This window comes from Rhizobium altiplani (assembly GCF_001542405.1).
GTDB lineage: Bacteria > Pseudomonadota > Alphaproteobacteria > Rhizobiales > Rhizobiaceae > Rhizobium > Rhizobium altiplani.
In genome coordinates, this window is sequence record NZ_LNCD01000128.1 from 1 (window position 1) to 57,671 (window position 57,671).

The following is a 57,671-nucleotide window of genomic DNA, read 5'->3' on the forward strand; positions in this document are numbered from 1 at the left end:
TGGACCATCGATGAACTAGCGAAATTCGGTGGCATCGGCGGGATGGGGCCAGTCTTTGTCGGCTCGGGCGAGCAGATTGCCGATATTCTGCAAGAATGGGTGGCTGAAACCGGCGTCGATGGTTTCAACATCGCCTATGCCGTGACGCCCGGCAGCTTCGAAGATGTCGTCGAGCACGTTGTGCCACAACTTCAAAAACGCGGCGCCTATCCGACAGCCTACCGTCCCGGAACGCTCCGCGAGAAGTTGTTCGGCAACGGTCCCTATCTGCCAGCCACCCATCCGGCCAACGCGTATCGGGACATCGAGGCGGTCAAGCGCCGCGAGGCCGCAGCCCTGACGCCCCAGCTGAAAACGATTGGCGCGTAATCGCTGCCACAGCCTCTTAACATTAGGTGCATCATGTCACAGGTTGATCAAGCTTGGGGAGCGGGGCCGAGTGCCCGCTACGAGGACCTCGCCAAGAAATTTCGTCCGCTTTTCGAGGAGATCAGACAAGGCGCCATAGCTCGCGAGTTCAACCGCATCCTTCCTGATGCCCAGATCGCGTTGCTAAAACGTGCGGGCTTCGGTGCACTTCGCCTGCCGGAGGGCGAAGGTGGACTTGGAGCGACGCTGGCGGAGTTCTTCAATCTCTTGATCGAACTGTCCGCCGCCGACTCGAACATAACGCAGGCACTGCGCGGCCATTTTGGTTTTGTGGAAAACGTCGTCAACACAGCACCGAGCGCTTTCCGTAGACGTTGGGCTGAGCGCATTTCTAACGGTGAGATCGCTGGCAACGCCTGGACCGAGATTGGCAATGCCAGCCAAGGCGCCTTTGCAACCCATATCGCCCGCAAAGGCGATGGCCTCGTGCTCAACGGCGAGAAATACTACACGACCGGTTCGCTTTTTGCCGATTGGATCGATGTCGGCGCGACAGGCCTGGAAGGCGAGGGCATCACCGTGCTCGTGCGCCGCGACGACCCGGGTGTGCGCGTTGTCGACGACTGGGACGGGTTCGGGCAGAAGCTGACCGCAAGCGGAACCACGACATTTTCCGATGCGAGGGTAGATCCCCTTGACGTCGTGGTCGACGACACGAAGTTTGGCTACAGCCCTGCGTTCTACCAGACTGTTCATCTGGCGACCTTGGCCGGGATAGGCCGCGCTATCGCCATTGAGACCGCCGCTGCGGTTTCGGCACGAACACGCCAATTTTCGCACGCTGCCGGTCCCCGATCGAGCCAGGATCCACAGGTGCTCCAGGTCGTTGGCCGCATTCGCTCCAATGCCTACGCCACCACTGCAATCGTGTTGCAGGTTGCGGCGGCCCAAGAACGCGCCCATGTCGCCAATTTGGCGGGCAATGACGAGGCCGTGGAACGCGCAAATGCGGTTGCCGAACTGGAAACATCACAAGCCCTCGGCGTGGTCACCAATCTGGTTCTCGAGGCGTCGACGATCCTGTTCGACACGCTGGGCGCCTCGGCAGCGAAATCGTCCACCGCGCTCGACCGTCACTGGCGTAACGCACGAACGATATCGTCACACAATCCCCGCATCTACAAAGACCGGATCGTCGGTGATTTCGCGGTGAATGGAACGCCGCCGCCCGGTCAGTGGCGCATCGGGCAAGCACCGGCATTAACGGCAGAGAGCCCGGACAAAGTCGACGAAAGTTCCGCTGCGGCCTGACCGCCGTCAAGGGGATGCGCGCTCGTGGCGCGCTGCAAGGTGCAGGGCGCGTGAAGTGCATTCAACCTCCCGAGCCTCTCGGGCACCAATTTCGCTATTGTAGGAGATGTCCATGATAGAAAGTCCAGATCGCGGTCTCGGCCGCCGTGAAGTCCTGAAACTCACCGCGCTTGCCAGCGCAACGGTCGCCGGTGCCGCTTTGGTCGGCGTCAGCCCCGGCCTGGCAAGCGGCGAGCTGTCTCTTAAGGGCAAGCGCATCGGCATCAGTACCGTGGGCACAGACCACCACGCCGATCTCCAGGCTTATAACGCCCAGATCGAGGAGGTGAAACGCCTGGGCGGCGTTCCGATCGGCGTTGATGCCGGGCGCAACGACGGCAAGCTCATCTCCCAGCTTCAGACACTGATCGCGCAGAAGCCCGACGCCATCATCCAGCAGCTCGGCACGCTCACGGTTATCGATCCCTGGCTGAAGAAGGCGCGTGATGCCGGCATCCCCGTCCTCACCTTGGACGTCGGATCGACGAACTCGCTGAACAACACGGCATCCGACAATTGGGAAATCGGCAAGAACCTCGCTCTGCAGCTGGTCTCGGACATTGGCGGCGAGGGCAAGATCGTAGTCTTCAACGGCTTCTACGGGGTCACGCCCTGCGCGATCCGCTACGATCAGCTGGTGAATGTGATCAAGTATTTCCCGAAGGTGGAGATCATCAAGCCGGAGCTACGCGACGTTATCCCCAATACCGTTCAAGATGCCTTCACCCAGGTCACCGCCATCGTGAACCGCTACCCGGAAAAAGGCTCGATCAAAGCGATCTGGTCGGCCTGGGATATCCCTCAAGTGGGAGCCACACAGGCTCTCGTGGCCGCCGGCCGCACGGATATCAAAACATACAGCATCGACGGCAGCCCGGAAGCGCTGCAATTGCTCGCCGATCCGAACTCCCCTGCTGCCGCCAATGTGGTCCAGCAGCCGGCCGAACTTGGGCGCACCGCGGTCCGCAATGTTGCCCGTGTCCTGGCTGGCGAGACCTTGCCGCGGGAGACCTATGTTGCGTCCATGCTTGCGACCAAGGACAACGTCAAAGAGGTCATCGAGAAACTCGGCGTGCATTAGGTCGGGGCTAAGACGGTATTCCAGTGCTTCCGCGGTATGTCGTCTTGTCTTTCAACGATCAACAGCGCGTCGTTTTGAAGCTGCGAGACAACAATGATGGCCTTGCCAGCTGCAACTGCCACGATCTCCGCCTCGCATCGCAACAGCCAAAGCAACCCACAATCAAAGGAGTAAATCATGACTGAAAAATCAGCCACAGGTCTCGGCCGCCGCGACCTTCTGAAGTTTACCGCACTGGCGGGCGCAGCGGTCGCCGGTGCCGCAGCGATCGGGATTCGTCCGACACTTGCTGCTGAAGACCTGCCGCTCAAAGGCAAGCGCATCGGCATCAGCGCCGCCGGCACTGACCACTTCTTCGATCTCCAGGCCTACAATGCCCAGATCGAGGAGGTAAAGCGGCTGGGTGGCGAGCCGATCGCCGTGGATGCGGGGCGCAACGACGGCAAACTCGTTTCGCAGCTCCAGACCCTTATCGGGCAGAAGCCGGACGCCATTGTCCAGCTTCTTGGAACGCTGACGGTCATCGACCCCTGGCTCAAGAAGGCCGGCGATGCAGGCATACCGGTTTTGACCATCGACGTCGGCTCCACTTATTCACTGAACAACTCGACCTCAGACAACTGGGGTCTCGGCAAGGACCTCGCCCTGCAGCTCGTGTCCGATATCGGCGGCGAAGGCAAGATCGTCGTGTTCAACGGCTTCTACGGCGTCACGCCTTGTGCGATCCGTTACGATCAGCTCGTAAACGTCGTGAAATATTTCCCCAAGGTGGAGATCATCAAGCCGGAACTGCGCGATGTCATCCCCAATACCGTCCAAGATGCCTTTACCCAGGTGACCGCGATCCTCAATCGCTATCCAGATAAAGGTTCGATCAAAGCAATCTGGTCGGCCTGGGATGTGCCGCAGCTTGGCGCAACGCAGGCTCTTGTGGCTGCTGGGCGAACCGAGATCAAGACTTATGGCGTCGATGGCAGCCCGGAAGTCCTCCAGCTGGTCGCCGACCCCAAGTCTCCAGCCGCAGCCGACGTTGCACAGCAACCGGCAGAGCTCGGGCGCACCGCCATTCGCAACGTTGCCCGCCTGCTTTCTGGCGAAAAACTGCCACGCGAAACCTACGTGCCGGCGCTTCTCGCCAACAAGGCGAACGTCGGCGAGGTCACCAAAAAGCTGGGCATCGGCTGACTTTAGTGACCAGGCCGCGCCTCTGTTCAAAGGTGCGGCCATCGTTCAGCGTGCGGAGCACCCATATGAGCCAAATAATCGCAGCGGAAACTGACCCTGCCGACATTCTCAAGCTGAGCCAGGTCGTCAAGACCTTCGGGGGGGCGCGCGCTCTTGATGGCGCGGGACTGACTGTAAGACGGGGAACAGTGCATGGGTTGGTCGGCCAAAATGGAGCTGGCAAATCCACACTGATCAAGGTCCTCGCCGGTCTCCACCAGCCAGACGATGGCGCAATAGAGATCGATGGCACGACACACGCGCGGCTGACCCCGAAGCTTGCGGAAGAACTTGGCATCCACTTTATCCACCAGGATCGGCTCCTGCCGCCAAGCTTCACTGTCGGGGAAGCGCTTTTCTTAGGTGACGAACCAAGCCTTGGGGCGACACCCTTTCTCGATCGTCGGCGCATGCGACACGAAGCGGCGCGCCTGCTCAAGTTCTATTTCGAGATCGAACTGCCTCAGAACGCGCTGATCTCGGAGCTGACCACGGCGGAAAAGCAAATCATTCAGATCACTCGTGCATTGATCCGCAAGCCCAAGGTTCTCGTTTTCGATGAGCCAACAGCAGCGCTCGTGCGCCAGGAGGCCGATATTCTGTTTCGGCTGATCAGGCGGCTCGCCAACGAAGGCGTCACAATCTTGTACATCTCTCATTACCTCAGAGAAATCGAAGACATCTGCCAGACCGTCACGATCTTGAGAAATGGCCGTGATGTTGCGACGCTTGCCCTGTCCGAAACCTCTGCCGAGGAAATCGGTCAGTTGATGATAGCGCGCGAGACAGGTGATCTCTTTCCCGCTCGTCAGGTGCGCCTCGGCGAGGAGTTTCTTCGCGTGCAAGACCTCGCGGTGGCAGGCAAGTTCGAGCCGGTTTCCTTCACCTTGCGCCGCGGTGAGGTGCTCGGAATCACCGGGCTTCTCGGATCGGGTGCCAAGGACCTGATGCGTGTCCTCTTTGGGCTGGAACGGGCAACATCGGGGACAATTGTCCACGAAGATCGTAACGTCGGACTTGCCTCGCCGCGAGACGCGGCCAAGGCAAGATTTGCCCTGGTCCCGGAGGATCGTCGTCGCCACGGGGTGGCACTCGATATGAGTGTGAGAGAAAACGTGACCATCGCCAGCCTCGGCCGATTCTTGCGGTTCGGGCGGCTCGACAGGAAGGCTGAAGCAGGAGAGACGGATAAACTCGTCCGAAAGCTTCAGATCAAGGCTGACGGGCGAGAGGCCTTGGTCCGGTCACTATCTGGCGGCAATCAGCAGAAGGTGGCGATAGCGAAATGGCTGGCTCGCGACACCGACCTTTATCTGCTGGACGAACCCACAGTGGGCGTTGATATCGGCGCAAAAGCCGAGATCTATGCACTGATCGCCGACCTCGTTTCGAGCGGAGCAAGCGTCATCCTTCTCTCCACCGATCTCGATGAACTCGTCGGCATGACGGATCGGGTCCTCGTGATGTTCCGCGGGCGCGTTACGCGCGAGCTTCAATCCAGCCACACCATGGCAAACGACATATTGGCCGAGGCCACCGGCGCTCGGGAAAGGTTGCGTCATGTCAGTTGATATCGAAAGCTACGCTCCCGTTTCCGGAGCGGAACCGGAGACGCCTCAGCAAAAGACCCGGCTCGCTGCCACTTTGCTGCGTTATGGCGCCTTAATAACCTTTCTGTTGATCCTGGTCATATTCTCCGTTTCGGCGCCCTTCTTCCTTTCGGTGTTCAACATCGGCAACATCCTGGGGCAGACGGCAATCACCGGGGTTCTGGCGATAGGCCTCACGGTCGTCGTGATAGCGGGAGGCCCGAATGTCGTGACCGGCGGCATCGATCTGTCGCTCGCCGCCAACATGGGTCTTAGTGCAGCCATTTACGCGAGCTTGATACAGGCAGGCTACGGTGACGGCGCCGCCGTGATCGCGGCGCTCGGTTCAGGCCTTGCGGTCGGTGCGGTAAACGCGATTGCGGTGGCCGGGATCGGCATCGTGCCTCTTTTGGCGACGCTGGCGGTCATGAATGTCATTGCCGGGCTCGAGCTTGTGCTGACCGAAAACACGGTCATTCCTGCCTCCGGCGATGTGCTCACAGCACTCTCCTCCCAGGGGCCTTTAGGTATCCCGGTGCTTGGCTATGTTCTGATCGCCTTTTCGCTTGCGATGTCTCTTCTCGTGCAGGGTACGCGCTATGGGCTGCGACTTTATGCGGTTGGTGAATTTCCGGAAGCCGCGCGCTCCGCAGGCATTCCGGTGAAGGCCTATCTCGCCGCAGCCTTCCTGATCAGCGGTCTTTGTGGTGGTCTCGCCGGCATCCTCAATACAGCATATCTCAGTGGCTCAAGCACGGGTTCGGGCGAGATGCTCCTGCCTGTGGTCGTCACCGCGCTGCTCGGATCGGTGTTTTCCCGCCGACTTGTTCCGACCGTCGGCGGCACCCTGCTATCGGCTTTGTTCGTCGGTGTTCTTCTCAACGGCTTTCAGCTCCTCAATCTCTCCAGCACGCTGGTCAGCGGCGTCCAGGGTGTACTGATCCTGCTGACCGTATCGGTTACGACACTTATTCGCAGGGACGTTTGACCATGGCGACCAAATCTCTTTCCAGGAATGTTGTCGCGCTCGGCGGCCGAACGGCTCTGATCATCGCGCTGATCTGCGTCTTTTGGCTGTTTGCCTCGCTAGCGCCGAGCTTCCTGACAGCTGGCAATCTTTCAAGCCTGCTTGCCAACAATTTCAGCTTGCTGGCAATCGTAGCCGTCGCCATGACCTTCGCCGTGGCTTCCGGCGGTATCGATCTGTCGATCGGCGCGGCGATCGATTTTTCCAGCCTCGCTCTCGTGTCATTGGTGCTGACTGGCCATTCCGTCGGTGTTGCGGCCTTAGGCGGGCTTGCCGCGGGAGCGCTTGTCGGTGTGTTCAACGCGATCCTTATTTCCTGGGCAGGCCTTTCGCCTTTTCTTGCGACGCTTGGCACGCTCTTTGTCGGCCGCAGCATTCAGCAGCTGCTCACCAATGGCGGCAACCCGATCTACCTCCCGCAAAATGCGATACCGGGTTCTTTCCGTGCTATCGGGCATGGCACGATCCTCGGTGCCCCGGTGCCGCTGATCATCGCGCTCGCCACGGCGGCGGCCGCCGCCTTCCTACTTTCGCAGAGCCGGTTCGGCCGCGCGGTCGTTGCCGCAGGCGTGCAAGCCGATATTGTGCGCTATTCCGGGCTGCCGCTGCGCCTCATTCTTGCAGGAACCTATGTCCTGATCGGCGTCATCGCAGCGGTGGCAGGCCTGGTCCTGACCTCGACCGTGACAGTCTACGTACCCAATTCAGGCAACGCATTTTTGCTCAATTCCGTTGGCGCCGCATTCATAGGGACAACCATCCATATCCACGGTCGCCCCAATATCGTGGGGACCGTACTCGGCGTTTTGCTGCTTGCTATCGTCGCAAACGGCCTGCTCTTGAGCGGCCTGAATTTTTACTGGCAGCAGGTTGGAACGGGCACCTTGATCTTTCTCGTCCTGGCGCTCAGCTTTGCGACACGAAAGGCCAGCTAAACGGTAGGCGCGGCCAGCTCCTCCATTGTCAAAATCGGCGTTGACCACCAAGACCGCGAAGCATACGCCTTCTCCATCTAAGCCGAGTAACACGGTGGTATGCTGGGGGCCGCGCGTAGGCTGGGCTGTCTTCGCCAAGTGCCGCCATGCTGGCGGTGATCGGATTTGCCTCACGTGGCTCCGTGTTCAAGATGTTCAGCAATCTGCTCAACGACGAACAAGGCATGCTCGCTTACCTCTGGCAGGCCCATCAGCTCGAAGAGGCGTTTCGGGTCTTGCAACTTCTCTTCCCGGAAATTGGCATTGCTGGACCTCGTAATGCTTTGCGTTCCTCGTTGGCACCCAGCAAGTGTTTGGCGGCGCCGGCTAGGCCCGCAGGGGCTTTGCCGCCGTTGCCCAGGAGATCCGGGAACTCGCTAACGATCGGCCCAGGCGGCACGAGAGATCAAGGAACTGATCCGCAATTCCACCGACGAAGTGACCGCCGGCGGATCGTCACGGAGTTTCCGCTTCGACGGCACTGAGGACCTTTCGCAAGCGAAGGCGAGAAGCCGCTGACAGCGGTTCACGGCGAGCAACACGATTAGCGTGACAGTTTATGCATCCGGCTCATTTTGATGATGCGCATTATTAATTTGATTGAATAGCTTAGCCGTCTCAGAATGCACAAGAGGCAATAGATATTGAGGAGACGTTACCTATCAATTCGGCCAGATCAGTCCAGGGTGCGTGCGGGTTTGTCCATTTTCCGAGCGTGAGCGGCGTCCTTGGATCTGGCTGCTGGTGAAACGAAACTCATTGAGTGCCACAGCTAGGCGCATGAAACTCGCATGCGTGAACAGCCACGCGGAAGACTGCAGCTTCGGGCTTGGGTGGTTGTTGGACCGCCGATCTCAGATTGCAGACACAACACTAAGGGAATAACGCGACACGCCGGGACTACTCGCTGCATTGGCGCGCTACCGGCTACGCGCAAAGCGGAGAGGACAGGTATGACACGTAAGCAGTCCGAAGCACAGAGGGTCGACGGTTTTGACCCAGAGCCGATGGTTATCGTCCCACTTAAACACCCCTGGAGATGGACGGCGATCATCGTGGTGTCTGTGTCGATTGCCGCGGCAGCGAGATCTGCAATTTCTAACCCCGAGTTCCAATGGCCAGTCGCTGGACAGTATCTGTTCAATCCGCTCATACTCGATGGTCTTGCGCAAACGCTCCTGATTACGCTGGTCGTGATGATCCTAGCCGCCATCGGGGGGACCATTGCTGCATTGATGATGCTTTCCAAAAGCAGGTTGCTTTCTGCCCCTGCAGCAATCTTCGTGTGGTTCTTTCGAGGCACGCCGGCGCTGGTTCAGCTGATCCTCTGGTACAATCTCTCGATAGTCGTGAAAAACTTGACGCTCTGGCTGCCGGGTCTTGGTACAGTGTATTCCATTCCAACGAATGACGTCATGACGCCGCTCGTCTCGGCCATTGTTGCGCTGTCTCTGCATGAATCCGGCTATATGGCAGAGATTGTGAGGAGCGGGCTCAAGTCGGTTAACCGGGGCCAATATGAGGCTTCGGCATGTCTGGGCATGAAGCCCAACCTGGCATTGAGAAGGATCGTTCTTCCGCAAGCAATGAGGATGATTATTCCGCCAACCGGTAACGAGACGATCAACCTTCTGAAGACCACATCTCTGGTCAGCATTATCGCGGTCGGGGATCTGCTTTACTCCGCGCAATCTATATATGCCCGGACTTTTGAAACCATTCCCCTGCTTCTCGTCGCATCCTTTTGGTACCTCGCGGTGGTGTCGGTCATGTCCGTGGGGCAATTCCATTTGGAAAGACACTTCAGCCGGGATGAGCGGCGCAGCAATCCGAGCATCACGAAGGTGATCTTCGGCAGCCTGATAAAGATGCGCCAGAAGGAGATCCTGGCATGACCAGATCAGGAAACCACCATGATCGCTTTGGAATCGCACCAACGACAATGGTCCACGCCAAGGGCATCCGTAAATCCTATGGCCATCTCGAGGTCCTCAAGGGCGTTGACATGACGGTACCTGCGGGAACGGTTGCGTGCATCATTGGCCCATCTGGATCCGGAAAGAGCACATTCCTGCGGTGCATCAACCACCTGGAAGAAATCAACGGCGGTTTGATGCTTGTCGACGGAGACTTTGTTGGCTACCGCCTTGAGGGAAATAGACTCTACGAACTTACGCCGAGTACGATTTGCAAGCGCCGTGCCGAAATCGGGATGGTGTTCCAACAGTTCAACTTGTTTCCTCACATGACTGTGCTCGAAAATCTGATTGAGGCTCCTGTACGGGTGAAGCTGGAGCCCGTCGATCAGGCAACGTTTAATGCGATCGAACTGCTTAAGCGAGTGGGCCTTGCCGATAAGCGGGACGCGTATCCAAGACAGTTGTCGGGCGGCCAGCAACAGCGGGTCGCCATCGCCCGGGCGCTCGCGATGAACCCAAAGGTTTTGCTGTTTGATGAGCCGACATCCGCCCTTGACCCAGAACTGGTGGGCGAGGTGCTTGAGGTGATGAAAGGCCTGGCGCGTGAGGGCATTACAATGGTGGTCGTCACGCACGAAATCGGATTTGCGCGAGAGGTGGGCGATCAACTGATTTTCATGGACGGCGGTGTCGTCGTTGAGGCGGGCGACCCGAGGGAAATGATTGCCAATCCTCAGTCTCCACGGACACGAGAATTTTTGGCACGAGTCCGTTGACGACAGTGAACCGGTTAGTCCGAACCGTCGATCGGAATTGCCGGAATTAAGTCGGTTAATCGGTCCACATCATAGGGTCTACATATGACTTCGTCTTTCGAACAGCGCATCGTCGAACTGGGTATTGAATTGCCCAAACCGCCGAAACCGGTGGCGAGCTATGTTGCGACGCATCAGATCGGAAAACTCCTTTATATCTCGGGGCAGCTGTGTTTGGCGCCGGACGGGAAGCTTGTGGCGACAGGCTCACTCGGGGATAATGTTTCGGTTGAAAGTGGCATCCTTGCCGCGCGAGCGGCCGCAATAAATGTCGTGGCTCAAGCCAAGCAAGCACTTCAGGGCCTGGATAAAATCAAGCGGGTTGTTCGACTGGGCGGGTTCATTTCGGCATCCCCTTCGTTTTCAGAGCACGCACGCGTCATGAACGGTGCCTCCGACCTCATTGTTGAAATTTTTGCCGAGCAAGGGCGCCATACGCGAAGCACAATTGGCGTTTCTTCCCTGCCATTGCAGGCCGCTGTTGAGGTCGAAGCGCTGTTTGAACTGCATTAACTCGCTGCCTAATGAAACGGTACCTCCGATCTCGCACGAAGATCGCTTGATAGGGGCTTTGCGTTGGCGAGCTGCAACGATGTGCGGTTTCGTCACGCCGGCTGTTAAAGCTCCAGACGCTTGTACACGCCCTGTTTCAGCATCCTCTGCTTCTCGGAAACGGTTCTGATCAAGTCGCGGAACCATCGGTGCCCGGGGTCGAGTTCATTTGCCTTGTCGAAGATCAGCGAAATCGTGACATCGGGAAGGGCCATTGGTGGAGGAACGATTACAGTCTCACTCTCTTCCGTGAGGGCAAGCAGCACACCGTCACCAAATACGGAAATCAGGTTGGTGCCTTTCATGACCCAGGGAGCGACCAGGTAATGAGGTATGGTTGCAACGACTTTCCTATTAAGACCGAGCCGCTGCAATGTGATGTCCGCTACCCCCGCCGCAATTCCGTCCGCTGATATTTGAAGGTGTGGCGACGTGAGATAGCGATCCAACGTCATGTTGGTGAAGGCTGAATTTCCCTTCCAGCCGCCGCACACCATTGGATCCCGCGAAAGCTCCATAACCTCGAAATTCTCAGCATCGAGCCTGGCGTTGCCAAGGACCGCGCACTCCACTTCGCGGCTCTTCAATGAACCGAGGGCATCCGGTTCTCTGGCGTGAACAACATTCAAGGATGCCTTCGGGGCGAGCTTCGAGAATGTTTCGATCAATGCCGGCAGATAGGTGATCGCGGTATAGTCGGACAGTCCTATGCGGAAATTCCTTGATGTGGTCGACGGGTCGAAATTCAGATGCCGGTCAACAGCAATCCGGATTTCATGCAGAGAGCGGGAGATAACCTCAGCCAACTCCTTCGCCCGGGCGGTGGGCTCCATAATCCCGGACTCTCGAGTGAAGAGCTCATCCTGAAAAACTTCGCGAAGTCTGCCAAGTGCATGGCTTATAGCGGATTGCGTCCGTCCGAGCCGGTCGGCGGATCTCGTTACGCTCCGTTCCCGCATAAGGACATCAAACGTTCTCAGTAGGTTAAGATCGATATGGTTGAGGGAGAACTCGGTCATGCAGCAACCCTGGAAAGACGCATTAAAGGTCGACAGCTATACGGTGGCGCCCAAATTAGCAATGAATCTTGCTCATGTTGTCAATGCATATTTTCAATTCGATTCACATCATACGATGTGGTCTCCTCATGGTGCCAACGCCACCGATCAGATAAAAGGGGATCATCATGAAGGCAGCGCATCTTGGAATTTTCTTCGCAGCAGCGCTTGTGCAAAACGCCGTCGGAGCGGAGATTCCGCTGATCGACTCCGTCAAGTCATCGGGCACGTTCAGCATAGCGAGCGGCCTGGACTACGCGCCCTTCGAGTTCGTCGATCCTAACGGTCAGCCGGCAGGATTGGACGTAGATTTGGCGAATGCGGCTGCAAAGCTCATTTCGGTCAAGCTCGATATTCAGCGGATACCGTTTGCGTCCCAAATTCCCTCACTGGCAGCTGGAAGAGTGAAAGTCGCCTGGGCAACCTTCACTGTTAAAGAAGATCGCTTGAGGCAGGTCGACTTCGTCACGTTTCTCCAGTCCGGGACCGTGGCAATGGTGCTTCCAGACAAGAAGGATAGCATCTCCGGCGCTCAAGACCTCTGTGGCATGCGAGTTGCAGTCCAGACAGGCTCGGCCGCCGATTTCACGGCCGACAAGCTCAGCGAGAGCTGCACGAAATCCAATCTGCCGAAAATCGAAAAGTTGATCTTTCCCGAGCAGAAAGACACGATCCAAGCGGTCTTAACCGGTAGGGTCGATGCCCGCTTCGACGATTCCACAGCAGCAGGGTACTACGAGCAGACAAGCAAGGGAAAGCTCGTCGTGGCCCCGGGTGTCTACGACATACTGCCGTTAGGTGTTGCCGTCCAGAAGGGCGATAAGGCGACCGCCGAAATGATGCAAGCCATCTTTCAGCAACTAATCGCCAATGGAGAGTACAAGGCTATCCTTGATAAATACGGCATGACTCTCGCGGCGGTCGAGAAGTCCCGTATCATCACGTCGGTCAATGAGATTGCGGAATGACACGATGGCGAGCGGATTCTCACGAGTCCGCTCGCTGTCCCCAACGCTTCGGCATGGTCTGCTGCGCCCGCGCTCACGAGACAACAGAACCTATGGAGATTCTGGGTGCATTTTGGACTGAGGTCACTATGAACGCTGATGCTTACATAAAGCTCGACAAGTCTGAGCTCGCTAATATCCGCGCGCAGTATCCGATTGTTGAAAAATGCATTTACTGGAACAATGCGGCCGTGTCCCCTATCTCGATCGGCGTGAGGGATGCTATTGCTCGGCAGGCGGCGCTCCATACCCTGGATACGTCCGGGATTACGGTCGCAAGCGGGCCGACACGAGATGAGGGCCGTCGCCTCGCAGCAAAGCTCGTAGGCTCAACTGCCGACCGGGTTGCCTACATTCAAAACACTTCGCATGGTCTATCGCTCGTCGCATTGGGTATTGACTGGAACGCTGGTGACAACATCGTTGTGCCGGAACTAGAGTTTCCATCGAACTACCTAATCTGGGAATCGCTTTCCCGACACGGCGTCGAAGTTCGTAAGATGAAAGCGCGTGATGGAGCGCTGGCTCCTGATGACCTTCGCCCGCTCGTTGACGTTAGGACAAAGCTGGTGGCGGTGAGTCATGTCCAATTCTACAGCGGGTTCCGTGTCGATCTTGCGGCGTTTTCGCAGATCTGCAGCGAATTCGACGCGCTTTTGGTGGTGGACGGTACGCAATCAGTTGGAGTGCTTAACATCGATATGGCGGCGGACGGGGTCGACGTGCTCGCTGTGAGCGCACATAAATGGATGCTCGGCCCAGTTGGAATCGGCTTCATCGCCTTCTCCGAGAAGGCATTCGCTCGCATCCGGCCAAGCATAGTGGGTTGGCTGAGCGTGAACGACGCGTTTTCGTTCCATCGCGTGCTCGATTTTCTTCCGGACGCTAGGAGATTTGAGCCTGGCACCGAAAATGGTCCCGGTGTTTTCGGTCTTGCCCGTCGACTTGAAGAGATCGACTCCATCGGCATGAAGCAGATCGAGGACTACGTCATGGAACTCGGAAACAAGATCCGGACGCAGGCGAAACGTGCAGGATACAACGTCATGAGCGATTGGCCGCCCCAATCCCAATCTGGCATCATTTTGGTCAGGAATTCGGCTATCCCGACGAGTGTCTTGTTCGAGCGCTTAAATTCCGCCGGCATAAAGTGCAGCGTAAGAAACGATGCAATCCGCTTTTCTCCTCACTGCTACAGCAATGACGACGAACTCTCGTCGGTTTTCGACGTGCTACGGAGCGCGTCGCAGTCTTATGCTGGGTAAAGAGCTGTTAAACGGTCATCGCTGAGCGGCCTTGATCGTCTGGACGTGGTCCAGGCCCACTTCCACTCCAAGGACCCTAAGAACACGGATTATCAGATCACCGCTGTTTAGGATCCGGACTGAAGGGTTCCCCCAGAGACCGAGCAGGGCAGGACAGTCTGCTCGGTCATCTTTGCCCGTCTTGGCAAAAGCTTGCCAACCACACCAGACTATCTTGACGCTCGCCGATGCTCGATATACTACTTGGTCTAATTACATACCGTTTAGTTTGCGCGGCTTGTAATCGTGATTCGGCCGGGGTATCTGGAGCGAAAACCTATGCAGCAGGAATACGATTTTATCGTTGTAGGCGGTGGCTCGGCCGGATGCGCGTTAGCTTCTAGATTGAGTGAGGTCGCCTCCGTGGACGTCCTGCTGGTTGAAGCAGGTCCGGACGCGAACCCGTGGCAGATCCGCATGCCGCTTGCAGTCGACGGCCTCCTGAACGCCACTACGTATAATTGGAACTTCCAGTCAGAAGCAGAAGCAGGCCTTGAGGGCCGGAGAATAACACACCCCAGAGGACGTGTCTTGGGCGGCTCCTCCGCGATCAACGGAATGGTCTACACGAGGGGAAATCCTCAAGATTACGACAGTTGGCGCGATGAGAACGGATGCACGGGTTGGGGCTATGCCGATGTGCTTCCATATTTCATGCGAATGGAAACCGCCAAAGCCGGCGACGACCGCTATAGAGGAAGAAGTGGACCGCTGGAAGTAACTCGCCCCAAGCCCTCAAACCCATTGAACCAAGCGTTTCTAGATGCCGGCAAAGCTCTCGGATATCCATTGTCAGACGACTCCAATGGACCTCAGCATGAGGGCTTTGCCGTGGCCGAGCAGACGATCGTCAACGGTCGGCGAAACAGTTCCGCAGCCGCATTCCTAAGCGCAGCTGTGAGAAGCCGGCCGAATCTGACGATCAATTCTGGCAATCCCGTTGAAAGGGTTTTCTTCGAGGGAAGGCGGGCGGTCGGCGTCAGATGCTGCACTAGAAACGGGCCGAGAGACTTTCGCGTTCGCCGCGAAGTCATTCTTTGCGCAGGGGGTGTCGGGTCGCCTCATATTTTGCTTCTCTCCGGCGTCGGCCCTGCAGAGCAACTCCGCAAGAATGGTATTCCTGTGGTTCACGATAGAAGTGCGGTGGGAGCGAACCTTCAAGATCATCTCGATCTGCCAATCCAGTACCGATGCAAGCAGCCTATCAGTCTAAGGCGGAGCGCGGAATGGCCTCGGAAGGCATTTGTTGGGATAAATTGGTTTCTATTCAAACGGGGCGTAGCCGCAAGCAACCAATTTGAGGTCAGCGCATATGTCCGCAGCCGCCCCGGCATCTCGAAGCCAAATTTGAAATTTGAGTTTTTTCCGCTCAGCATTTCGCACTCGAACTACAAGCCCTATCCGGAGGAGGCGTTTCAGGTGCACTGTACCTTGGAGACGTCCCATGCCCGTGGGAGTATAAGCCTCCGCACCGCTGATCCTTCGGACAAGCCCGTCCTGCATTTCAACTATCTTTCGGACGATCGTGACATGGAAACGTTTCGCGAGGGGATCGGGTTGGTTCGCGAGTTAATAGCTTCGCCCCCGTTTGACGAATTCCGAGGCGCCGAAATCGAACCAGGAAGAGACGTACAGAGTAAGGAAGCGCTGGACCAGTGGATCCGGCATCGCGCCACCACCGCTTACCACATCTCCAGCACATGCAGTATGGGACGAGCGGACGACCCCAACGCGGTGGTGAGCCCCGAGCTCAAAGTGCATGGAATCGAGGGGCTGCGAGTCGCAGATAGTTCTGTGATGCCGGTGATCGTGACGTCCAACCTGAACGCGACCGCGATCATGATCGGTGACCGAGCAGCGGATTTCTGTCTCGGCCGACCGCAACTTAGCCCGTCTAACGAACCGTATTGGGTGAACCCTGATTGGCAAAGTAGCCAGCGGTGACAGCGCAACTTTCGTTAAGCAAGCACTCCAGCGATCACGCCAAGTGGGAGACATTTAATGATCAAGACAAATAAGGTTCCGGAAAAGATGCGTGCCGTTGTCCTTACTGGCTTTGGAGGAATCGACAAGCTTCAATATCGAGACGACGTCGCCGTCCCAAAGCCCGGTCGTGGAGAGGTATTGATACGCGTCGGTGCTTGCGGAATGAATAACACTGACATCAATCTTCGCACCAGATGGTACGATCGCGAGGTGAACGAGAGCCTTTCCGAAGATGTCGGACTGAAAGGAGCGGGCGATGCAAGAGGGGACACGAGCACGCGCGGTACTTGGAAAGAAGAGACAATAGTATTTCCGAGAATCCAGGGCGCTGCCGTGGTCGGTACGATTGCAGGTGTAGGAGTAGCTGTTGCGGAAAGCAGGATCGGCGAACGTGTGATTATCGACCCGCAGGTTCGCGATCTCTCACTGCCTAACCGTGCACAACTCGTCGCCTATCTCGGCGGCGAGAGGGACGGGGGGTACGCTGAATATACCGTGGTGCACGATGAAAACGCTCACGCGATCCAATCACACCTCTCGGATGCAGAGCTTGCAACCTTTCCGACGTCCTACGATACCGCGGAGGAGATGCTTGTTAGAGCACGATTGCAAGAAGGTGAAACCGTGATTGTTACCGGAGCCGCTGGAGGTGTGGGTACTGCACTCGTTCAGCTTTCCCTGATCCGTGGCGCTAAGGTTATCGCCATCGCGGGAGCTGCTAAAGAAGAACGACTACGTGCCCTCGGTGCGAATCATTTCGTGGCACGTGAGAAGGAAAATGTCCGCGAAGCCATCGAGGCGATCGCAGGGGACCGTGCCATCGACGTTATCGCCGATGTTGTCGGTGGGCCCTTCTTTACCGACAGCCTCAAACTGCTTCGCCGGGGCGGGCGCTATACCACCGCGGGTGCTCTAGCGGGCCCGATACAGTCCATCGATCTTCGGGACCTGATCTACAAAGATTTGGAGATGTTCGGCATCACATGCCCGACGCCCGACACCTTCAAAGCGGTAATCGATCATGTAGTCGCTGGCAGACTCAAGCCTTTGATCGAGAGAACCTATCAGCTTCAGGAAATGGCGCTAGCCCAAACGGAGTTGCTCAAGCGTAACCACGTAGGCAAGCTCGTTATCGTTCCGTAACAGGAACGACACGAGTGCAAAGACAGACGCACTTCGCGTGAGAAAATCATGAACCCTACCGAAACAGCCGTTGCAAGCTTACCGCCCGAAATCGTAGTGCTCGACCAAGACATTATCAGCAAGTACGTCACTGACTTCCGCCAGCTCTATTCTGGACGTACTTATGCAGTATTGCGGCCGCGCAGCGTGGAAGAGGTGCAACTTATCGCCTCAACACTGTTGAAACACCGGGTTCCAATTGTTCCGCAAGGGGGCAACACTAGCTACTGCACGGCCGCCACGCCCGATCGCAGTGGAAGCGAGGTGGTGGTCAGTCTCGAACGGCTGAACAAGGTGAGGGAAGTCGATGCCGGCAACCTGTCAATGACCGTAGACGCTGGTTGTATACTTAGTACGCTACACGAGGCGGCTTTTGATAAAGACCTGCTGTTCCCACTTAGCCTAGGCTCACAGCAATCGTGTCAAATCGGGGGAAACATCTCGACCAACGCGGGGGGAATTGCGGTCATAAAATATGGCATGACCAGGGACATCGTCCTGGGCCTCGAAGTCGTTCTCCCAGACGGATCGCTATTGACTGATCTCAGCCCGCTCAGGAAGAACAATTCCGGTTATGACGTGAAGCAGCTGTTTATCGGGGCAGAGGGAACGCTCGGAATCATCACTGGCGCATCGTTGAAGCTTGCGCGAAAGCCGAGGACCATTGTCACGGCTTTTCTTGCTATCGCCGACGTATCCGAACTTCCGAAGTTGCTGGATAGGGCTCAAAGGTTCACCGGTGAATCGATTACCTCGTTCGAATATATTTCTCGAAACTCCTTGGAACTGCTGATTGCCAAGCGCACGAGCCTCCGTCACCCACTTGCGGCACCCTCCGAGCACTACGTCCTTCTAGAAGCAGCGACTTCGTCTCACCTCCTCGACATAAAGGGCGCTTTGGACGCCTTGTTGGAAGAGCTGATGATCGAAGGGCTTGTGGTGGATGGCGCGGTTGCTTCCAGCGAGGAACAACGGAATCACTTCTGGCACCTTCGGGAGAATATACCGGAAGGCGAGGTCCTGAACGGCGGTTCTGTGAAACACGATATCTCTATTCGAACCTCACGGCTGGGCACTTTCATCGAGCAAGCATCGCAACTCGTGCTCTCTAACGCGCCGGATTCAATCCTTTCGATTTATGGTCACGTCGGAGACGGCAACGTGCACTTCAATGTCGTCCCGCCCGCAAATGCCGTGCCCTCGGAATTCAAGAAGAAATTTGAGCTAACCGTGTCGCCGCTCATCTACGATCTGGTTGCCTCGACAGGAGGCTCGTTCAGTGCCGAGTACGGCATTGGCCGGGTCAAACTGCATCTGCTTGCAAAATATGGCAATGCTACAAAAGTCGCGACAATGAAGAAGATCAAGGATGCGCTCGATCCGACTGGATACATGAACCCCGGCAAAGTGGTTGCGCCGAGCTAAGCCGGAGTCCGGAACAAGCGCGTTGCCGCCGCTGAAGGTTTGGCGTCAAGGCCATCAGCAGACGCAGCTGACGATCGTTGCCGCCTTGGCCGCGGGACCGCGACCAAAATACGATCTGCGAAAAGGCATCGCAAACGCACGCGCAGGCTAAGGAGGAGGTAGCATGGTATCCAGTGACAGAAGCCCGTTGTACGCCCTTGGACACTGGGGTATGCATCGCGTTATCCGAGACACTCAAGGGCAGCCTCAGCTCTTGGCTTGGGAGAAGGACGCGAACCCAAGCCCAATCGGTCTCGATCAGCTCAGCGTGGACGTCGAGGCACTTCGCATCCGTAGGCCGGCGTTTCGCGAAAGCTGGTTGCGACATGGCCCGGGGTCTCGAACAGACCTCAGAGGGAGTGATCGTTTCGTCGAAGTCTCGTGGGATAAAGCGTTTGAGCTTACCGGTGCTGAACTCCGGCGCGTCACCGAGACCTATGGCAACAAGGCGATTTTCGGTGGCTCTTATGGCTGGGGAAGTGCCGGCCGCTTCCACCACGCATCAAGCCAGATTCACCGGTTCCTCAACGTGATTGGCGGGTATGTCCGTGGTCAGGATTCCTACAGTTACGGCGCGGGATCAGTCATCCTTCCGCACATCATCGCGCCGATGGAATATCTCCTCGATCAGCATACGGACTGGGCTACACTCGCCGATAACAGCGATCTTTTCGTTGCTTTCGGCGGCATTCCTCTCAGAAACACACAAATGACAGCTGGAGGCCCGAGCCGTCACCGGGTACGCGATGCGCTCGCGCTCATGCGGTCGCGTAATGTCCGCTTCATCAACATTAGTCCTCTGCGTCAGGACATCGATGGAGATGCAGAATGGATAGCTATCAGGCCGAATACCGATGTGGCGTTGATGCTTGCGCTGATCCACGTATTGTTATCGGACAATATTGAGGACCGCGATTTTCTCGCGCGCTATTGCACCGGCGCGGCGCAAGTGCGGGAGTACGTTCTCGGAAGGAAAGACGGATTGCCAAAGAGCCCCGAGTGGGCCTCCACGATAACGGGCGTGCCTGCTAGCCGGATTAGGTCGCTTGCAAGAGAAATGTCCGGCTCCAAGACAATGATAAATGCGTCTTGGTCTCTGCAACGCCAAAGCCACGGCGAACAATCCTACTGGGCTTTAGTAACCCTGGCGTCTCATATTGGTCAGATAGGACTGCCCGGCGGTGGTTTCGGTCTCGGCTACGGCACATTGAACTCTATCGGTTCAAGCGAACTCAGGGTTTCGGGACCGAGATTGTCGCAGGGAGCGAACTCCGTCGAGGAATTCATCCCCGTTGCCCGGATTTCCGACATGCTGATGAACCCTGGCGCAAGGTTTGACTATGACGGAGGCACTTACGAATATCCAGATATCCGTCTGGTCTATTGGGCAGGAGGAAATCCCTTTCATCACCATCAGAACCTGAACCGCCTGATGACAGCGTGGCAGAAGCCCGAGACCATAATCGTTCACGAGCAATTCTGGACGAGCACCGCAAAGGCGGCCGACATCGTCATGCCGGTTAATACAGCTTTGGAGCGAAATGATCTTGGTTTTGCCTCACGAGAGGGTCAACTGGTCGCGATGCGGAAGATAAAAGACGCCGTTGGGGAGTCCAGAAGCGACTTCGAGATCTTTGCAGGTATCGCGTCCGTGATGGGCGTCGGTGAAAAGTACACCGAGGGGCGCACGGCGGATCAGTGGCTGGAGCATATGTACGACGATTTCAGGTCACGCGTCGGCAGCCAGATACCGCTTCCGTCATTCCACGAGTTTTGGGAGATGGGGCGAGTAGAGTTTCCCTCGCCCGGAGGTCCTGTTATTCTTCTTGAGCAATTTAGGGCGGACCCAGACGAGCATCCCCTCAACACTCCGTCGCATCGCATCGAACTCTTTTCAGACGAAATCGATGGCTTCGGTTACAGCGATTGCCCTGGACAGGCCACCTGGATAGAGCCCTTCGAGTGGCTGGGGGGCGATAAGGCGACTCGATACCCGTTGCATCTCCTGACTCAGGAACCGCGACGCAGGTTGCATAGCCAGCTCGACCACTCACCATATAGTCGGGAGGGGAAAATCAAGGGGAGAGAACCAGTCCTTATGAACGCTCGAGACGCGAAGGTACGGGGCATCAGTGAGAATGATATTGTTCGGATTTACAACGATCGCGGTGCATGTCTGGCCGGCGTGAAAGTCACGCAAGATCTTGCAGAGAACGTTGCCGTCATGGCGACCGGCGCATGGTTCGATCCCGAAAATTGGGGCGACGGCAACCCGCTGGAGAAGCATGGCAACCCGAATGTTCTAACGCTTGACGTCGGTTCGTCCTCCATGACCCAGGCGACGGTGGCTCAGTCGTGCCTTGTGGAAATTGAGCTATTCAACGGCCCTTTGCCCGAGGTAACCGCTTTCGAGCTTCCCGTATTTACAACTTGCGTATCTAAGGCCTGATCAGAAATCGCTCGCGGCTGGTCAAGGCGGCTTCTGTGAAATGGCTCTTGGTTGCATAGAGGCTTTGAGGGCAGGTTCCGTTTGATAGCATCCGTCGCTACCGCGGCAAATGTCTTCGAGGGGGCATCACTAGAAGATGGCCGTCTATTGGATACTGAGTACAGGCCTCCCCCGCAATATAGACATTCAACTGATTGGCATGTAAAGATACCCATGAGTATGAAGCTATCTAGCGGTAGCTGCAACGTCACGTCGCTCGTGAGCAGCAATGGAGAGTTACATCATGAAAACTGCGAGTTTGTTCTACATCGATGGGAAATGGGTAGAACCCGCATCCGCCGAAATGAGCGATCTAATCGATCCCGCTACCGAAACGCCCTACGCCCGTGCTGCGATGGGGTCGGCGGAGGATGTAGATCGCGCGGCAAAGGCAGCTCGTAGAGCGTTTGCAAGTTACTCCAAGTCTTCCGTCGAGGAACGTATCGCCCTTCTGGAACGCATTGCAGTGATCTTTGAGCGTCGGCAGCGGGAGTTCGCCGAAACCGTCACTCAAGAGGTGGGCATGCCGATATCGATTAGCGGCACCGCTCTGATCGATTGGTGCAAAGCCCACACTGCTGCCACCATCGAAATTCTCAGGAAGTTCGAGTTCGCCGAGAAGCTCGGGACAACCACGGTCTACAAGGAGCCGATTGGTGTCGTGGGCATGATAACCCCGTGGAATTGGCCGATCGGGCAGATCTTCACCAAAATTTTGCCGGCACTTGCAACCGGCTGCACCATGGTGTTGAAGCCGAGCCAGCTCACTCCGCTTGATGCTGTCCTTGTTGCCGAGGTCTTGGATGAGGCCGGGGTGCCTGCGGGTGTATTCAATCTCGTTAACGGCGAAGGTCATACGGTCGGGGATGCGATCTCAACGCACCCGGAGATTGACATGGTCTCGTTTACGGGGTCGACCCGAGCCGGTATCCAGATCGGAAAGGCGTCAGCCGATACCATAAAACGTGTCGTGACTGAGCTTGGTGGAAAGTCTGCAAACATTATCCTGGATGACGCGGACTTCCCGACCGCTATCGAGAGTGCTGTTGCAGGCTGCTTCTTCATCAACGGTCAGGCCTGCGACGCTGGAACTCGTCTGCTGGTTCCGCGCGGTCGCGTGGAGGAAACCCTCAAACTCGCAGCCGCCGCGGCTGAGAGGAACGTTATCGGTTCGCCGGCCGATCCCAAGACGACGCTTGGGCCGGTCATAAACAAAAATCAGTTTGAACGGGTACAACATTTAATACTCACTGCGCTCGACGAGGGTGCCAGCCTAGTCACTGGCGGGTTAGGACGTCCGGACGGACTTAAGGCCGGGTACTATGTGAAGCCGACGATTTTTGCGAATGTCGAGCCATCGATGACGGTTTATCGCGAGGAGATCTTCGGCCCAGTGCTGAGCGTCATAGCCTATGACGATCTGGATGACGCTATCCGAATCGCAAACGATACCGTCTACGGCCTGGCTGCGCACATCACCGGGAAAGACATGGATGTAGTTCAACGTCTAGCCAGGGAAGTCCGGGCCGGATCGGTATTCGTGAATTCCCCCGATCTTGATCCCATGGCTCCGTTCGGTGGCTACCGCCAATCAGGCAACGGGCGCGAGAACGGCGAATATGGCTTTCATGACTTCCTCGAGGTCAAAGCCGTCGTAGGCCACGGCTAGGCAGACGAGCCAAGCGGGTTGATGAAGCGTGGCGGGCCCCTGACGTATTATGCTTCGTCAGTACACAGTTATAGTAGGAAGCCCAGCCATTCCCGGATTCATACCGTCTCTCGGAGGTTGGAGGCTTTGGCCGCTCTCGTCCAAAAGAACTTGGTGTTGCCTCTTGATCGTTCGAGCTAATTTCGGGAAACCAGACCTTCGGAGTATCGGGCTCGCTTCCTCTGTCCCGTCTCGAACGGCAATGATGCATCAACTAGGTCATCTCGAAAATATCGCCGTCTCCGTTTGCCATGGAGGTCGTCAAGGTTGAGATGGCATCTATCGCCAGCTTATCCCCATCGAGACCAAAATGAAGCATGATGTCAACTAGGCGTAGCTGACAAAGGAGCCGGCATACGCTTGCTCGTGGATAGTAAACTCCTATCAGTGGATTGCGGCCGCAAGCCCCGCCATCTGCGTGCTTACGCCTGCATCGATGATTGATGATCGTTGTGTGGAGACATGCTGCCGGGACGGTTTTCATAACCGACTTGGAGGCTAAACCATGTTTCCCGAAGCGCAGTAATCCTCCTTTAAGATAGTTGACATTCAGGTAATCAGCGCTAAGCTGACTAGCGCGTTCAAAAAAGCTTCTGATTAGTATGTAAATGGTCGGATAGCGTACGCAGGGGACATTGACTAGTTCGATCGGCGGTTCTGACCCGCTTGTTCGACAAAACACGGGAGAAAAATGATGTTGAGCAGCGTCAAAATGGCCGTCACCACAGCCGTGAGCGTAATCGCGTTGTCTGTTGGTGCTGCGAACGCGGCAGAAACGATCACTTTCATGACGTTCAGCGGATACTATCCACCTAAGATTTTCGAAGAGTTCGAAGCTGCCACCGGTATCCACGTCGATCTCACTGAAGTCGCAACGAACGAGGAGGGTATGGGCAAGCTGATGGCATCGAACGGCACTGGGTTCGACGCGATTATCTTCTCGTCGCCGTTTGTGACTGCGCTCCAGAAGCTCGACATGCTGAGTGAAATCGATCACTCCAAGATTCCGAATATGAAGAATCTATACCCTGAAGCTGAGAAGCTGGCGTTCGACCCGGGTCTTAAATACTCCGTTCCCTACGCTTGGGGAACCTTCGGCATTTGCTATCGCGACGATATGCTCAAGAAGAAGCCCGTCAGCTGGAACGATCTTCTCAAGCCCGACGATGAGATGAAGGGCAAGTTCACTCTCGTACCCGACGAGCGCTGGTTCTTGGAGCCGGCTCAACTGGTGAGCGGGCTCTCGATCAACGACGTTTCCGAACAAGCTCTAGAAAAGATTCGTCCGTTGCTCATTGAAGCCAAGAAGAACGCTCTCGCGTTCGATAACTTCACCATGGGAAGCCGTCTGGTTTCGGGCGAGATCGTTGCGGCGGCAACCTGGGAAGCCTGGTGCACAATGGCCATGCGCGACGGCGGTGGCGATAACCTTAAGTATGTCATACCGAAGGAGGGCACCGATACCTTCGTCGACGGCTTCGTCATTCCCAAGAAGGCAGAGCATAAAGAGGCCGCGGAGAAGTTTATCAATTTCATCCTCGAAGCTGACCACCATGCGTGGATGACTACGCAGCTGCTTTACAAAATTCCCAATAAGGCAGCGATGGACTCGGTCGATCCCGAACTCATTAAGAAGTACCCACCGCTTCAGATGTCCGCTCAGGACCTCTTGAAGAACGAGATACTTTCCGATCTCGGCCCGGATGCGCCGCGCGTTTCGAAGTTCGTGACCGAGATCATGTCTCAGTAACCGCCTTGCGGGGACGGAGTTTGACTCCGTTCCCGATTGCCAAGGTTGAAAGGCGAGGTCACGGCCGCGGTTTCGACCGGCTTTATGCAAAAAATTGGTGCCGATTGAGCAATGTCTCCGACGTTCGCGGATCAGCATGGGAACAAATCTTATGAACAGGAAACTGGGTCCATATCTGCTGGCCGCGCCCGGTCTCGCGTGGTGGATGTTCTTTTTGATCATCCCCTGCGCGCTTGTACTGGCGTACGCCTTTATGGAGCGGGGCACCTACGGTGGTGTCATCCCGAACTTCAATCTCGAGAACCTCGTCCGCGCATTCAACGGGCTCTATCTTGAGATTTTCATACGGTCAGCACGGATCGCCATTGAGTCTGCCCTAATATCTCTGCTCATTGGGTATCCCGCTGCGCTCGCGATCTCGCGCGCTCCGAGAAGATGGCAGATGCCGCTTCTGTTTCTGGTTATCCTCCCTTTCTGGAGCAACTACCTGATCAGAACCTATGCCTGGATTGTACTTCTCAACCGCGCAGGCATCGTGAACCAGGTCATGATGGCCACTGGGATCATCCACGAGCCGTTGACCCTGATCTACAACGAGTCGGCGGTTGTCATAGGTTTCGTCTACAACTATCTGCCATTCGTCATTCTGACGGTGTTCGCGTCTATTCAGCGCCTCAACCCGGAGCTGACCGAGGCGAGCGAGGATCTTGGTGCAAGTGCGTGGCAAACGCTTCGCCGCGTAACCATCCCGCTTACGATGCCCGGCATCGCTGCGGGCGGCGTCTTCGTTTTCGTGCTGTCGATCGGAAACTTCGTCACGCCGCAGTTACTTGGTGGTGGACGAATGAAGATGGTCGGCAATCTTATTCAGGATCAATTCGCGTCTGCGCGTGACTGGCCGTTCGGATCTGCGCTAGCTCTGGTCCTTATAACCATCATGTTGGCACTGCTCGCTATTCAAGCCCGAATACAGCAGGGTGTCCGGAACGTCGAGAAGGAGCAGGAGGTTGCGTAACAAAAATAGACTTCTCTTCATTCATCTCGGTGCGACGCTCGCGTTTCTTTACGTGCCGATCCTCATCCTCGTTGTCCTGAGCTTCAACTCCTCGGGTTTGCCTACGGTCTGGGGCGGCTTCTCGCTTCAATGGTACGTGAAACTGGCAAATGATCAAAACATTATTCGTCCGATGATCCATACGCTGATCGTTGGTGGGACAGCGGCGCTGCTTTCAACCATCATTGGTACGATGTTGGCGCTCGGGGTTGAGCGGATGCGACCCTCTGTTCTCCTTGACGGCCTTCTACTGACTCCCATGGTCATCCCGGATATCGTCCTGGCAATTTCACTGCTGAGCTTCTTTGTTCTCGTCAATTTGACGCTTGGACTTCACACCATCGTCATCTCGCACGTAGTTTTCTGCATTGCGTTCGTCACTGCCATTGTCAGGGCCCGCCTTGACGGTTTTGACTCGTCGCTATTGGAGGCCTCCACCGACCTCGGTGCCGGAAGCTTCACGACGTTCCGGAGAGTGACGCTGCCGTTGATCATGCCTGGCATCGTCGCAGGTGCGCTACTATCCTTCACGATGTCGTTCGACGAATACATGATCGCGTCCTTCACCGCCGGCTCTTCCAGCGCATCGGAGACGCTTCCGATGCACATCTACTCGATGCTAAGGTTTGGCGTGAAGCCCGACATCAACGCTCTTGCCGCTCTGACGCTGGCTATCAGCTTTCTTTTGGTATTCGCCGCTCAGCGGTTCAATAAGGGGGTCTTCGAAGACCTATGACCACACCCAAAGTAATCCAACTCAACAACATTGTCCTCAAGTACGGCAACTACACCGCGATCGACAATGTCTCCGTCGATTTGGCAGAGGGCGAGTTCTTTGCGCTGCTGGGTCCTTCCGGCTGCGGCAAGTCTTCGCTCCTGCGCATCGTCGCGGGGTTTGTCGAGCCAAATTCTGGCGAAGTTCTCCTTGATGGCAAGGACATGACAAACGTCCCAGCCCGGCGTCGCCCTATCAACATGATGTTCCAGTCCTATGCGCTGTTCCCACACATGAGCGTCGAGCAGAACGTGCGCTATGGTCTTGAAATGGCAAGGCTACCCTCGGCTGAAATTAAACAGAGGGTCGCAGAGATACTCGAAACTACCCATCTGACCACCATGGCGGGTCGCCGTCCGAACCAGCTATCCGGCGGACAAAGACAGCGTGTTGCCCTTGCGCGGGCGTTGGTCATGAGGCCGCGAGTCCTGCTCCTGGATGAGCCTCTTGGAGCACTGGACAAAAAGCTCCGCGAAGCAATGCAACTGGAACTCAAGCGCCTGCAGCATGAGATGGGACTGACGTTCGTTGTCGTTACCCATGACCAAGAGGAGGCGCTCGTTATGGCCGACCGCATCGCACTCATGCGTGCCGGCAAGATCGAACAGGTCGGAACCGCCGCCGAGCTTTACGAACGGCCAGCTTCTAAATTTGTCGCGGACTTCATTGGGCGTACGAACTTCTTTGACGGCGTCGCAAAAGGCCGAAAGATCGGAGTCCAGCAGCTCGGTGAGCTTACGGGCGACGTCGATGCAGTTGGGACGGTGACCTATTCGATCCGACCGGAGTGGATACGCCTTTATAACGACCGTCCGGCAGACTTCGACAATTGTCTCGAGGGTGTTGTCGAGGAAGTCAATTACCACGGCCAGAACGAAAACGTACTGGTCCGCCTGCCAGGGCAGTCACAACTTGTGACGGCCCTGAGGCCTGCTAATCAAATGCTTCCCGTCACGGTATCTCGTGGCGGCAAAATCTGGCTCGCGTGGAACGGCAAGGACTCACGCGTTTTGAGCCAGTAAGGCGGGGGAGGCAGGCCTCGCGAAAATGCCGATGTCAGCTCTCTTGCCCGAACGAACCGGACCGGACCATGCAAACTTTGATCCCATTCGCCTCCGGGTGTCGTTTGGCATTTAATCGTAAGAATAAGCCTGCGAGCAGGTGATGGCACCTAATTTGAGATTCTTCGGCGCGATTTTCGGCGCTTGACACCCTCTGAGTCGGCCATAACCATTTGTGCTATCTTAGCATTTCTGATGAAGCTTAGCCGCGTCCAGGCATCTTTTCTATGGCGGCGAATCTCACATTAACTGCCAAAATCGAAGCCGGAATCTCAAATTAGGTGCCCAATCTCAATTCAAGTGCCGCGCTATGTGATCATGTCCCAGGGAGTGGTGTAGGTGGCGGCTTTGGTCGCCGCGTTCTCCGGCATGGGCCGGGATGATCAGCGCGCCACGGCTGCCAAGCTGATGAGCGGATCATCGCTCATCTGGCTGATGGTTCCCAGCGTCATGTATCTGGCGCGCTGGACAGCCCATTTGATGGCATGGACCGCTCCCGTCCCCTCAGCGAAGATGGCGGACGTCTTTCAGCCAAGAAGGAACGTTTTCATGCCTGTTGTTACCGTTGGTCTTGATCTCGCAAAGACAGTCTTCCAAGCTCATGGCGTTGATGACGTCGGCCAAACCGTTCTACGCCGACGCCTTGGACGAAGCGAGTTGCTCGCGTATTTCGCTAAGCTGCCGCCTTGCCTGATTGCGATGGAAGCATGCTCGAGCGCTCATCACTGGGCTCGCGAGCTGGTCACTATGGGTCACGACGTTCGGCTCATTCCGCCGCAATACGTCAAACCGTATGTCAAACGGAATAAAACCGACGCGGCAGACGCAGAGGCGATATGCGAGGCGGCCACTCGGCCAAACATGCGCTTCGTTCCAATCAAGACCCGAGACCAGCAAGCCGTGCTCGCTTTGCATCGATCTCGTTCATTGTTGGTTCGCCAACGAACAGCATCGATCAATGCTGTTCGTGGATTGGTTGGTGAGTTTGGGCTCATCGCCGCAAAAGGCCGCTACCGTATGTCAGAGCTGCGGCAGCGAATGAACGCAATGACGCCAGACCACCTGCCAGCGATCGCCTGCCAAGCTATCAATACCCTGTTCGATCATATCAATACGCTTGAAGGACAGATCGCTGCTGTCGAACAACAAATTGTCGAGTGGCACAAGAACAACGAAGATAGCCGGCGGCTGGCGACTGCACCCGGCGTAGGCCCGATCACTGCGAGTGCCATCGTCGCAGCTGTGGGAGACGGTCGTCAGTTCCAATCCGCACGGCACTTTGCGGCCTGGCTCGGGCTGACTCCGAGGATGCATGCCAGCGGGAAGAAGGAGCGTATCGGCAGGATCAGTAAGGGGGGTGACAGACATCTGCGGGCGCTTCTCATCCATGGCGCGAGAGCGATTGTCGGAACGCTGTTCCGCAAAAACGTGCCGCCTCGTCCGTGGTTGCTACCATTGAAGCCGCTGCGTCTTCTACTGTTCGCATCGGTCGACATAGGTGATGATATATAAATATCGGTGTCTATGAAATATTATTCAACTATCATTTCTCCCAAACGCTCGTTAAAGTGCGCACCCGGAAATCTAAATAGACGAGGACACCAATGGAAATTACACACCGACTGACACCTGATGCGCCGTCGAGGCCGCGCGCGACCTAGGATTGCCGTTTTCTGGAATAACCGGTCCTTTCAATGCCATAACCGATGTAGCCGGCGTGGAAGTGGGCTATTCGACCGTAGTCAGCGACTCCTTAACGTCGGGCAAAGGCCCAGCGCGTACAGGGGTTACCACCATTCTTCCGAGAGGCCGCATGGGTCCTCTGCGGGCTCCCGTGTGGGCGGGGTTCCACTCGCTTAATGGAAACGGTGAAATGACGGGGACGCACTGGATCAAGGAGGCTGGTTATTTTACAGGACCGATCGCCATTACCAACACCCACAGTCTTGGAACCGTTCATCAGTCGATCCTGCGATGGATGATTGGGAAGCCGGATACCGGAGTTGGGCCCTACAAGTTCATGCTGCCCGTGGTCGGCGAGACCTGCGATGCTTATCTCAACGACATGAACGCTTTCCATGTGACAGCCGATCATGTGACGGAGGCCCTGGATAGGGCTTCCAGCGGGTCGATAGCCGAGGGCAATGTCGGCGGCGGGACGGGAATGATCTGCTTCGAATACAAAGGTGGCACAGGAACGTCGTCTCGCGTTGTGGACTTTTTTGGCTCACGCTATACCGTAGGCTGCCTCGTGCAGGCGAACTTTGGAATTCGACCGCTCCTCAAAATTCTCGGTGTGCCTGTCGGCGAACACCTGACCGCGAACCGGCTCTGGGCCGGTGAGCAGGGTTCCATCATCGCCCTGGTGGCGACAGACGCGCCACTCATGCCGACCCAGTTGGAGCGGGTCGCACGACGGGCGGGTCTCGGTATCGGCCGAACGGGCACACCGGCCGGAGACGGCTCCGGCGACCTCTGCCTTGCCTTCTCCACGGCAAACCTGACTATCAGCGAGTCGGCCATAGCACCCGCTGTCGGCGATCTGGCCTTTTTGCCGAATAACATGCTCGACCCACTTTTCGAGGCAACGGCGCAGGCGGTGGAGGAAGCGATTATAAACGCCATGGTGGCTGCCGAAACGATGGTGGGGCGCGAGAACAGGCTTGTTGCCGCTATCGAGCACGATGCGGTAAAGGAGGTTATGCGCAATTATGGACGACTGAAAGCATGAACAGCAAGCAAGCGCCCCAGCCCGCACCGGCCTCGTTTCCCTTCATGGAGAAGATCAAGGAACGGCAGGCGGCCTTCTCGAAGGCTGAGAGCGCCATCGCTGCTTATCTTGTTACCAATATTCGCGATATCCCCTTCGAGACAGCGGCGTCCATATCCAGCAAGCTCAAATTGAGCCCTATGACCGTTGGGCGTTTCCTTCGTTCGCTCGGCTATGAGAACCTCGCCGCGCTCAAGGAGGAACTGGGGAGCACCATCCATCAGATCACCTGGCTTGTCGGAGAACGATATGAGCGCATCGCTTCCAACGAGCATTCGAGGGGTGAGACGGACAGTACAACATACGATCTTTCAGCAAATCTCGATCTTGAATTGAAGGCCATCATCAGCACCTATGAGCTCGCGCGTACCGAGCAGTTCAGCCATGCGGCCGAGCTGACCGCCAAGGCTGATCGGGTTTATGTGGCTGGTTTCCAGACCGTGCGCGGCCTGGCGATGGACTTTGCCTTGCGACTCGAATACGCACGACCGAATGTGCGCTTTATGGATGGCGGCAGTGGCACCTATAGCGAGTTATTCGCGGACGAAATGGGAAGGCCGCTCCTCATTGTTATAGACGTTCGACGCTATGCAAAACAGGCCATGTTGTTGGCTCGGCAGGCCGCGCAATCGGACGTTGATCTAATCATAATCACCGATTCGGTATGCTACTGGGCGCAGGAACTCACGGAAAATGTATTTCGAATTGCCACAGACGTCGATATGTTCTGGGAAAGCAACGCACCGGTGACAACATTTCTCGGTCTTCTCGTACATGACGTGATCCGCCGTTTAGGCCACTTGGTCAAGGAGCGCAGCGAGCAGATGCAACTCCTGCAAAATAAGTTCGGAGGCTTTGCTGACTAGGTGCTGTCACATTGATTGAGCGGTAAGGAAATTGAGGTAGCAGCGCGCCCATGACCGTGAGTGCACCGACCTACAAGAACCACCGTTATCCGATCGAAATCGTAGCCCGTGCTGTCTGGCTCTACTTCCGCTTTAATCTGAGCCTGCGCGATGTCGAGGAAATGCTGTTCGATCGCGGGATCGTCGTTTCCTACGAGACCATCCGCCGATGGTGCCGAAAGCACGGCCCTGATTATGCGCGCCGCATACGCCGCAAGGCGCCGACGAAAGGCGATGTCTGGCACCTCGATGAAGTCGCGGTGCGCATCAACGGTCAGAAATGCTGGTTTTAGAGAGCGGTTGATCAGGATGGATATGTGCTCGACGAGATCGTCCAGACGCGCTGCAACACCGAGGCGGCCAAGCGCCTGCTGACGCGACTTCTGAAGAAGCAGGGCATGCCGCCAAAGCGTATGATCACCGACAAATTGCGCTCCTACGGGGCGACCAAACCCCAGGTCATGCCGAACGTGGAACACCGCTCGCATAAAGGCTTGAACAACCGAGCGGAGAATTCTCACCTGCCGTTCAGAAAACGGGAGCGAACGCGACAGGGTTTCCGGTCGGTCGGCTCATTGCAACATTTCGTGTCGATCTTCTCCGCCGTCCGAAACCTCTTCGTTCCATTCCAGACCAACCGCTCCGCAGTACAAATTCCAACCCATCGACGCCAGGCCATGGCCGCGTAGGAAGCCGTAAGTGCACCGCCTGCCTGAAAAGCGCCGTGTCGGCTCACGTGGCCACATTTCAAACAACGTGACAACGCCATTTCACGAGGTCGCCAGTGGGCTTTGGGATGCTCTCGTTGTGAAATCGCAGTCGCTTGACTTCACATTTAAAGCTTGTCGCATCTAAATCGCCTCATACCCTGCGGCCTTGAAGTAGTTTCGACATTCGTCAACGGAGAACAATGCGCAGATGTCGCTGAGGGCATTCGATATTGCGTCGAAGCTCCTTGCGGCTTTCTTTCGTAGGAGCGACTTGAGTTTCGAGAAGGCCATCTCGATTGGGTTCAAGTCGGGCGAATAGGCCGGTAGGAACAGCAGCCTTGCACCGGTTTGTCTGATGAGTTTTCGGCCTTTTGGCTTTTGTGGAAACGGACATTATCGGCAATGACGATGTCGCCCTTTGATAGAGTTGGGACGAGTTGCGTTTCGATCCAAGTCTCGAATATCTCGGCATTCATTGGTGCGTTGACAATCCATGGCGCGACCATGGAATGCGATCTGAGGCCAGCGATAAACGTCTGCGTCTTCCAGGATCCGAAAGGCACATGACTGCGGTAACGGTGACCCCGTAACGACCAACCGGAGCGTTTTGTCAGCTTTGTGCTCGTCGACGTCTCATCGATAAAAGTGAGGCGTGCCAGGGCCTTATCAAAAAACGGCTTGCGCCTTTCGATCCATAGACTTCTCGCCCGGGCGATTTTTGGACGAAGCTGCTCGCTTGCCATCAGGCTTTTTTTTGTGGCTTAACCCGAGCCGGTGCAACATGCGGCCGACGCTCGAGCGATGCACAATTACGCCGCGCTCGGCAAGCTCGACGCACAATTCATCAAGCGTCAATTCACCCTTCTCAGCCATACGTTCACGAAACCACGCACCATGGTCACTTAACTTGCCGCCACCAATATGACCCTGTCGTCTCGGCGACAGAGAGCCCGTCTACCACTTCAGGATAACAAGGTTATTCACAAATCGAGGCGACACAGGAAATGACGGGACGCCTCGCGATGGGTGTTGCCCTCTTCAACGAATGCAATAACACGGGAACGCAACTCGATCGGATGTGATTTGCCCATGATCGGTCTCCTTCCAGCTAAGAAGGAATCACAAATCGGCCGATTCGAGAACCTGAATCAAAAAACGGGCGACGCGCTTTAGGCCCAGTTCCGAAAGCTTTCGAGGCCGTCCCCCCGCTGGGTGGGCGGCGGCCGAAATTTCGGCAAGCGCCAGCATACGCTCGGTGACCGAAGGGCCTGGAGCTACTGCTATAGCCGATTAGCTCGCGGATCATGGTAGAATTCTGGCGTTGCTGAACTGGACGGCAGTCACCCCTAAGATTGGAAATGCCCGCCACCTGATTTGGTTTCGGCATCGCCGTATTCGCGTTGGCCGGCGTAGGCGAGCGATCCGTAACCTCCCAAAGCTGGTAGTTTGCAACTGCAGCTGAATAATTAAAAATCAGGAAAACCGATCAACGGTTATGACACTGAGTTTTGCCGCCGCCGGAGCGTGCAGCACGTTCGCGAAAGACGTCTGATGTTTTCGTGATCTACCAGCACCAAATTGAAGGAGGGGTGACAATGCAAGCTACGGCTTCGTCCACTTTTAATGCATGCGCGACGAACCCGGTCGATGCGCGGTTGTCCGAGCAACGGGTGGCGATCCGGCATCTTGCAGTTATCCTGGATGGCAACCGACGGTGGGCGGAGCGTTGCGGGCTGCAGTCGATCGACGGCTACCGAGCAGGAGGGCGCAACGTTCATGCCCTTTTATCGTGGTGCAGTGAAGCTGACATTCCGATGGTCACGCTTTGGCCGTTATCCGCAGAAAACCTGAGTCGCGATCCAGAAGAACTACAGGCACTGCTGACGGTCATCGCCGATGTTTTTGAAGAACTTGCATGCACCGGCCGCTGGCATCTGCGCGTGATCGGCGACCTCTCCAGTCTTCCGCCCGATGTCAAGCGCCGCATTCGCAATGCCGAGTGCCATACCGCAACCGTCGACGGGCTCGACGTGAACATCGCCGTCGGATACAGCGGCCGCCTCGAATTGTTGCATGCCATCAGAACTCTGATCGCGGATCACCTTTTGGCCGGCACTGTGAACACGTTGCAGACTGACCTAAGTTTTGAATCGATCACGAGTCGGCTCTATACAGCAGGGCAACCCGATCCGGATCTCGTCATCCGAACGTCCGGAGAGCAGCGGCTGTCGAACTTTATGCTTTGGCAGTGTGCGTTCTCTGAATTTTATTTCACGCCCGTTTGCTGGCCGGATTTCAGGCGCACGGATTTCGAGGAGGCTCTCACCGTTTATCGGTCGCGTCATCGCAGGTTCGGGCAATGAAAGTTTCCCTGCACATTCAAGCGGAAATGCCCGTCATGAATGCGCCGTGCAACATCGGTATCGCACGCGCATCGGCCACCTATACTGAAGGGCGGTTTGCGATTTTGGCCAGCGACAGGATCCTGGCTGGCGAAGTCGCTGTCGCGCATCTGATGCACCAGGAACGTCATGTTCTACCGCATGTGAGCTGCCGGCGCACGGGTGTGGCGACTCGCCGCCGCGCGTCGCGCCCAGCGACTGCTGTCTGTGCACGAAGTCAACGACCTGCTGCACATCTGGCGTCGCTACGTGGGCTCGCCACCAGAGTAGGAGCGACAGTATGGAAGGCAAGGTCACTTCCGGAGCGGACATGAATCAATCGAGACGGTCGGGCAAGCCCGAAAGCATGCTCCTCCCCAACAGCGCACTTCTGGCCACCAAGCTGAGGCTTCCAGCGTTTCACTATCCATTTCCGGACGGTCGCAATCCGAATACCGACGCCGTGGAAGTGGAAGTAGCGGAATGGGCGGTCGGCCATGCCCTCGTCGAGTGTGGCGGCAAGGGGGAAGCCATGCTGCGCAGCCTCGGCCCGGCCGACGTAATCGGTCGGATGTACCACCACATGAACCGCGAAGCGTTCCTGGCTGCGTCGATCTGGAGCGCGTGGATGTTCTTGGTGGACGAGCACTTCTGCGAGGTTGGCGCGTATCATGGATCGCCGGGCGGACTTGCACAGTTCCATCTCTGGCTAAGGGCGATCTTGACCGATCCGCGCGGATGCGACTGGCGGTCGATGTGTCAAGAGATTGTCCGCGACCTTTCGACCGAATATGCCGAACTCTGCATCAGGACGGGGGAGGCGACTGCCGACATGGCGCGGCGCATTGAGAATGTCAGCAGCCCGATGCAATACGCGCGATGGATGGAAGGCATGACCTTTTACTTTCTCAGCACCATCTGGCAGGTGGGTCTCAACATGAGCGGTCCGCCGCCAAGTGTGAGGGAGTATTTGCTCGGTCGCGCAAGCTTTGCCGGCGCGCCGCCCACCTACGCGCTGGCCGATATCGTTGCGGGATACGAGGTCCCGGGGAACGATTACCAGCACGTCCAGGTCAGGCGGCTACAGACCCTCGTGGGCACCGTCCTCAGTCTATGCAACGACGTCATGTCGTTCCCGCGCGAAATCGGCGTAATCTGGAATTTGCCGAACATTCTCATCGCACAAGGCCTGTCGCAACAAGAAGCCATCACGAATACTGTACGGATCCACAATGATGTAGTGGGCGACTATCTCGACCTGGAGGCACGGATTACCCCTTGGGCGGGCGCCGAGCTTCGTCGTTTCCTCAACGACATGGGCACACTGATGCGTGGTCACTACGACTGGGCTCGGCGGCAGAAGCGGTATGCGGCGACTGAGAACTATATTTTCGATACAACGGCAGAACCAGAAGATTTTCCGGCCGCCCGCCAGGAGAACGTCAAAGAAGATTGAGCTGAGGCAGGCCTATTCACTTATAAGACGGCGGTCGATGACGTCGATCACCTCGTCGCTTTTGACGAACGAGCCCACGTCACTGTGCAGCAGCGCCAGGACGCTCGCTTTCGAAATGGGAGGGTTTCGACCGGTGCTGTCACATTGATTGAGCGGTAAGGAAATTGAGGTAGCAGCGCGCCCATGACCGTGAGTGCACCGACCTACAAGAACCACCGTTATCCGATCGAAATCGTAGCCCGTGCTGTCTGGCTCTACTTCCGCTTTAATCTGAGCCTGCGCGATGTCGAGGAAATGCTGTTCGATCGCGGGATCGTCGTTTCCTACGAGACCATCCGCCGATGGTGCCGAAAGCACGGCCCTGATTATGCGCGCCGCATACGCCGCAAGGCGCCGACGAAAGGCGATGTCTGGCACCTCGATGAAGTCGCGGTGCGCATCAACGGTCAGAAATGCTGGTTTTGGAGAGCGGTTGATCAGATGGATATGTGCTCGACGAGATCGTCCAGACGCGCTGCAACACCAAGGCGGCCAAGCGCCTGCTGACGCGACTTCTGAAGAAGCAGGGCATGCCGCCAAAGCGCATGATCACCGACAAATTGCGCTCCTACGGGGCGGCCAAACGCCGCCCTGCCAGTAGCCGCACAGGTTCTCCGACGGTGGCATCGCCTTAACGGATTTTGCTGATCGAGGTGAAATTCGACCAGCATGACCGAAGAACCGTTTACCCGTTACCACCTCCAACGTTTTCCAGCCGAGATTATCGCCCATGCCGTGTGGTTACCGATTTCCGCTGAGCCTTCGCGATGTCGAAGACCTGCTTGCCGTAGTTTCAGACAGTGTCGGAATGGGTGGTGAAATTTGGTCTCAAGTTCACTTATCATCCGCCGACGATCAAGCGGCAACTTTGCCGACAAATGGCATCTTGATGAACTTGTGGTATCGATCAAGGGCAGGAAATACTGGCTGTGGCGTGCCGTCGATGCCTAAGGCTTTATTATAGATGCGCTTTTACAAAACCGTAGGAACAAGAGCGCTGCGCTGCGGCTGATGCGCAAGCTGCTCAAAAGCCAGGGTGCCACACCAAGGGTGATTGTCACCGACAAGCTGCGCTCCTATGCTGCCACGAAAGCTGAGTTGATATCCGGCGTTGAGCATCGATCCCACAAGGGTTGAACAACCGCGCCGAAAATTCTCATCTCCCGCTGCGGCGACAAGAGAGGCGGATGATGCGCTTCAAATCGGCGCGGCAATGTCAACGTTTCGTCTCGGTTCATGGCCAGGTCGCCAACCTCTTTCATCTCCATCGGAAACTCTCACTGCCGCAGACCACCGCCAACCCCGCGCCCGCGCCGTCAACACCTGGCGTGAATTCGCATTGTCGACCGTGCTCTGAAATTCGGGACGCGTGCCTTGCCGCGGCTACGATCCGTTAAGGCGACGCCGCCGTCACGCCCTGCCGGTCACAGGTCATGGGCCTTCACTGGCTGACACCTGGAAGAGGCATGGGATCGCGGGCCTGCCTGGAAGCTGGCGATCTCGGAGGCAGCCGAAACCATGCACAAGGAATATTGGGGCGCTGTCAATCGGATGGTGGGAATTCTCAATAGATAAAGAATAGGCCCGCTCGAATGAACTGACCCCCGAAGGTTGTCGTCCAACTTTCGGGGGTCAGTTCGAAATCGGCGGGTTTGTCAGCAGACTGAAGGGCAGCGATTGCTGCCCTTCGGATTTTATCTTAGGCCCGAACCGGAGCCCTGGCTGGAAGCAGGGCGTTGACGACGACCGCGACGCCGATATTTGCCGCGAGCGCCAGCAGTCCGGTGTAGACGGTGAAGGGTTCACCGCCAAGGCTGATCAGGTGCAGCGGCTTCCAGCCGGCATCCCAGACGAGGAAGGTGCCGCCGCAGAAACCGACGAACCAGCCTGCAAGCAGGCCGGGCGCCCGGAACGAGTTGGTGTAGAGGCCGAAGACCAGGGCCGGAAGCGTCTGCAGGATCCAGATGCCGCCGAGCAGCTGCAGGTCGAGGGCGAACTGTGTCGGCAGGAAGATGATGACGAGAAGTGCGCCGACCTTCACCACCAGCGACGTCACCTTCGCGACCTTGGCTTCGCCCGCATCGCTGACCTTGGGGTCGACATAGGCTTTCCAGAAATTGCGGGTGAAGAGATTGGCGGCGCCAATGCTCATCACCGCCGCCGGCACCAGTGCGCCGATGGCGATCGCGGCAAAGGCGAAGCCGGAGAACCAGCCCGAAAACAGCGTCTTGAACAGCGTAGGAACGACATCATTGGCGCTGTCGAGCTTCAGGTTGGCGGCATGGCCCATATAGCCGAGCAGCGCCAGCAGGCCGAGCAGCAGCGTATAGGCGGGCAGCATGATCGCGTTCTTGCGGATCGTCTCGCCGCTGTTGGAGGCAAAGATGCCGGTCAGCGTATGCGGATACATGAAGGCCGCGAGCGCCGAGCCGAGAGCAAGCGTGGCATAGGCGACATACTGATCGCCGCCGAGCAGGAGGTTGCCGGCGCCCTTGGCCTGGAAGGCCGCATCGGCTGAGGCGAAGACATTGGCATATCCGCCGAGCTTCGACGGGATGAGCGCGACCGCTGCGATCACCACGATGTAGATCATGATGTCCTTGACGAAGGCGATCAGCGCCGGGGCGCGCAGGCCCGCCGAATAGGTATAGAGCGCCAGCACGATGAAGGCGATCGCAAGCGGCAGTTCGCCATGCAGCCCGAGCGCCTTCAGCACCGCCGTCATTCCGACGAGCTGGAGGGCGATGTAAGGCATGGTGGCGATGACGCCTGTTGCCGCGACGGCGAGTTCGAGACCGCGTGATCCATACTGCCCGTGAACGACGTCGGCGGCCGTGACATAACCAAATTCCTTGGCGCGTTTCCACAGGACCGGCATGACCATGAAGACGAAGGGATAGACGACGATCGTATAGGGCAGCGCGAAGAAGCCGAAGGCGCCGACCGTATAGACCAGCGCCGGGACCGCGATCACGGTATAGGCGGTATAGAAGTCACCGCCGACGAGGAACCAGGTGATCCAGGCGCCGAAGTTGCGTCCGCCGAGGCCCCATTCATCGATATGGGCGAGCGTCTCGGGCTTGCGCCAGCGGCTGGCGACGAATCCCATGACGGTGACGAGGGCGAAGAAGAAGATGAAGACGGCAAGCGCCGTGCCATTGATGTCAGTCGTCATGGCGAACGCTCCGATAGGCAATCCAGGTCAGCGTCGCCGTGATCGGCACCCAGAGAAGCTGATACCAGTAGAAGAAGGGGAAGCCGAAAAGCGACGGCTCGCGGAGATTGTAAAATGGCGGCCAGAGCAGACCTATGTAAGGAATGATCAGCAGCCACAGCGCTGCCTTGCTACGTGGTTTTTCCATGTCGGAGTACCTTTCAGGCGCCGCAGTTGCGGTCGCCATGTTCCAGTTGTCGGCGTGGAAGGCAGGTCTGTCAGCCGGCGGCGGCAGCAGGCCCGGTTCGGGTCGCTCGAGCTTTTCCGGCGGATCGGAAGCTGATGTAACACATGTGAATTCCTCCCAACGGCTTGGCACTTGGCAAGCCGCGAATGGAGTCCTAGGACGTTGGTTTTGCACTCACAAGATGGGCGCGGCGGCGAAATACCGGGGCCTACCCAGAAGTGGGTAGGCGCGAATTCGCGTCGACTTTAGAGGCGATGCCGTGGTCGAGCGCGTAGCGGATGAGGCCCGCCGTTGTGGCGATGCCAAGCTTTTTCTTCAGGTTCTTGCGATGGGTTTCCGCCGTGGCGGCGCTTATCCCGAGCGCCTTAGCGATTTCCCGGTTGCTCCGGCCGGCAACAATCAGCCCGAGCGTATCGCGCTCGCGCGGCGTCAGGGGATCGCTCCCCTCATCCGCGCGTTCGCCCATCAATGCGTCGAAGACGCCCGACGAGAAATAGGTGCCCCCACCGGCGACGGTTTCGATTGCCGCGACGATCTCGTCCGTCGAGACGTCTTTGAGTACGTAGCCGGCGGCGCCATGCATGACGGACGAGGAAATATACTCGCGGCTGTCATGCATGGAGAGCATCACGACGTGGGTCTGCGGAAGTTCGCTCATGAACAGCTCGATTGCATCGATGCCGCTGAGCTTCGGCATGTTGATGTCCATCAGCACCACCTGCGGCTGGATCTGCCGGGCGATATCGAGCCCGGTCTGCGCGAGGCCGGCGGTGCCGGCGACTTCGATGTGATCGAAGGTTTCGAGCACGGCTTTCAGCCCGTCCAGCACCAGCGGATGGTTGTCGATCAGGAGCACCTTGATTTTCCGGCGTTCCGTCATGCGGCTTCCGCCTGCTTGCCGGCGGCAATATTTGCCGATCTCGGCATCATTGCCGTCAGCGTCGTGCCGGCCTCGCTGCTGTTGATGAGGAGCAGGCCCCGGAAGTGCGCCATCCGTTCCTGCATGTTGCGCAGGCCGAGGCCCGAGCCGCCGGACGCGCCATCCCCGGCGCCATCGAAGCCGGTGCCGTTGTCGGAGATGGTCATGCGGGCGCGGCCGCCGTCGCTCCAGAGCTTGACCGAGAGCTTCGAGGCTCCCGAATGCCGCTCGACATTATTGAAGGCCTCCTGGGCGACGCGATAAAGGGCGGTACTGGCTTCCGCCTTCAGCGTGCCGGCGAAGGCCGAGGCATCGATCTCCGTCTCGATCCCCGTGCGCTCGGCAAAGTGATGACACAGTGCCTCCAGCGCAGCCGTCAGGCCGAGGTCATCGAGCACGCGGGGGCGCAGATCATGCGAGAGCAGCCGGATTTCCTTGATCGCGCCATTCAGCGCCTCGACGCCGCGCTCGATGGTCAGCGCCGCCTCGTCGACATTGGTCCTGACCTTGCGGCCGGCGAGATCCATCGCATAACGCACGCCCAGAAGGGTCTGGGAGATGCCGTCATGCAGCTCGCGCGCCAGCCGCGTGCGCTCTTCCTCCTGGGTGTCGATCACCCGCTGCGTCAACTCCTTCAGCCGGCTGTCGGCCATGCGGCGCTCATGGAAGGTCAGCAGCATGCAGGTCGTGAACACGACCAGCACCGAAGGCACGGCGATCAGCGCGACGATGACGAAGGTCCGTCTGATGTTGGCGCGCGTCACCGCATTGGCGGCAGCGCTCTGGGCAAAGACGTCATCCAGATAGACGCCGGTGCCGACGACCCAGTGCCATTTGTCGAGGCTGACGACGAAGGAGAGCTTGTCGGCGATCTGTCCGGTCGATGGTTTCTGCCATTTGTACTGGTGCAGGCCGCCGCCGGCCTTGGCCGTGACGATCAGTTCTGCAATGACCTTATCGCCATCCGGATCGGTGAGATCGAGCCAATTGTGCCCATGCCGGAAACTCTGGCGCGGATGGACGATATTGTTGCCGTCGTAATCATAGACGAAGAAATACCCGTCCTTGCCGTAGTCGAGCGAGGTCAGGATCGCCGCCACCTGCTGCTTGGCGGCTTCGTCGTCGGCCCCGGCCTCGTCATAGATCGTCTGGATGGCGGATAGGGCAAGATTGGTCAGGTTGAGGATCTCGGCTTCCTTGGCCTTCAGCATGTTCTGCTCGAACATGTCGATGCTGTTCTTGGCAAGGTTTGCCGATTGCCAGGTAATGAAGGTGGTGATCGCGAGGATCGAGATGACAAGCGGAACGATCGCCAATGCGATGATCTGGTGTCGTAGCGTCAACGGTCATTCCTCCCAAGGATCTGCGCCCGGAATTATGCCGTTTGCCCGATCTGAGTCCAGTCGCTTGCCCGGGCGCGATCCTATTTCCAACGGCACGAACAGGCCGAGCTCGACGTCGCGCAGTACGACATTGGTGTGCATGCGCCGGATCTGCGGATTATCAGCCATGATCAGGGCGGTGATGTCGTCATAATGCTCGACATCGCGGGCGGTGACGATCGCGATCAGATCGACCGCGCCGGTGACGTAATAGACCTGCTGTATATGATCCTGCTTCTCGGCCCAGACGCGGAATTTCGCCAGCGCGCGGCGCATTCTGCCGTGTTCGCCGCGTGAGAAAGTTCATTTTGCATAGAAAATGCAAAAGAGATCGAAATTGCGCGAGGAACCGCGCAATTTATCATTGTCCTTCGCATCTCAAGTTCAGCCGGAACCATGGATGCTCCCGCGATCCGGCGTTTCCAGGAAATGATGCATCGCAGAAAAGATGACATCCGACTTGTGGGCCTCGGTTGAGATACCGAACGGCTGCGGACGGGGCTCGGCATGGACTTTCAGAGTTTCAATCTTTGGGCCCATCGCACCGTATTGGAAAACGTCGTCGAGGCGCCAGTGCATGTCATGGGCATTTCCAGGCGCTAGGCGATCGAAAAGGCGGAAGCCCTGCTCCACAAGGTAGGGCTCTTTGACAAGCGCGACGCCTATCCCGCTTTCCTTTTCGGCGGCCAGCAGCAGCGTGCGGCGATTGCAAGAGCGCTCTGCGTCGATCCCGCCGTCATGCTGTTCGACGAGCCGAGATCGGCGCTCGATCCGGAACTGGTCGGCGAGGTCCTCAAGGTCATCCGCGATCTCGCGGAGGAAGGCCGGACCATGCTGATCGTCACGCCCACTGATCCACGTCAGCCATCATCGACAACACACGAACCAGGAGAATCCCGCGAATGAAACTGCTCCCTACGCTTTTTGCCGGCGCGGCCCTTGCGCTTTCGACGGTCGCCGCGCAGGCCGAAGTCCGCTTCGGCGTCATGAACGAATCCTATCCGCCCTTCTTCGCCAAGGATGCGTCGGGTGAGTGGCAGGGATGGGAAATCGACCTGATGAACGCCGTCTGCGCAGAGATGAGGGAACAATGCTCGATCGTCGACATCTCCTGGGACGGTTTCATTCCGGCTCTTGAGAACAAGAAGTTCGACGTGATCTGGTCGTCGATGTCGAACACCGCCGGGCGCTCGAAGGTGATCGATTTCACCGACAAATATTACAACACGCCGAGCACCCTGATCGGTCCCAAGGACCGGAAGCCGGGCGCCACTGCCGAAGAGGTCAAGGGCAAGACCATCGGTATCCAGGTGTCGACGATCCAGTCGGAATATTACAAAAAGTATTTTGCCGGGGCTGCCGAGGAGAAGACCTACCAAACACTCGATGAGGCTTTCCAGGATCTGGCTTCCCCCCGCATTGACTACGTCTTGGGTGATTCACTGGCGCTCGACGCACTCCTGAAAAGCGACGGCGGCAAGGATTGCTGCGTGTCGTTTGGCATTTAATCGTAAGAATGCGCCTGTTCGAGCAGGTGATGACACCTAATTTGAGATTTTTCGGCGCGATTTTCGGCGCTTGAAACCCTCTGAGTCGGCCACGACCATTTGTGATATCTAGCATTTCTGATGAAGCTTAGCCGCGTCCAGCCATCTTTTCTATGGCGACGAATCTCACATTAACTGCCAAAATCGAAGCCGGAATCTCAAATTAAGTGCCCAATCTCAATTCAAGTGCCGCGCTATGTTGTTGAAATTATTGCATGCGGAGTCTCGCGATTAAATGCAAAACGACACCGGGCGACCATGGGCGACTTCAAAGAGACGTGCTGACTTTCGTAGGCCGATCCTCCTAGAGGATCGGAGATAGACGGCGGGATGCGTAATCTTCCACAAAAAGTTCTTGTACTTATGCGAATGTCTTTGTACTAGAGAGTATGGCAAGGACCGATTGTGGAACCTCGTCCGATCCTTCAAGAGGGAGACAAACATGAAAATACTGGTCCCCGTGAAGCGGGTGGTCGACTACAACGTTAAAATCCGCGTGAATCCCGACGGCTCGGGCGTCGACCTCACCAACGTGAAAATGTCTATGAATCCCTTCGACGAAATCTCAGTCGAGGAAGCACTTCGTATTAAGGAAGGTGGCGACGCGAGGGAAATAGTCGTCGTCTCGATCGGCCCGGCCAAGGCCGAGGAAACGCTGCGCACCGCGCTCGCCATGGGTGCCGACCGCGCAATTCTCGTCGAGACCGACGATGCCGTCGAGCCGCTCGCCGTCGCCAAGATCCTGAAGGGCGTCGCCGACGCTGAAAAGCCCGGCCTCATCATCGTCGGCAAGCAGGCGATCGATGACGACTCGAACCAGACGGGCCAGATGCTCGCGGCGCTGGCTGGAGTCGGACAGGCAACCTTCGCCTCGGCGATCGAATTGTTCAGCGATAAAGCGCGCGTCACCCGTGAAATCGATGGCGGCTTGCAGACGATCGAGATCAAGCTTCCTGCTGTCGTCACCACGGACCTTCGCCTCAACGAGCCGCGCTATGCCTCGCTGCCGAACATCATGAAGGCTAAGAAGAAACCGCTCGAAAAGAAGAGCCCGGCTGATTTCGGCGTTTCTACCGCGCCGCGCCTTAAAGTGCTGAGGACGGAAGAACCATCGGGCCGCAAGGCAGGCGTGAAGGTGAAGTCGGTCGCCGAGCTTGTCGACAAGCTCAAGAACGAAGCTGGCGTACTCTGAGATCTGGAAAGGGAGAACACGATAATGGCCATTCTTCTTCTGGCTGACCACGACAACGCGGGCCTTTCCGACCAGACCGCTAAGGCCCTGACGGCTGCAACGCAGATTGGCGGCGACGTGCATGTGCTTGTAACCGGCAAGGGCGCCAAAGCTGCGGCCGATGCCGCTGCGAAGCTCTGCGGCGTCTCCAAGGTATTGCTCGCCGAAAGCGACGATCTCGCCAACAACCTTGCCGAACCGATCGCCGACCTGATCATTTCGCTGGCCGGCAGCTACGACGCAATCATCGCGGCTGCGACCTCGAGCGGCAAGAACGTCCTGCCGCGCGTTGCTGCTCTGCTCGATGTCGCGCAGGTCTCCGAAATCGTAGAAGTTGTGTCAGCGGACACTTTCAAACGACCGATCTACGCAGGCAACGCGATCCAAACGGTCCAGGCGACCGATACGAAGAGGGTCATCACCGTTCGCACGGCGTCGTTTACTCCAGCCTCCCAAGGCTCCTCTGCTGCCGTCGAGGTTATCTCGACGGCAGCCACTTCCTCGGAGTTGTCACGCGAGATCTCAACCGCCATTGCCGCATCAGAACGCCCGGATCTCAATTCTGCCAAGATCGTAATCGCCGGTGGTAGGGCGTTGGGATCCGCTGAGAGGTTTAACGAAATCATTCTTCCTGTCGCGGATAAACTGGGTGCCGCCGTGGGCGCGTCGCGAGCCGCCGTCGATGCAGGCTACGCCCCGAACGACTGGCAGGTCGGGCAGACCGGCAAGGTCGTGGCTCCGCAGCTTTACATCGCCTGCGGCATCTCGGGTGCGATCCAGCATCTCGCCGGCATGAAGGATTCGAAGGTCATCGTCGCCATCAACAAGGACGAGGAAGCTCCGATCTTCCAGGTCGCCGATTACGGCCTCGTCGGCGATCTCTTCGAGGTACTCCCCGAGCTGCAGAAAGCTCTCTGAGCGGGAGACATCATTGGCCGGTATCAGCGCCTCAGGGAAGCTTGGCGACGATCTGCTGATCGAAGACCGTCACTTGCTCGACGGAACACCGCGCAGAAAATGGGATTCCGCGCGGCCAGCCGAACTTCAAGCAATCATTCTGGCCCTCGGTGACATCTTATTGGCTGAGCCGGTGCCGCTAATGGCAAAGTTCACTGCCGGCAAGATCATCAACCTGCTCGGAGCACGGGGAGCAGCAACGGTTGAGTCTTGCACTTCTGATGAACTCTCGTGTCTCCAACAGATCAAGGCCCTGCTAGCAGAAGCCAGCGCGACCTCACCGTCTTACAAGAGTTTGACAGACGGTCTTCTGGCGGTGGTCGACCGGGTGGATTGGTTCAAAAGAAGAGCCGGTGCCTTTGCAAGCGTCAACTTCGAGCAGAGCCATTCCCAAGGAATATTGCTCGGCCCGGGTGCACTGGAGCACCGGCTTGATGTCGTTCTCGGTCTGACTTTTCTCGGTCCATACACCCGTTTTCCTGATCATATGCAAAAACAGGCGCGTGTATTCTTGCCGCTGTCGATTGGAGAATTTCGTTTCGGCGAAGAGGAATGGAAGAGCGCTGGAGTTGGGGACGTTTTGTTCAACCCCGCGAGCAGCACATGCGCCATGCGGTGCACACAAAAGTCACTACTGGTGCTCTGGTGCCATCTCGAAGGCCAGCGGCACACACCCTAATTGAAATCATCGGAGAGAACTTAATGCGGCTTGTAATGCTTGGACCGCCCGGAGCGGGGAAGGGAACGCAGGCACAGCGTCTGTCGGAGCGCTTCAGCGTGCCCCAACTGTCGACCGGAGATATGTTACGCGCGGCGGTCGAGGCTGGCACCCCGATGGGAATGGCTGCTAAGTCAGTCATCGATGCAGGAGGCCTTGTCCAGGACGATATCGTGGTAGGCTGCGTAGTGGAACGGCTGGCCAAACCTGATGCCTGCTCGGGATTTATTCTTGATGGATTTCCGAGGACAGTTGCCCAGGCCGTAGCTCTCGACGAGGTTCTGCGGCAGAGCCGCCTCAAGCTGGACGCTGTGCTTGAGCTTGTTGTCGACGAGGATCTGCTTGTGAGGCGGCTTGAGAAGCGCGCTCAGGAGGCTATCGGGAAGGGAGAGTCTCCCAGGTCAGATGATGATCCGGTGATAATCAAGAAGCGGCTCCAAACATACCGCGAAAGCACAGCTACGCTCTCCAACTTCTATTACAACCAGGGTCGGCTGGTTTCAATTGATGGAATGCGCGAAGTGGACCAGGTGACGGCTGAGATCGTGGAGGCTCTCTCATGAACCGCATATTGAACCGCGAAGCGGGTAAGCCCATAGGGCTTTGGAACGGTCGTGTTCTGCCAGAATGGCTGGACTACAACAGCCACATGACCGAGCATCGGTATCTTCAGGTTTTCGGAGAAAGCTCTGACGCGCTCTATAAAGAGATTGGTGTGGATTTCGAGCATGCCGAAAAGGGTGCCTACTACACACTGGAAACGCACATCAAACATCGAGCCGAGGCCAAAGTCGGAACGGAGCTGTGGAGTGAAACGGAGGTTCTCGGTTACGACGAGAAGCGATTACACATCTACCACCTGCTTTTCGACACCCATGGTAAGCTTCTGGCTACAGGAGAGCACCTTTCTATTCACGTGCGCGCTTCCTCGGCCGAGCCAGCGTCTCAGGATATGATCGAAAAGATTAGATGCCTCTTTGAGGCACAGCGCTCTCTTCCTGTTCCAGAAGGTACTGGCTCCGTCCTGCGCAGGCCTCTTGTATTCAATCGAACTCGTTAGTAACGAAGGATGCCTCGTATTTCCGGGTGAGTGCACGTCTGAATAAGCACATCGTCGGTCCTAACGCCCAGGTCAGCTCCTGGCCAAAGCTCAGTTGGTGGAGCTGCATTGATTCGCAGAAGCAGGGTCAAAGACGAACAGGGTGGTGGGTCTATTCGGAATCGGCTGGGATCATACACTTAGGCAGAGATATTTGATCTCGGTGTAATCTTCTAAGCCGTATTTCGATCCCTCCCGGCCTTGGCCAGACTGCTTGACGCCGTTTCGAACCTGAACAGCGGGGCGACGGGGCCAAATGTTTCTTCACGGGCGACCTTCATCTCCGTGGTTACACCCGTCAGCACGGTAGGTTGGAAAAAGAGAGCACCTTTCTCGTGCCGCTTTCCACCCACGGCGATTTGCGCACCCTTGGAAACAGCGTCCTGGATATGTTCTTCAACCTTAGCCAAGGCCTTGCTGTCGATGAGCGGTCCGGCTGCGACACCGGCTTCGAAACCGTCACCGACTTTGATTGACGAGACCCGATCAGCCAGTTTCCTCGCGAAGGCGTCATAGATACCGGATTGCACGTAAAGCCGGTTCGCACATACGCAGGTCTGGCCGTTGTTGCGGTACTTCGAGACCATCGCGCCTTCAACGGCAGCATCTAGATCGGCGTCGTCGAACACAATGAACGGAGCGTTCCCACCCAGCTCAAGTCCGAGCTTCATGATCTGATCAGCGCCTTGGCGCATAAGAATGCGGCCTACTTCAGTCGACCCGGTAAACGTAAGTTTTCGAACCTTGTCATTATCGGTGAACTCTCGTCCTACCGAGGGTGAGTCCTTCGACAGGATTACGTTGAAAATACCCGCTGGGACTCCCGCCCGTTCCGCCAGAAGCGCTAGCGCGAGTGCAGAGAGCGGAGTTTGAGCGGCCGGTTTGGAAATCATCGCACACCCGGCGGCGATCGCAGGAGCCATCTTCCGCGCAAGCATCGCGTTCGGAAAATTCCACGGCGTGATGGCGGCGACGACCCCAACTGGCTGTTTAATGACCATGATCCGCTTATCCGAGAGATGCCCAGGGATTACGTCACCGTAGAGACGCTTAGCCTCCTCGCCGAACCATTCCACATACGATGCACCGTAGAGGATTTCCCCCTTTGCTTCCGCGAAGGGCTTTCCCATTTCGAGGGTCAAGATGGTCGCAAGGTCATCAACGTTGTCAATCATTAGATCGAAAAGCTTCCGAAGAACCCCCGCGCGCTCCTTTCCCGTCTTCTTCGCCCAGACCTTTTGAGCCTTGTGAGCAGCGGCGATCGCACGCTTTGTCTCAGTGCGGTTCATATCAGGAAGTGTCGCGAGAATTTCACCCGTCGACGGATTGCTCACGTCGAACGTCCCCCCACTATCGCTTACTGGAACCCACTCGCCGGCGATCAGCGCCTTATCGACCGCGAGCGTCGGGTCTTTGAGTTTCGAGGAGAGGTTTTGCCGAACCGTCATCGATCAACCCTCCGCCGCGACTTCGCGAATCGCTTTTTCAAGGATGCCAAGCGCTTCTGCGAACACGCTGTCTTGGATAGTGATCGGCGCGAGGAAGCGAATGACGTTCCCGTAGACGCCGCAGGTCAGCAGAATGAGGCCGTAATCCAAGGCCTTCTGGCGAACCTTGTTGGTGAAGTCGGCGTTAGGGTTCGCCGAGTTCGGCAGATTGAATTCGACGGCATTCATGAAGCCAAGGCCACGAATGTCGGCGATTTGCGGAACCGCATCACGAAGTGAATGCAGGCGCTGCTTGAGACGGTTGCCGAGAAGTTCGGCCCGCTCATTGAGGCCCTCTTGTTCGATGACATCGAGAACAGCATTGCCTGCAGCTACACCGACCGGATTACCACCGTATGTTCCACCGAGGCCTCCGGCCCCAGGGGCGTCCATGATATCAGCGCGTCCCGTTACCGCCGCGATTGGAAAACCGCCGCCAAGGCCCTTTGCCATCGTTGTGATGTCGGCCGCAACACCATAATGTTCCATCGCAAAGTGTTTGCCCGTTCGCGAGAAGCCTGTCTGAACCTCATCGGCCATTAGAAGAATTCCGTGTTTGTCTGCAAGTTGACGGAGTTTATGCATGAGGGCGCGTGGAACTTCGTAGAACCCACCTTCGCCCTGCACGGGCTCAATGATGAACGCCGCAACGCGGTTGGGATCAACGTCAGCCTTGAACAGTTTGCCGAGCACGGCAAGCGAGTCTTCCACCGATGTTCCATGCAGGTCGACCGGGAACGGAACATGGAACACCTCTGGCATCATAGCGCCGAAACCTGTCTTGTATGGCACCACCTTCCCTGTGAGGGCCATCCCCATGAACGTGCGCCCATGGAAGCCACCCGTGAAGGAGATTACCGCCGAACGGTTCGTGGCAGCACGAGCAATCTTTACAGCATTCTCAACAGCTTCCGCGACTGTCGTCACGAAGATGGTCTTCTTTTTGAAATCGCCCGGAACCAGGGCATTCAGCCGTTCTGCCAGGCGCACGTAGTTCTCGTATGGGACGACCTGATGGCAAGTGTGAGTAAAGCAATCAAGCTGGGCCTTAACTGCTTCGATGACCTTGGGATGGCGGTGGCCGGTATTCACGACTGCGATGCCAGCTGTGAAATCAATGTAGCGACGACCTTCGACGTCCCAGATTTCGGCGTTCTCGGCGCACGCTGCATAGACTTGCGTTGTGACCCCGACACCCCGAGAGACAGCGTCCGAACGGCGTGTTGCGAGTTCGGTATTGAGCATTTCGGCCTCCTAAAAAGGGGCAATTTCGATCACATATTCGGATAGACCGGTCCCTCGCCGCCCTGCGGCGGCACCCAGTTGATGTTCTGGTTTGGGTCCTTGATGTCGCAGGTCTTGCAGTGGACGCAGTTCTGGGCGTTGATGACATAGGTGTCCTTGCCGTCCTTCTCCAACCATTCGTAGACGCCTGCGGGACAATAACGCGTCGATGGACCGGAGAAGACATCGTGTTCCGACCTCTTCTGCAGATCCATGTCCCTGACCTGCAGATGCACCGGCTGATCTTCTTCATGGTTGGTGTTCGACAGGAACACGGAGGAGAGACGGTCGAAGGTGAGGACGCCATCCGGCTTCGGATAGTCGATCTGCCGGTGCTGGGCTGCGGGCTCTAGGCTCTGCGCATCCGTCTTGCCATGCTTCAGCGTGCCGAAGAAGGAGAGGCCGAACAGCTGATTCGTCCACATGTCGAGGCCGCCGAGGGCGACGCCCACAACCGTGCCGAACTTCGACCAGAGCGGCTTGACGTTACGCACCCGCTTCAGGTCCCTGCCGATATCGCTCTTGCGCCAGTCGTTTTCGATCTCGACCACCTCGTCATTGGCGCGGCCCGATGCAATTGCCTGGGCGATACGGTCGGCCGCCATCATGCCCGAGAGCACGGCATTGTGGCTGCCCTTGATGCGCGGCACGTTGACGAAGCCTGCCGAACAGCCGATCAGGGCGCCGCCGGAAAAGGAAAGCTTCGGCACCGACTGCCAACCGCCCTCGGTGATGGCGCGCGCGCCATAAGAAAGGCGCTTGCCGCCCTCGAAAGTGCCGCGGATCGCCGGATGCGTCTTGAAGCGCTGGAACTCTTCGAAGGGGTATAGGTAGGGGTTCTTGTAGTTCAGGTGGACGACGAAACCGACGGCGACGAGATTGTCTTCCAGGTGATAAAGGAAGGAACCGCCGCCGGTCGATAGGCCGAGCGGCCAGCCGAAAGAATGCTGCACGAGGCCCTGCTTGTGGTTCTCCGGCTTGACCTGCCAGAGTTCCTTGATGCCGATGCCGAACTTCGGCACGTCGCTGTTCCGCGCCAGATCGAAGTTGGCAATGAGCTGCTTGGCGAGCGAGCCGCGCACGCCCTCGCCAATCAGCACGTATCTGCCGATCAGCGCCATGCCGCGGGTATAGTTTGGACCGGGTTCGCCATTCTTCTCGATGCCCACGTCGCCGGTGGCGACACCGATGACCGCGCCCTCATCATTATAGAGCACTTCGGTCGCGGCAAAACCGGGATAGATCTCGACGCCGAGGGCTTCGGCCTTTTCGGCCAGCCAGCGACAGACGTTGCCCAGCGAGACGATATAATTGCCGTGATTGCTCATCAGCGGCGGCATCATGAAATTCGGCAGGCGGATTTTGCCCGCCGGCCCAAGAAGTAGGAATTGGTCGTCCGTCACTGCCGTCTTGAAAGGGTGGCCCTCCTCTTCGCGCCAACCCGGCAGCAGGCGGTCGATGCCGATCGGGTCGACAACGGCACCCGACAGGATATGGGCGCCCACTTCCGAACCCTTCTCGAGCACGACCACCGACAGCTCGGGGTTTACCTGTTTGAGGCGAATGGCAGCTGATAGACCAGCAGGTCCACCGCCGACGATCACCACGTCAAATTCCATACTCTCGCGTTCGGATTCCATGCTTGCTTCTGCCGATGCGCCCAGCGCGTCAATGTCAGTGTGAAATGTCCGCCACCGGAGAATGGCGGGCGATCGAACTCAATACGCGGTTACGCCTTGAAGCTTCTCGAGAGCCTCCACGTATTCGTTCAGCATGCGTTCAATCTCGCTCTTCACGGTGGTATGTTCATGCATATCGCCAACCACCTGACCTACCGCATACGTCCAGTAGTCAAGATTGCGCCCGCGCTCGGCACGCTTGTAAGGATAGCCGTTCAGGATGCTCTGCATTGGCCACTGGAGCGGCTGCGGTGCGTCCGGCTTCTGCCAGTTTTCTACATATTTAGTATAGAGCATGCGACCCTGCTTACCGGTCATAACCTTGGCGATGCGAGCATCTTCAGAAGCCGCCGCAAAAAGCTTTTCACGCATCTCAATGCTTAGATCGCTTTCCGCTGTGCCCAGCCACAGTGATCCCATCCAGACGCCTTGGCATCCGAGCGCAAGCGCCGCCAAAATCTGTGAGCCACGGGAGATGCCGCCGGCTGCAAGGACCGGCGTCCCGGCGGCTGCTTCCACAACCTGCGGCCAGAGCACCATAGAGGCGATGTTCCCGACGCTACCACCCGCTTCCGTTCCTTGTGCAACTAAAACATCGACGCCAGCTTCACGCTGTTTAGCAGCATGTCGACCTGAACCGACAAGCGCGCCGACTTTCACGCCCTTTGAATGAGCCTCCTTGACGACCCAGTCTGGCGTCACGCCAAGCGCACCGACGACGAGGTTTACGGACTTCTTGCTAAGGACGACCTCAAGCTGTTCCCGGCTCTTTTTGTTGGTCATCGACATCTTCTCAGCAGACTCGGCCAGATACTCGTCGCGATCTTTTTCAGAAAGATCGGCAATGCCTGCGTCGTCAAGCATATGCTTTACGAATTCGAGGTGGCTTTGAGGGATCATCTTTCTGTACTCAGCTGGTGTCTTTTCGACGTCTTCACCACCGGTACCGGGAAACACAAGATCCACGGAGAACGGACGACCGTCGACGCGCTGCTCGATCCATTCAATTGACATTTCGAGTTCCTCAGGCGTCATCCAGGCTGCCCCGAGCGATCCCATGCCGCCCGCCTTGGTCACTGCTGCGACAACGTCCCGGCAATGCGAGAAGGCAAAGATCGGAATTTCGATCCCCAAGATTTTCGTGATTTCTGTCTGCAAGTGTCCGTCCTCCGAGCCAGTAACAAATCGGTATCGCGCTCCAGGTGTTGAGCCTTCCACCGATCGCGCTTGTTTGTCGACCAATGGGTATAATAAACATTATGATCGGTACGTTTGTAAAGAGCCGTATTATTGATGTGCGACTTTTCCCATTCCGTGCCCCGGCTAAGGGTTGCGCAATCTCTCTGGTATTGTATTGTACTTGTCGGTATGTTAACCGACCAGGGGGCGGAGCCGTCGAGGATGTCCGCCACCTCTGGTTGAGAACGCCCGTGTGCTCGTCCGCGACTCGGACGTGAGAATTGAACGCGAAGCTGCAGGAGACATTCATGTTCGACTTTAAGGGAAAAGTAGTGGTTATCACTGGCGGCGAGACGGGAATCGGCCGGGCAACCGTCGAAGCGTTCGCGCGGGCTGGCGGGGATGTCGTGATTGCGGGCTACCTCGAGGACAAGGGGCAGGATGTTGTTTCATCGCTTGCTTCCGAAGGGATCACCGTCGAATTCGTAAAGACCGACGTCCAGCAGGAAAGCTCGATCAACAGCGTAATCGCCCATGTGCTTTCAAAGCATGGCCGGATTGACGTGCTCGTGAACAACGCATCAGTATTCGACGGCTTTGCTGGCGTACTCGATACGTCGAACGAACTGTGGGAGAAAGTCATTAACACCAACCTCCGCGGCACGTTTTACTTCTGCCGCGCCGTACTCAAAGACATGGTTGCGCGAGGCGAAGGAAGAATCATAAACGTCGCTTCCGTCGGCGGCATTCTCGGTGGTGCCGACGGTCTTGCCTACACAACGTCCAAGTTCGGAGTTATTGGCCTAACGCGCCAGATGGCCGTCGAACTGACGAAGACCGGTGTTGTGATCAACTCGGTATGCCCGGGAATGATTCAGACCGATATGCGTGGCAATTCTGCACGCATTCTGGGAGATACCGCTCCCGATATGGCCCGTGGTGTGGGGGTCAACCCCGATGCCCTGAAGCGCGTACCAGCCGGGAAGAAGGGCGCGCCACTGGATATCGCTAATGCGATCATGTTTGCGGCGTCTCCGTACGCTGGCTACATGGCCGGACATTCCCTTGTCATCGACGGCGGCTGGACCATCCAGTAGTTATGATGAAAATCGCCCCTGGCGTTCGAAAATGCCAGGGGTCGTCCCGAACAAATCTCTTTGAAGGCTGTAATCAGCGGGAAGCTTGACCCCCCCCCAATCCATGATCGGGAGGCCACGACGGCCGGGCAAAAGCTCAATTCTTGATTAAAACGCCTAGAATGAGCTGGTCAGCGAACGCAGACGCAACTTCCTCGGCCGTATGTTTCAGGCCTGGCTTGAACCAGGTGTAGGCCCAATTGCACGCGCCGATTAGGCAGCTTACCGCGATGAACGGAGGAGTGTCCCTAAAAACGCCCTCGGTTACGCCCCTAGAATACAAACCCTGGATCTGCTTGTTGTACTTGCGGCGGTTGGCCGTGACGATCGCGTGCTGATCATCGATCAACTCGTTCTCATCACGATTGTAAATGGTAGCCCAGGATTGATGCTGCATTACGTTTAGAGAGTGCATCTTTACGATGCTCGCAAGAACGTCGGTCGTGCTGCCGCCCGACTGCAATGCCTCCTCAAGGCCCTCTGCATAAGTGACATCAATCTTCTCGAAAATCCGCCACAGAATCTCGTTTTTGCTCTTCATGTAATAGTAGATAATGGATTTGGTAAAACCCATCTCGGCGCTAATGTCGTCGACCGTTACCGCGCGGAACCCGCGAGCTGCGATCAAGCGCGATGCCGCTTCCAGAATCTCTTCCTGGATAAGTTCGGTTTTTTGCTGCTTGATTTTATCCCGAATGCTCGGTTTCGCGCTGATTTTCTGCGATTCCATATCCATCGGCCACCTTCTGAAGTATTTTTTCGTTCTCTACGGTATAAGAGCTGAAATGACAAGCCAAGAGCGGCACGCAGAAAAAAAAGCCGACCTGTGCTTTGGCCGGCCTTTCGTTTATTAAGTGTTATAAGACCCCGGCGTCCACCGTTTATCGGCCTTCCAGTTCGGGTTTAGGTTCGCGAACCTGTCCAGGGTAAGCTTCTCAATCGGTGCCCGCGTTTTTCCTTCGAGAGCAAGCTCCGACATGGCAATCCCCACGGAAGGAGCCATACCGAAGCCGTGACCGGCACCGGCCGCGACCAAGAGCCCTTCCGGTTCGTCGAACCTGTGAACGATCGTCTTCTGGTCTTTCGTGATGTCGAGAACGCCAGCCCAGGTTCGGAGCAGTTGCGCACCCGCGGCGACTGGAAAGGCCTCGATCATCCGACGGACGAGGTTGCGGACGATAGGGGTGTTTGGCTTAGCAGGCTCCTCGTCGGCGTTGACATCCACCCATTCGTGCGGGCCGCCGTTAGCATGAAGGTTCCCGCGCTTTGTCTGGCGGATAGAAAGACCATTGAGGCCGATGAAGCCGACGTCATACATATGGGGCAGGGGCGTTGTCACCAACGCTTCAAGTCGCACGGTCGCAACTGGAAAAGCCACGCCAAAAGGCTGAAGCAAAGTGGCGTTGTAGCCGCCAGCGCAGAGCACGACGCGATCGGCGTACACTTTATCGCGCGCCGTCCTGACCCCCTTCACCTTTCCGCCCTCTGCAATAACAGAATAGACAGGGTTGTTTTCGACAATCGTTCCGCCGCGGTCCTGGAACGCCCATGCGTACGCCTGTGAAACGCGTTGAGGATTAGCGTGGCCCGAGCGTGGTGTATAAAGACCAGCGCGCGTTTCAGGAGACAGTATTGGGATCAATTTTCGACATGCATCCGCGTCGATGATTTCGAAGCTATCGTCGGCCCGTTGGAATGCCTTGTACGTCTCATGCAGTTCGTCAACCTGCTTATCGGAGAACGCAACCCAGAGACGGCCCTTGGGCGTCCATTCGGTAGGATATCCAAGTTCTTCATCAAGTGTTCCCCATAGGTCCTCGGCCATTTTCGCTAGAGGAGCTTCATCGGGGTCGTCAGCTCTGACGCTCAGGTAGCCTGTCGCGCGAGACGAGGCTTCGTATGCGACGGGGCCTCGGTCGACAACCAACACCCCCGCGCCAGCTTTTTGAGCATTGTAAGCAGTCGACAATCCGAGAAGGCCGGAACCGACGACAATAATGTCGTAGTGATTCATCTCAATCCTCCTTACTCGGTGCCTGCCACATCGACCGGAACGACTTCCTCATGCATCCAGTGAGGCCACTTTTCGCGAGTGTGATAATCGTCATCTTCTGCTGCTATCAGGGACATGTCGATAGGGCGGATCGGGAACCGATAACTGCCTGGCCTGATATCTCGCAATGGCACGCCGAATCGTTGCGAGAGCAAGAAAGCCGCTTCGTCGCGGCAACGCTTGCCCTGGCAATGGCCCATGCCAACGCGCGTCATGCGCTTGGCAAGGTCCTGGCTGATTTTCGGTCCGCCTTCACCACCTGTCACAGGATCATGGATCACCTTGAGGCCGGCCTTGAGATAGCGCGGGGGCTGTAGATTTAGAAACTCGCCGCGCGTAACGGTTTCACACTGGCAAAGCACGACGTCAGCGCCGCCCATTTCATGCAGCTTGGCGACCCAAAGATTGATGTAGTCTGCTTGTCTGCCATCCGATTCAGCCAGTGCTGCGTTCGTTCCAGTTGGTCCATTTTCTATCGCCGCCAATGCTTTCGCCGGTTGTTCGTCGGTCGGATCGAAAGAAGAAAGCCAAAAGACCTGAGATATCGACGTTTCGCGGTCCCCCTTGACTTTAGGTACCCAGGCCGGGATCGTGTCGTCGAACCGCATTTCACAGCCCATGGCGGCTGGAAGCTCGACGTTTGGCAACACACCGATAGCGACGCAGATCGAGTCACAGGCAATTTCCGCTAAACTGCCCGAGCCATCTGCGGCGATGATGGCCGCTGACCCAATCTTGTCTGTTCCCTTGGCCTCGAGGATCACGCTCTCGTAGTAGATCGGAATTCCTTCCGACGAGACCCATTCAAGCATTTCGGTTTCTGCCTGGAACGATGCTGTGGGTTCGACGAAGCCCGCGACATCGATGCCGAAATCTCGCGCGGCCTTGGCAAATTCGACCGCCACCGCCGTCGTTCCGAGGACGAGACAGCGGCTGCCGTTGAAACACTGATAGGATTGAAGAAGTTTCAATCCAGCCTTGGCACCAAGAACGCCGGGAAGTTCCCAGCCTTTGAAGGATGGAACAAAGTCACGGGAGCCTGTCGCGAGAACCAGCTGGTCATACTCTAGAAGTTCGTTGCCTTCGCGGGAAACGATGCCGACCTTGGGAACACCTATGTGCTGTGAATTCGGCGCATTGTGAAATGCGCCCCACGCAACGACGCCAATCTTGACGTCCACGTCGTTCTCGACGCATTCGAGAAGGGCTTCGTTGGAGCTAAGGACGTTATCGAAAACGGCTGTCTCGTCGCTAAGAGATGCGGGCAGTCCCGAACCGTAAAAATACGGAGCGTCGAACGACATGCTCTTTAATTCCTGCGGATGCTCATCGACCAGCGTAACTTCATGCCCCGCCGAACCGGCCGCCAAAGCGAAGTCACAACCCAATCGGCTCGCACCAATAACGACGATACGTTTGCCGCTCATTTCGGTGTTCCCTTGTGCAGGCTGCCTTGGGCCGCCTCATGTATTGATCAAGCCGTCGCCGTGGTACCTCCCAGCGGACGGATATTGCGATCCGATTGTTACTACAACTTGCGCATCGCTGCAGCGAGTATATGCTCGTAGTCGCCAACGATGGCGACGTCAGACACCTTGAAG

At 57.1% G+C, this 57,671-nt stretch carries 44 protein-coding genes and 11 pseudogenes (1 of these 55 running past the window's edge); 38 read left to right on the forward strand and 17 right to left on the reverse strand.

The genetic code is table 11. The annotated features are described in order from the left end of the window. The 11 genes and pseudogenes from AS026_RS31570 to AS026_RS31620 all read left to right on the forward strand — a co-directional run. A pseudogene (locus tag AS026_RS31570) lies at positions 1–369 on the forward strand (5,10-methylene tetrahydromethanopterin reductase); the annotation flags it as partial. 33 nt (positions 370–402) lie between these two features. Beyond that, positions 403–1,680: an acyl-CoA dehydrogenase family protein gene (locus tag AS026_RS31575; RefSeq protein WP_028746909.1), complete on the forward strand. Its 1,278-nt coding sequence runs from the start codon at positions 403–405 to the stop codon at positions 1,678–1,680. 112 nt (positions 1,681–1,792) lie between these two features. Next, positions 1,793–2,800 carry a sugar ABC transporter substrate-binding protein gene (locus AS026_RS31580; RefSeq protein WP_028746908.1) on the forward strand — a complete coding sequence of 336 codons (1,008 nt, stop codon included), beginning with the start codon at positions 1,793–1,795 and terminating at the stop codon, positions 2,798–2,800. Positions 2,801–2,977: 177 nt separating this feature from the next. Next, positions 2,978–3,985 carry a sugar ABC transporter substrate-binding protein gene (locus AS026_RS31590; protein ID WP_028746906.1) on the forward strand — a complete coding sequence of 336 codons (1,008 nt, stop codon included), beginning with the start codon at positions 2,978–2,980 and terminating at the stop codon, positions 3,983–3,985. Positions 3,986–4,050: 65 nt separating this feature from the next. Next, on the forward strand, positions 4,051–5,595 hold the full coding sequence (locus AS026_RS31595; RefSeq protein ID WP_037075242.1) for a sugar ABC transporter ATP-binding protein: 1,545 nt from the start codon (positions 4,051–4,053) through the stop codon (positions 5,593–5,595). After that, positions 5,585–6,601 carry an ABC transporter permease gene (locus tag AS026_RS31600; RefSeq protein ID WP_028746904.1) on the forward strand — a complete coding sequence of 339 codons (1,017 nt, stop codon included), beginning with the start codon at positions 5,585–5,587 and terminating at the stop codon, positions 6,599–6,601. Before AS026_RS31595 ends, AS026_RS31600 begins: the two co-directional genes overlap by 11 nt. Before the next feature lie 2 nt (positions 6,602–6,603). Continuing rightward, positions 6,604–7,575 carry an ABC transporter permease gene (locus tag AS026_RS31605; RefSeq protein WP_007539487.1) on the forward strand — a complete coding sequence of 324 codons (972 nt, stop codon included), beginning with the start codon at positions 6,604–6,606 and terminating at the stop codon, positions 7,573–7,575. A 370-nt stretch (positions 7,576–7,945) separates the two neighbouring features. Continuing rightward, positions 7,946–8,064, forward strand: a pseudogene (locus AS026_RS44690) (methyl-accepting chemotaxis protein); the annotation flags it as partial. A 503-nt stretch (positions 8,065–8,567) separates the two neighbouring features. Beyond that, entirely contained in the window at positions 8,568–9,509 is a 942-nt protein-coding gene (locus tag AS026_RS31610) for an amino acid ABC transporter permease (protein ID WP_007539483.1), read from the forward strand. Next, the gene (locus tag AS026_RS31615) at positions 9,506–10,309 is read left to right on the forward strand and encodes an amino acid ABC transporter ATP-binding protein (RefSeq protein WP_007539481.1); all 804 of its coding nucleotides are present in this window, start codon (positions 9,506–9,508) and stop codon (positions 10,307–10,309) included. The genes AS026_RS31610 and AS026_RS31615 overlap by 4 nt, the downstream gene beginning before the upstream one ends. Positions 10,310–10,393: 84 nt before the next feature. Further along, positions 10,394–10,861 carry a RidA family protein gene (locus tag AS026_RS31620; protein WP_007539479.1) on the forward strand — a complete coding sequence of 156 codons (468 nt, stop codon included), beginning with the start codon at positions 10,394–10,396 and terminating at the stop codon, positions 10,859–10,861. Between the two features lie 104 nt (positions 10,862–10,965). Here AS026_RS31620 and AS026_RS31625 read toward each other — a convergent pair whose 3' ends face one another. Next, positions 10,966–11,919, reverse strand: coding sequence for a LysR family transcriptional regulator (locus tag AS026_RS31625; protein ID WP_007539478.1), 954 nt, complete (start codon positions 11,917–11,919; stop codon positions 10,966–10,968). Positions 11,920–12,086: 167 nt separating this feature from the next. Here AS026_RS31625 and AS026_RS31630 point away from each other — a divergent pair, with 167 nt between their 5' ends. From AS026_RS31630 to AS026_RS31700, 15 genes and pseudogenes are all read left to right on the forward strand, one after another. After that, positions 12,087–12,926: an ABC transporter substrate-binding protein gene (locus AS026_RS31630; protein WP_007539477.1), complete on the forward strand. Its 840-nt coding sequence runs from the start codon at positions 12,087–12,089 to the stop codon at positions 12,924–12,926. A gap of 92 nt (positions 12,927–13,018) precedes the next feature. Further along, on the forward strand, positions 13,019–14,230 hold the full coding sequence (locus AS026_RS31635) for an aminotransferase class V-fold PLP-dependent enzyme (RefSeq protein ID WP_245307699.1): 1,212 nt from the start codon (positions 13,019–13,021) through the stop codon (positions 14,228–14,230). 318 nt (positions 14,231–14,548) lie between these two features. Continuing rightward, on the forward strand, positions 14,549–16,213 hold the full coding sequence (locus AS026_RS31640) for a choline dehydrogenase (RefSeq protein WP_007539475.1): 1,665 nt from the start codon (positions 14,549–14,551) through the stop codon (positions 16,211–16,213). A 57-nt stretch (positions 16,214–16,270) separates the two neighbouring features. Continuing rightward, the gene (locus AS026_RS31645; protein WP_007539474.1) at positions 16,271–17,398 is read left to right on the forward strand and encodes an alcohol dehydrogenase family protein; all 1,128 of its coding nucleotides are present in this window, start codon (positions 16,271–16,273) and stop codon (positions 17,396–17,398) included. Between the two features lie 48 nt (positions 17,399–17,446). Beyond that, positions 17,447–18,862 (forward strand): FAD-binding oxidoreductase, encoded by a 1,416-nt coding sequence (locus AS026_RS31650; protein WP_007539473.1) that lies wholly within the window; start codon positions 17,447–17,449, stop codon positions 18,860–18,862. A 163-nt stretch (positions 18,863–19,025) separates the two neighbouring features. Then, positions 19,026–21,350, forward strand: a complete 2,325-nt coding sequence (locus AS026_RS31655) for a molybdopterin-dependent oxidoreductase (protein ID WP_007539472.1) — start codon at positions 19,026–19,028, stop codon at positions 21,348–21,350. A 283-nt stretch (positions 21,351–21,633) separates the two neighbouring features. Then, positions 21,634–23,058: an aldehyde dehydrogenase family protein gene (locus AS026_RS31660; RefSeq protein ID WP_007539471.1), complete on the forward strand. Its 1,425-nt coding sequence runs from the start codon at positions 21,634–21,636 to the stop codon at positions 23,056–23,058. A 733-nt stretch (positions 23,059–23,791) separates the two neighbouring features. Beyond that, the gene (locus AS026_RS31665) at positions 23,792–24,847 is read left to right on the forward strand and encodes a polyamine ABC transporter substrate-binding protein (protein ID WP_007539470.1); all 1,056 of its coding nucleotides are present in this window, start codon (positions 23,792–23,794) and stop codon (positions 24,845–24,847) included. 151 nt (positions 24,848–24,998) lie between these two features. Continuing rightward, positions 24,999–25,862, forward strand: a complete 864-nt coding sequence (locus tag AS026_RS31670) for an ABC transporter permease (protein ID WP_007539468.1) — start codon at positions 24,999–25,001, stop codon at positions 25,860–25,862. Further along, positions 25,855–26,637, forward strand: a complete 783-nt coding sequence (locus AS026_RS31675; protein WP_028746900.1) for an ABC transporter permease — start codon at positions 25,855–25,857, stop codon at positions 26,635–26,637. The genes AS026_RS31670 and AS026_RS31675 overlap by 8 nt, the downstream gene beginning before the upstream one ends. Further along, positions 26,634–27,698, forward strand: a complete 1,065-nt coding sequence (locus AS026_RS31680; RefSeq protein WP_007539464.1) for an ABC transporter ATP-binding protein — start codon at positions 26,634–26,636, stop codon at positions 27,696–27,698. Before AS026_RS31675 ends, AS026_RS31680 begins: the two co-directional genes overlap by 4 nt. A gap of 489 nt (positions 27,699–28,187) precedes the next feature. Next, positions 28,188–29,249, forward strand: a complete 1,062-nt coding sequence (locus tag AS026_RS31685; protein WP_245307700.1) for an IS110 family RNA-guided transposase — start codon at positions 28,188–28,190, stop codon at positions 29,247–29,249. A 151-nt stretch (positions 29,250–29,400) separates the two neighbouring features. Then, positions 29,401–30,468 (forward strand): DmpA family aminopeptidase, encoded by a 1,068-nt coding sequence (locus AS026_RS31690; protein WP_007539460.1) that lies wholly within the window; start codon positions 29,401–29,403, stop codon positions 30,466–30,468. Continuing rightward, the gene (locus AS026_RS31695) at positions 30,465–31,373 is read left to right on the forward strand and encodes a MurR/RpiR family transcriptional regulator (RefSeq protein WP_007539458.1); all 909 of its coding nucleotides are present in this window, start codon (positions 30,465–30,467) and stop codon (positions 31,371–31,373) included. Before AS026_RS31690 ends, AS026_RS31695 begins: the two co-directional genes overlap by 4 nt. A gap of 50 nt (positions 31,374–31,423) precedes the next feature. Further along, positions 31,424–32,101, forward strand: a pseudogene (locus tag AS026_RS31700) (IS6 family transposase). 162 nt (positions 32,102–32,263) lie between these two features. Here the strand turns inward: AS026_RS31700 and AS026_RS43785 are convergent. The 3 genes and pseudogenes from AS026_RS43785 to AS026_RS44695 form a co-directional block, all read right to left on the reverse strand. Further along, positions 32,264–32,865, reverse strand: a pseudogene (locus AS026_RS43785) (IS630 family transposase). Continuing rightward, the gene (locus tag AS026_RS43790; protein ID WP_235777227.1) at positions 32,789–32,977 is read right to left on the reverse strand and encodes a winged helix-turn-helix domain-containing protein; all 189 of its coding nucleotides are present in this window, start codon (positions 32,975–32,977) and stop codon (positions 32,789–32,791) included. Before AS026_RS43790 ends, AS026_RS43785 begins: the two are co-directional and overlap by 77 nt. A 312-nt stretch (positions 32,978–33,289) precedes the next feature. Beyond that, positions 33,290–33,388, reverse strand: a pseudogene (locus tag AS026_RS44695) (DUF433 domain-containing protein); the annotation flags it as partial. Between the two features lie 329 nt (positions 33,389–33,717). Here AS026_RS44695 and uppS point away from each other — a divergent pair. From uppS to AS026_RS40695, 4 genes and pseudogenes are all read left to right on the forward strand, one after another. Then, a complete protein-coding gene (uppS, locus tag AS026_RS31710) occupies positions 33,718–34,485 on the forward strand; it encodes a polyprenyl diphosphate synthase (RefSeq protein ID WP_007539452.1) in 768 nt (255 codons plus the stop codon). A 349-nt stretch (positions 34,486–34,834) separates the two neighbouring features. After that, entirely contained in the window at positions 34,835–35,959 is a 1,125-nt protein-coding gene (locus AS026_RS31715; protein ID WP_131815367.1) for a terpene synthase family protein, read from the forward strand. Between the two features lie 183 nt (positions 35,960–36,142). Then, a pseudogene (locus tag AS026_RS31720) lies at positions 36,143–36,585 on the forward strand (IS6 family transposase); the annotation flags it as partial. Between the two features lie 82 nt (positions 36,586–36,667). Then, a pseudogene (locus tag AS026_RS40695) lies at positions 36,668–37,355 on the forward strand (IS6 family transposase). A 342-nt stretch (positions 37,356–37,697) separates the two neighbouring features. Here the strand turns inward: AS026_RS40695 and mctP are convergent. The 5 genes and pseudogenes from mctP to AS026_RS31750 form a co-directional block, all read right to left on the reverse strand. Next, positions 37,698–39,173 (reverse strand): monocarboxylate uptake permease MctP, encoded by a 1,476-nt coding sequence (gene mctP, locus AS026_RS31730; protein WP_007539444.1) that lies wholly within the window; start codon positions 39,171–39,173, stop codon positions 37,698–37,700. Next, positions 39,163–39,360 (reverse strand): DUF3311 domain-containing protein, encoded by a 198-nt coding sequence (locus tag AS026_RS31735; RefSeq protein WP_007539443.1) that lies wholly within the window; start codon positions 39,358–39,360, stop codon positions 39,163–39,165. The genes mctP and AS026_RS31735 overlap by 11 nt, the downstream gene beginning before the upstream one ends. 247 nt (positions 39,361–39,607) lie before the next feature. Next, entirely contained in the window at positions 39,608–40,279 is a 672-nt protein-coding gene (gene mctR / locus AS026_RS31740; protein ID WP_007539441.1) for a two-component system response regulator MctR, read from the reverse strand. Beyond that, complete coding sequence (mctS, locus tag AS026_RS31745) at positions 40,276–41,661, reverse strand: two-component system sensor histidine kinase MctS (RefSeq protein WP_007539439.1); 1,386 nt, start codon at positions 41,659–41,661, stop codon at positions 40,276–40,278. Before mctS ends, mctR begins: the two co-directional genes overlap by 4 nt. 3 nt (positions 41,662–41,664) lie before the next feature. After that, a pseudogene (locus AS026_RS31750) lies at positions 41,665–41,967 on the reverse strand (Lrp/AsnC ligand binding domain-containing protein); the annotation flags it as partial. 216 nt (positions 41,968–42,183) lie between these two features. On the opposite strand from AS026_RS31750, the pseudogene AS026_RS31755 reads away from it, so the two are divergent. The 7 genes and pseudogenes from AS026_RS31755 to AS026_RS31785 form a co-directional block, all read left to right on the forward strand. After that, positions 42,184–42,546: pseudogene (locus tag AS026_RS31755) on the forward strand (ATP-binding cassette domain-containing protein); the annotation flags it as partial. A gap of 56 nt (positions 42,547–42,602) precedes the next feature. Further along, a pseudogene (locus tag AS026_RS31760) lies at positions 42,603–43,202 on the forward strand (transporter substrate-binding domain-containing protein); the annotation flags it as partial. Between the two features lie 487 nt (positions 43,203–43,689). Next, a complete protein-coding gene (locus AS026_RS31765) occupies positions 43,690–44,439 on the forward strand; it encodes an electron transfer flavoprotein subunit beta/FixA family protein (protein ID WP_007539432.1) in 750 nt (249 codons plus the stop codon). Positions 44,440–44,463: 24 nt separating this feature from the next. Beyond that, a complete protein-coding gene (locus AS026_RS31770) occupies positions 44,464–45,396 on the forward strand; it encodes an electron transfer flavoprotein subunit alpha/FixB family protein (protein WP_007539430.1) in 933 nt (310 codons plus the stop codon). A 13-nt stretch (positions 45,397–45,409) separates the two neighbouring features. Beyond that, a complete protein-coding gene (locus AS026_RS31775) occupies positions 45,410–46,114 on the forward strand; it encodes a dimethylsulfonioproprionate lyase family protein (protein ID WP_007539428.1) in 705 nt (234 codons plus the stop codon). 23 nt (positions 46,115–46,137) lie between these two features. Then, positions 46,138–46,716: an adenylate kinase gene (locus AS026_RS31780; RefSeq protein WP_007539426.1), complete on the forward strand. Its 579-nt coding sequence runs from the start codon at positions 46,138–46,140 to the stop codon at positions 46,714–46,716. Continuing rightward, complete coding sequence (locus tag AS026_RS31785; protein WP_007539424.1) at positions 46,713–47,213, forward strand: thioesterase family protein; 501 nt, start codon at positions 46,713–46,715, stop codon at positions 47,211–47,213. The genes AS026_RS31780 and AS026_RS31785 overlap by 4 nt, the downstream gene beginning before the upstream one ends. 171 nt (positions 47,214–47,384) lie before the next feature. On the opposite strand, the pseudogene AS026_RS31790 reads toward AS026_RS31785, so the two are convergent. From AS026_RS31790 to AS026_RS31805, 4 genes and pseudogenes are all read right to left on the reverse strand, one after another. Further along, positions 47,385–48,700 (reverse strand): annotated as a pseudogene (locus tag AS026_RS31790) (NAD-dependent succinate-semialdehyde dehydrogenase). A gap of 3 nt (positions 48,701–48,703) precedes the next feature. Further along, the gene (locus tag AS026_RS31795) at positions 48,704–49,984 is read right to left on the reverse strand and encodes a 4-aminobutyrate--2-oxoglutarate transaminase (protein WP_007539419.1); all 1,281 of its coding nucleotides are present in this window, start codon (positions 49,982–49,984) and stop codon (positions 48,704–48,706) included. Positions 49,985–50,013: 29 nt separating this feature from the next. After that, positions 50,014–51,663 carry an electron transfer flavoprotein-ubiquinone oxidoreductase gene (locus AS026_RS31800; protein ID WP_007539417.1) on the reverse strand — a complete coding sequence of 550 codons (1,650 nt, stop codon included), beginning with the start codon at positions 51,661–51,663 and terminating at the stop codon, positions 50,014–50,016. Positions 51,664–51,741: 78 nt separating this feature from the next. Beyond that, a complete protein-coding gene (locus tag AS026_RS31805) occupies positions 51,742–52,920 on the reverse strand; it encodes a nitronate monooxygenase (protein WP_245307701.1) in 1,179 nt (392 codons plus the stop codon). Between the two features lie 269 nt (positions 52,921–53,189). On the opposite strand from AS026_RS31805, the gene AS026_RS31810 reads away from it, so the two are divergent. Continuing rightward, entirely contained in the window at positions 53,190–53,978 is a 789-nt protein-coding gene (locus tag AS026_RS31810) for an SDR family NAD(P)-dependent oxidoreductase (RefSeq protein WP_007539414.1), read from the forward strand. Positions 53,979–54,114: 136 nt separating this feature from the next. Here the strand turns inward: AS026_RS31810 and AS026_RS31815 are convergent, their stop codons facing one another. From AS026_RS31815 to AS026_RS31830, 4 genes are all read right to left on the reverse strand, one after another. Next, positions 54,115–54,753 (reverse strand): TetR/AcrR family transcriptional regulator, encoded by a 639-nt coding sequence (locus tag AS026_RS31815; RefSeq protein WP_007539412.1) that lies wholly within the window; start codon positions 54,751–54,753, stop codon positions 54,115–54,117. A gap of 114 nt (positions 54,754–54,867) precedes the next feature. Further along, positions 54,868–56,031: an NAD(P)/FAD-dependent oxidoreductase gene (locus AS026_RS31820; RefSeq protein WP_007539410.1), complete on the reverse strand. Its 1,164-nt coding sequence runs from the start codon at positions 56,029–56,031 to the stop codon at positions 54,868–54,870. 11 nt (positions 56,032–56,042) lie between these two features. After that, complete coding sequence (locus AS026_RS31825) at positions 56,043–57,497, reverse strand: FAD-dependent oxidoreductase (protein WP_007539408.1); 1,455 nt, start codon at positions 57,495–57,497, stop codon at positions 56,043–56,045. Between the two features lie 101 nt (positions 57,498–57,598). Beyond that, a protein-coding gene (locus AS026_RS31830; protein ID WP_028749032.1) for an electron transfer flavoprotein subunit alpha/FixB family protein crosses the window boundary here: on the reverse strand, positions 57,599–57,671 show its final stretch. 872 nt of this gene lie beyond the right edge of the window; the window shows 73 of its 945 coding nt (coding positions 873–945); the start codon falls outside the window, past its right edge — the gene reads right to left on this strand; its stop codon occupies positions 57,599–57,601.

Excerpts from the sequence above, each read along its gene's own strand:
- AS026_RS31575 (WP_028746909.1), top strand. The coding sequence starts at position 403 with ATGTCACAGGTTGATCAAGCTTGGGGAGCGGGGCCGAGTGCCCGCTAC.
- AS026_RS31580 (WP_028746908.1), top strand. The coding sequence starts at position 1,793 with ATGATAGAAAGTCCAGATCGCGGTCTCGGCCGCCGTGAAGTCCTGAAA.
- AS026_RS31590 (WP_028746906.1), top strand. The coding sequence starts at position 2,978 with ATGACTGAAAAATCAGCCACAGGTCTCGGCCGCCGCGACCTTCTGAAG.
- AS026_RS31595 (WP_037075242.1), top strand. The coding sequence starts at position 4,051 with ATGAGCCAAATAATCGCAGCGGAAACTGACCCTGCCGACATTCTCAAG.
- AS026_RS31600 (WP_028746904.1), top strand. The coding sequence starts at position 5,585 with ATGTCAGTTGATATCGAAAGCTACGCTCCCGTTTCCGGAGCGGAACCG.
- AS026_RS31605 (WP_007539487.1), top strand. The coding sequence starts at position 6,604 with ATGGCGACCAAATCTCTTTCCAGGAATGTTGTCGCGCTCGGCGGCCGA.
- AS026_RS31610 (WP_007539483.1), top strand. The coding sequence starts at position 8,568 with ATGACACGTAAGCAGTCCGAAGCACAGAGGGTCGACGGTTTTGACCCA.
- AS026_RS31615 (WP_007539481.1), top strand. The coding sequence starts at position 9,506 with ATGACCAGATCAGGAAACCACCATGATCGCTTTGGAATCGCACCAACG.
- AS026_RS31620 (WP_007539479.1), top strand. The coding sequence starts at position 10,394 with ATGACTTCGTCTTTCGAACAGCGCATCGTCGAACTGGGTATTGAATTG.
- AS026_RS31625 (WP_007539478.1), bottom strand. The coding sequence starts at position 11,919 with ATGACCGAGTTCTCCCTCAACCATATCGATCTTAACCTACTGAGAACG.
- AS026_RS31630 (WP_007539477.1), top strand. The coding sequence starts at position 12,087 with ATGAAGGCAGCGCATCTTGGAATTTTCTTCGCAGCAGCGCTTGTGCAA.
- AS026_RS31635 (WP_245307699.1), top strand. The coding sequence starts at position 13,019 with ATGGAGATTCTGGGTGCATTTTGGACTGAGGTCACTATGAACGCTGAT.
- AS026_RS31640 (WP_007539475.1), top strand. The coding sequence starts at position 14,549 with ATGCAGCAGGAATACGATTTTATCGTTGTAGGCGGTGGCTCGGCCGGA.
- AS026_RS31645 (WP_007539474.1), top strand. The coding sequence starts at position 16,271 with ATGATCAAGACAAATAAGGTTCCGGAAAAGATGCGTGCCGTTGTCCTT.
- AS026_RS31650 (WP_007539473.1), top strand. The coding sequence starts at position 17,447 with ATGAACCCTACCGAAACAGCCGTTGCAAGCTTACCGCCCGAAATCGTA.
- AS026_RS31655 (WP_007539472.1), top strand. The coding sequence starts at position 19,026 with ATGGTATCCAGTGACAGAAGCCCGTTGTACGCCCTTGGACACTGGGGT.
- AS026_RS31660 (WP_007539471.1), top strand. The coding sequence starts at position 21,634 with ATGAAAACTGCGAGTTTGTTCTACATCGATGGGAAATGGGTAGAACCC.
- AS026_RS31665 (WP_007539470.1), top strand. The coding sequence starts at position 23,792 with ATGTTGAGCAGCGTCAAAATGGCCGTCACCACAGCCGTGAGCGTAATC.
- AS026_RS31670 (WP_007539468.1), top strand. The coding sequence starts at position 24,999 with ATGAACAGGAAACTGGGTCCATATCTGCTGGCCGCGCCCGGTCTCGCG.
- AS026_RS31680 (WP_007539464.1), top strand. The coding sequence starts at position 26,634 with ATGACCACACCCAAAGTAATCCAACTCAACAACATTGTCCTCAAGTAC.
- AS026_RS31685 (WP_245307700.1), top strand. The coding sequence starts at position 28,188 with ATGTATCTGGCGCGCTGGACAGCCCATTTGATGGCATGGACCGCTCCC.
- AS026_RS31695 (WP_007539458.1), top strand. The coding sequence starts at position 30,465 with ATGAACAGCAAGCAAGCGCCCCAGCCCGCACCGGCCTCGTTTCCCTTC.
- uppS (WP_007539452.1), top strand. The coding sequence starts at position 33,718 with ATGCAAGCTACGGCTTCGTCCACTTTTAATGCATGCGCGACGAACCCG.
- AS026_RS31715 (WP_131815367.1), top strand. The coding sequence starts at position 34,835 with ATGAATCAATCGAGACGGTCGGGCAAGCCCGAAAGCATGCTCCTCCCC.
- mctP (WP_007539444.1), bottom strand. The coding sequence starts at position 39,173 with ATGACGACTGACATCAATGGCACGGCGCTTGCCGTCTTCATCTTCTTC.
- AS026_RS31735 (WP_007539443.1), bottom strand. The coding sequence starts at position 39,360 with ATGGAAAAACCACGTAGCAAGGCAGCGCTGTGGCTGCTGATCATTCCT.
- mctR (WP_007539441.1), bottom strand. The coding sequence starts at position 40,279 with ATGACGGAACGCCGGAAAATCAAGGTGCTCCTGATCGACAACCATCCG.
- AS026_RS31765 (WP_007539432.1), top strand. The coding sequence starts at position 43,690 with ATGAAAATACTGGTCCCCGTGAAGCGGGTGGTCGACTACAACGTTAAA.
- AS026_RS31770 (WP_007539430.1), top strand. The coding sequence starts at position 44,464 with ATGGCCATTCTTCTTCTGGCTGACCACGACAACGCGGGCCTTTCCGAC.
- AS026_RS31780 (WP_007539426.1), top strand. The coding sequence starts at position 46,138 with ATGCGGCTTGTAATGCTTGGACCGCCCGGAGCGGGGAAGGGAACGCAG.
- AS026_RS31785 (WP_007539424.1), top strand. The coding sequence starts at position 46,713 with ATGAACCGCATATTGAACCGCGAAGCGGGTAAGCCCATAGGGCTTTGG.
- AS026_RS31795 (WP_007539419.1), bottom strand. The coding sequence starts at position 49,984 with ATGCTCAATACCGAACTCGCAACACGCCGTTCGGACGCTGTCTCTCGG.
- AS026_RS31800 (WP_007539417.1), bottom strand. The coding sequence starts at position 51,663 with ATGGAATCCGAACGCGAGAGTATGGAATTTGACGTGGTGATCGTCGGC.
- AS026_RS31810 (WP_007539414.1), top strand. The coding sequence starts at position 53,190 with ATGTTCGACTTTAAGGGAAAAGTAGTGGTTATCACTGGCGGCGAGACG.
- AS026_RS31815 (WP_007539412.1), bottom strand. The coding sequence starts at position 54,753 with ATGGATATGGAATCGCAGAAAATCAGCGCGAAACCGAGCATTCGGGAT.
- AS026_RS31820 (WP_007539410.1), bottom strand. The coding sequence starts at position 56,031 with ATGAATCACTACGACATTATTGTCGTCGGTTCCGGCCTTCTCGGATTG.
- AS026_RS31825 (WP_007539408.1), bottom strand. The coding sequence starts at position 57,497 with ATGAGCGGCAAACGTATCGTCGTTATTGGTGCGAGCCGATTGGGTTGT.